The sequence below is a fragment of the Corynebacterium sp. HMSC063G05 genome, assembly GCF_001810555.1.
GTDB classification, from domain to species: domain Bacteria; phylum Actinomycetota; class Actinomycetes; order Mycobacteriales; family Mycobacteriaceae; genus Corynebacterium; species Corynebacterium jeikeium_D.
Window position 1 is genome coordinate 1 of sequence record NZ_KV801842.1, and the last position, 42,919, is coordinate 42,919.

34 protein-coding genes, 3 tRNA genes and 1 pseudogene are annotated in these 42,919 nt (G+C 59.9%); 15 read left to right on the plus strand and 23 right to left on the minus strand.

Features of this window, described 5'->3' with window-relative positions; translation table 11 throughout:
- Positions 1–152 precede the first annotated feature (152 nt).
- On the plus strand, positions 153–365 hold the full coding sequence (locus HMPREF2751_RS02280) for a hypothetical protein (RefSeq protein ID WP_048735147.1): 213 nt from the start codon (positions 153–155) through the stop codon (positions 363–365).
- A gap of 38 nt (positions 366–403) precedes the next feature.
- Here HMPREF2751_RS02280 and HMPREF2751_RS02285 read toward each other — a convergent pair whose 3' ends face one another.
- From HMPREF2751_RS02285 to HMPREF2751_RS02295, 3 genes are all read right to left on the minus strand, one after another.
- Positions 404–1,924, minus strand: a complete 1,521-nt coding sequence (locus HMPREF2751_RS02285; protein WP_126107929.1) for an alpha/beta fold hydrolase — start codon at positions 1,922–1,924, stop codon at positions 404–406.
- A 260-nt stretch (positions 1,925–2,184) separates the two neighbouring features.
- Positions 2,185–3,492 (minus strand): MFS transporter, encoded by a 1,308-nt coding sequence (locus HMPREF2751_RS02290; protein ID WP_016422298.1) that lies wholly within the window; start codon positions 3,490–3,492, stop codon positions 2,185–2,187.
- Positions 3,489–5,012, minus strand: a complete 1,524-nt coding sequence (locus HMPREF2751_RS02295) for a glycoside hydrolase family 1 protein (RefSeq protein WP_049170990.1) — start codon at positions 5,010–5,012, stop codon at positions 3,489–3,491. Before HMPREF2751_RS02295 ends, HMPREF2751_RS02290 begins: the two co-directional genes overlap by 4 nt.
- 376 nt (positions 5,013–5,388) lie before the next feature.
- On the opposite strand from HMPREF2751_RS02295, the gene HMPREF2751_RS02300 reads away from it, so the two are divergent.
- Both HMPREF2751_RS02300 and HMPREF2751_RS02305 read left to right on the plus strand, forming a co-directional pair.
- A complete protein-coding gene (locus HMPREF2751_RS02300; protein WP_048734899.1) occupies positions 5,389–5,622 on the plus strand; it encodes a hypothetical protein in 234 nt (77 codons plus the stop codon).
- A 146-nt stretch (positions 5,623–5,768) separates the two neighbouring features.
- The gene (locus tag HMPREF2751_RS02305) at positions 5,769–6,650 is read left to right on the plus strand and encodes a hypothetical protein (RefSeq protein WP_016422295.1); all 882 of its coding nucleotides are present in this window, start codon (positions 5,769–5,771) and stop codon (positions 6,648–6,650) included.
- Positions 6,651–6,666: 16 nt separating this feature from the next.
- Here HMPREF2751_RS02305 and HMPREF2751_RS10975 read toward each other — a convergent pair whose 3' ends face one another.
- The 3 genes and pseudogenes from HMPREF2751_RS10975 to HMPREF2751_RS02315 all read right to left on the minus strand — a co-directional run bounded on the left by HMPREF2751_RS10975 (position 6,667) and on the right by HMPREF2751_RS02315 (position 7,866).
- Positions 6,667–6,795, minus strand: a complete 129-nt coding sequence (locus tag HMPREF2751_RS10975) for a hypothetical protein (RefSeq protein ID WP_256364755.1) — start codon at positions 6,793–6,795, stop codon at positions 6,667–6,669.
- A 36-nt stretch (positions 6,796–6,831) separates the two neighbouring features.
- Positions 6,832–7,116, minus strand: a pseudogene (locus HMPREF2751_RS10870) (DJ-1/PfpI family protein); the annotation flags it as partial.
- A gap of 276 nt (positions 7,117–7,392) precedes the next feature.
- Positions 7,393–7,866: a ribose-5-phosphate isomerase gene (locus HMPREF2751_RS02315; protein WP_005511109.1), complete on the minus strand. Its 474-nt coding sequence runs from the start codon at positions 7,864–7,866 to the stop codon at positions 7,393–7,395.
- 228 nt (positions 7,867–8,094) lie between these two features.
- On the opposite strand from HMPREF2751_RS02315, the gene HMPREF2751_RS02320 reads away from it, so the two are divergent.
- The gene (locus tag HMPREF2751_RS02320) at positions 8,095–9,291 is read left to right on the plus strand and encodes a TIGR04053 family radical SAM/SPASM domain-containing protein (protein ID WP_070429500.1); all 1,197 of its coding nucleotides are present in this window, start codon (positions 8,095–8,097) and stop codon (positions 9,289–9,291) included.
- A gap of 36 nt (positions 9,292–9,327) precedes the next feature.
- Here HMPREF2751_RS02320 and HMPREF2751_RS02325 read toward each other — a convergent pair whose 3' ends face one another.
- Both HMPREF2751_RS02325 and HMPREF2751_RS02330 read right to left on the minus strand, forming a co-directional pair.
- Positions 9,328–9,972 (minus strand): mycothiol-dependent nitroreductase Rv2466c family protein, encoded by a 645-nt coding sequence (locus HMPREF2751_RS02325; RefSeq protein ID WP_049193750.1) that lies wholly within the window; start codon positions 9,970–9,972, stop codon positions 9,328–9,330.
- Positions 9,973–10,120: 148 nt separating this feature from the next.
- Positions 10,121–10,651: an SMI1/KNR4 family protein gene (locus HMPREF2751_RS02330; protein ID WP_224783792.1), complete on the minus strand. Its 531-nt coding sequence runs from the start codon at positions 10,649–10,651 to the stop codon at positions 10,121–10,123.
- A gap of 176 nt (positions 10,652–10,827) precedes the next feature.
- Here HMPREF2751_RS02330 and pepN point away from each other — a divergent pair, with 176 nt between their 5' ends.
- Together pepN and HMPREF2751_RS02340 are read left to right on the plus strand one after the other, a co-directional pair.
- On the plus strand, positions 10,828–13,530 hold the full coding sequence (gene pepN / locus HMPREF2751_RS02335; RefSeq protein ID WP_070595306.1) for an aminopeptidase N: 2,703 nt from the start codon (positions 10,828–10,830) through the stop codon (positions 13,528–13,530).
- Between the two features lie 67 nt (positions 13,531–13,597).
- Complete coding sequence (locus tag HMPREF2751_RS02340; protein WP_049189869.1) at positions 13,598–13,996, plus strand: globin; 399 nt, start codon at positions 13,598–13,600, stop codon at positions 13,994–13,996.
- An 18-nt stretch (positions 13,997–14,014) separates the two neighbouring features.
- Here the strand turns inward: HMPREF2751_RS02340 and HMPREF2751_RS02345 are convergent, their stop codons facing one another.
- The 5 genes from HMPREF2751_RS02345 to HMPREF2751_RS02365 all read right to left on the minus strand — a co-directional run bounded on the left by HMPREF2751_RS02345 (position 14,015) and on the right by HMPREF2751_RS02365 (position 20,300).
- Positions 14,015–14,818: a DUF8185 domain-containing protein gene (locus tag HMPREF2751_RS02345; protein WP_049189871.1), complete on the minus strand. Its 804-nt coding sequence runs from the start codon at positions 14,816–14,818 to the stop codon at positions 14,015–14,017.
- 6 nt (positions 14,819–14,824) lie between these two features.
- Entirely contained in the window at positions 14,825–15,268 is a 444-nt protein-coding gene (locus HMPREF2751_RS02350; protein WP_016422286.1) for an acyl-CoA thioesterase, read from the minus strand.
- A 135-nt stretch (positions 15,269–15,403) separates the two neighbouring features.
- On the minus strand, positions 15,404–17,074 hold the full coding sequence (gene ettA, locus HMPREF2751_RS02355) for an energy-dependent translational throttle protein EttA (protein ID WP_016422285.1): 1,671 nt from the start codon (positions 17,072–17,074) through the stop codon (positions 15,404–15,406).
- A gap of 285 nt (positions 17,075–17,359) precedes the next feature.
- The gene (locus HMPREF2751_RS02360; RefSeq protein ID WP_049170979.1) at positions 17,360–17,920 is read right to left on the minus strand and encodes a single-stranded DNA-binding protein; all 561 of its coding nucleotides are present in this window, start codon (positions 17,918–17,920) and stop codon (positions 17,360–17,362) included.
- 232 nt (positions 17,921–18,152) lie between these two features.
- A complete protein-coding gene (locus tag HMPREF2751_RS02365) occupies positions 18,153–20,300 on the minus strand; it encodes a bifunctional copper resistance protein CopD/cytochrome c oxidase assembly protein (protein WP_049170976.1) in 2,148 nt (715 codons plus the stop codon).
- An 86-nt stretch (positions 20,301–20,386) separates the two neighbouring features.
- Here HMPREF2751_RS02365 and HMPREF2751_RS02370 point away from each other — a divergent pair.
- Positions 20,387–20,459 (plus strand) — tRNA-Arg (locus HMPREF2751_RS02370).
- 55 nt (positions 20,460–20,514) lie between these two features.
- Here HMPREF2751_RS02370 and HMPREF2751_RS02375 read toward each other — a convergent pair.
- Positions 20,515–21,159: a TetR/AcrR family transcriptional regulator gene (locus HMPREF2751_RS02375; protein WP_016422282.1), complete on the minus strand. Its 645-nt coding sequence runs from the start codon at positions 21,157–21,159 to the stop codon at positions 20,515–20,517.
- Positions 21,160–21,254: 95 nt separating this feature from the next.
- A complete protein-coding gene (locus HMPREF2751_RS02380) occupies positions 21,255–21,443 on the minus strand; it encodes a hypothetical protein (RefSeq protein WP_042388509.1) in 189 nt (62 codons plus the stop codon).
- Here HMPREF2751_RS02380 and orn point away from each other — a divergent pair.
- Both orn and HMPREF2751_RS02390 read left to right on the plus strand, forming a co-directional pair.
- Positions 21,442–22,095: an oligoribonuclease gene (gene orn / locus HMPREF2751_RS02385; RefSeq protein WP_016422281.1), complete on the plus strand. Its 654-nt coding sequence runs from the start codon at positions 21,442–21,444 to the stop codon at positions 22,093–22,095. The genes HMPREF2751_RS02380 and orn overlap by 2 nt on opposite strands.
- Before the next feature lie 142 nt (positions 22,096–22,237).
- Positions 22,238–22,313 (plus strand) — tRNA-His (locus HMPREF2751_RS02390).
- Between the two features lie 104 nt (positions 22,314–22,417).
- On the opposite strand, the gene HMPREF2751_RS02395 is transcribed toward HMPREF2751_RS02390, so the two are convergent.
- Positions 22,418–23,212 carry an ABC transporter ATP-binding protein gene (locus HMPREF2751_RS02395; RefSeq protein ID WP_049172923.1) on the minus strand — a complete coding sequence of 265 codons (795 nt, stop codon included), beginning with the start codon at positions 23,210–23,212 and terminating at the stop codon, positions 22,418–22,420.
- Between the two features lie 102 nt (positions 23,213–23,314).
- A complete protein-coding gene (locus HMPREF2751_RS02400) occupies positions 23,315–24,331 on the minus strand; it encodes an FtsX-like permease family protein (protein ID WP_239272274.1) in 1,017 nt (338 codons plus the stop codon).
- A gap of 149 nt (positions 24,332–24,480) precedes the next feature.
- Between HMPREF2751_RS02400 and HMPREF2751_RS02405 the strand changes: the two genes are divergently transcribed.
- Both HMPREF2751_RS02405 and HMPREF2751_RS02410 read left to right on the plus strand, forming a co-directional pair.
- Positions 24,481–25,686 (plus strand): sensor histidine kinase, encoded by a 1,206-nt coding sequence (locus HMPREF2751_RS02405; RefSeq protein WP_065421673.1) that lies wholly within the window; start codon positions 24,481–24,483, stop codon positions 25,684–25,686.
- A 61-nt stretch (positions 25,687–25,747) separates the two neighbouring features.
- On the plus strand, positions 25,748–26,431 hold the full coding sequence (locus HMPREF2751_RS02410) for a LuxR C-terminal-related transcriptional regulator (RefSeq protein WP_080969579.1): 684 nt from the start codon (positions 25,748–25,750) through the stop codon (positions 26,429–26,431).
- Positions 26,432–26,484: 53 nt separating this feature from the next.
- On the opposite strand, the gene HMPREF2751_RS02415 is transcribed toward HMPREF2751_RS02410, so the two are convergent.
- Positions 26,485–27,654, minus strand: a complete 1,170-nt coding sequence (locus tag HMPREF2751_RS02415; protein WP_049172917.1) for a L,D-transpeptidase — start codon at positions 27,652–27,654, stop codon at positions 26,485–26,487.
- Between the two features lie 652 nt (positions 27,655–28,306).
- Here HMPREF2751_RS02415 and HMPREF2751_RS02420 point away from each other — a divergent pair.
- Positions 28,307–28,379 (plus strand) — tRNA-Lys (locus tag HMPREF2751_RS02420).
- Between the two features lie 175 nt (positions 28,380–28,554).
- Here the strand turns inward: HMPREF2751_RS02420 and HMPREF2751_RS02425 are convergent.
- Positions 28,555–28,836, minus strand: a complete 282-nt coding sequence (locus HMPREF2751_RS02425; RefSeq protein ID WP_038628049.1) for a DUF3618 domain-containing protein — start codon at positions 28,834–28,836, stop codon at positions 28,555–28,557.
- A gap of 150 nt (positions 28,837–28,986) precedes the next feature.
- Here HMPREF2751_RS02425 and bcp point away from each other — a divergent pair, with 150 nt between their 5' ends.
- The 3 genes from bcp to HMPREF2751_RS02440 all read left to right on the plus strand — a co-directional run bounded on the left by bcp (position 28,987) and on the right by HMPREF2751_RS02440 (position 32,179).
- Positions 28,987–29,514, plus strand: coding sequence for a thioredoxin-dependent thiol peroxidase (gene bcp / locus HMPREF2751_RS02430; protein WP_049172881.1), 528 nt, complete (start codon positions 28,987–28,989; stop codon positions 29,512–29,514).
- A gap of 75 nt (positions 29,515–29,589) precedes the next feature.
- Positions 29,590–30,249 (plus strand): TetR/AcrR family transcriptional regulator, encoded by a 660-nt coding sequence (locus HMPREF2751_RS02435; protein WP_049172878.1) that lies wholly within the window; start codon positions 29,590–29,592, stop codon positions 30,247–30,249.
- A gap of 160 nt (positions 30,250–30,409) precedes the next feature.
- Positions 30,410–32,179 (plus strand): neocarzinostatin apoprotein domain-containing protein, encoded by a 1,770-nt coding sequence (locus HMPREF2751_RS02440; RefSeq protein ID WP_016422273.1) that lies wholly within the window; start codon positions 30,410–30,412, stop codon positions 32,177–32,179.
- A 12-nt stretch (positions 32,180–32,191) separates the two neighbouring features.
- On the opposite strand, the gene HMPREF2751_RS02445 is transcribed toward HMPREF2751_RS02440, so the two are convergent.
- The 4 genes from HMPREF2751_RS02445 to HMPREF2751_RS02460 all read right to left on the minus strand — a co-directional run bounded on the left by HMPREF2751_RS02445 (position 32,192) and on the right by HMPREF2751_RS02460 (position 42,882).
- The gene (locus tag HMPREF2751_RS02445) at positions 32,192–32,596 is read right to left on the minus strand and encodes a holo-ACP synthase AcpS (protein WP_016422272.1); all 405 of its coding nucleotides are present in this window, start codon (positions 32,594–32,596) and stop codon (positions 32,192–32,194) included.
- Positions 32,593–41,688 carry a type I polyketide synthase gene (locus HMPREF2751_RS02450; protein ID WP_070595308.1) on the minus strand — a complete coding sequence of 3,032 codons (9,096 nt, stop codon included), beginning with the start codon at positions 41,686–41,688 and terminating at the stop codon, positions 32,593–32,595. The genes HMPREF2751_RS02445 and HMPREF2751_RS02450 overlap by 4 nt, the downstream gene beginning before the upstream one ends.
- Positions 41,689–42,082: 394 nt before the next feature.
- Complete coding sequence (locus HMPREF2751_RS02455; RefSeq protein ID WP_016422270.1) at positions 42,083–42,280, minus strand: hypothetical protein; 198 nt, start codon at positions 42,278–42,280, stop codon at positions 42,083–42,085.
- Positions 42,281–42,462: 182 nt separating this feature from the next.
- A complete protein-coding gene (locus tag HMPREF2751_RS02460; protein ID WP_070546260.1) occupies positions 42,463–42,882 on the minus strand; it encodes a hypothetical protein in 420 nt (139 codons plus the stop codon).
- Between the last annotated feature and the right edge of the window lie 37 nt (positions 42,883–42,919).

The window sequence follows — 42,919 nt, forward strand, 5'->3', positions numbered from 1 at the left end:
TGGCATGCGGACACACTTTTCTTTACTTAACCCGTCACAGGCATGTCACGACCGCGTGCGCGCGTCACGGTTTCATACAGCGTCGGTAACAAGTCGGTGGCACTGTCATGTCGGGTCTTTTGCCGTCGTCACGCACAACTAGTCCCGGCGGCATGAATCCTCGCATCATCGACAAGGACACCGGCGTCGAGCTGTGGACCGTCGCCGAATGCGCGGAGTTCACCGGTACCGCGCGCGGCACGTTCACCAGCTATGCGGGCCGTGGCAAAGCGCCGGTGCCGGCGGCGAAGCTCCACGGGCTGAACCCGCGGAACTCCGACGACGTGCGCGAGTGGCAGAAAGGCCACGAGGCGAAGGGCAAGTAGCCGGCCCAATCTCGGACCGGTCAGCCCGGCATGACCGGTCAGCCCAAGTAGTGGGCGGCGACGACGTTGGCGATCTCGTCGGCGTCGTTGTGGGCGACGAGCACGCCGTGGCCGTGGCCCGGCAGCTCGATGAGCTCGCCGCCCATGACCGCCTGCATCGCGCGGCCGCCCGTGCCGGTCACCGCCGCATCGCGGTCGTAGTGGAGCAGCAGCGGCTTCGACTCGAGGGCGTCGCCGCTGAGTTCCACGGCAGCGCCCTGCCCCGGCCAGCCGAGGCATAGCTGCCCCGACGACAGCGCATCGGCGTTGAGGCGGAAGATGTCGCCGCCGGTGAACTGGTCGAGGTACGTGCGGGGAATGCGGGACGGGTCGGCGGCGGTGACGTTGTCGTTGCAGATGATCGCCCGCTCGATGGTTCCCATCGCCTCGGTCTGCGCCATCATGTCTTCCGGGGTCACGCCCTCGGGTAGTTCGGGGGTCTCCACCTCGCCGGTGACCACGGCGTCGGCGATGTCGGGCCACATGCTCTCCGAGTACGTCGCCGCGAAGGTCTGCTGCAGCAGCACCGACTGATTGCCGGCGCCGGGGCGCATCAGGTTCGCCGCGAAGGAATGGCTGCGCCACGCGACGGGCAGAACGCCGTCGGCCAGCTGCATGAACGCCTCCGGGTCGTCGGCGAAGGCGGCGGGCACGTCGCCCACCTGCGTCGGCGGCGGGTAGACCTGACCCGGCGCGCCAACCTCCTCGTTGATGCGCTGCGACCAGCGCGCGTACACCTGCAGGGCGGTGGTGCCCAGGCCGTACTCGTCGTCACGGTCGGCGATCCACTGGAACATCGCGTTGAGAGCCTCGCGGCGCCACGGCTCGCGCGAGTCTCCGAGCCGAAAGTAACGGTCGGCAGGATCGACCGAGGAATCCAGCACCATCCGGCCCGTCTTGTCCGGGAACAGGGTCGCGTACGTGCTCATCAGATCCGTGCCGTAGGACAGGCCGTAGAGGTGCATGACGTCCTGGCCGAGCACGTCGCGGACATGGTTGAGATCGCGAGCGGTGTTCTCCGTGGTGATGGTCGCCGCGTATCCCGGTTCATTGGCTTCGCAGGAGGCGTACATCGCGCCGACCTGCCCGGAGAGCAGACCCGTCATCGGGATGTCCGCCACGTTGCAGTTCAGCGGGGTGCCCCAGGCCAGGCCGCGCGGCTCGACGGCGATGAGGTCGAAGTGCTCCCGGACGGCGGTCGGCATCCTCACGGCCTCGTCGGAGAACATTCCCAACGCGTCGCCGCCGGGGCCGCCCGGATTGCCTGCGATGACGCCACGGCGCTCCCCCGTCGCCGGAACCCGGCTGACAGTGAGGGAAATCGTCGCGCCCTCCGGGTCGGAATAATCACGTGGCACGTCGATGTCCGCGCACACGGTGCCCGGCGCGGTCATCGCCGCGGTCGGGCACGCGCCCCAGTCCAACCCGCCGAGATCGGCCGGACCGGCGGAGCCGCCGGCCGACGCCTGCGGCACCGACAGCAACGTGCCCGCCAGCGCGAGCGCCGTGACCGGGGCCAACGCCCTGCGGACGAAGGACGTCCGGGACGACGGGGCCGCTGAGACTCGGCTCGCGGACCGGGCCTCGGCACCGGTCTCCACAGAGGAGACGGCGGGGGACGCTGCGCCGAATGCGGCGGGGGACAACTTCTTCGTGGGGCGCACGGGGATAAACACCTTTCATCGACTGCAACGAACGGTATCAAACCGTAACGCCGACCGCACGCCGTTCAAGGCACGAAGATTAAGGCACCGGCCGCACGCTGTTCAACGCACGGAGATCAGGGCACGGACCGCACCCGGTACACCAGCACCGCACCGACGGCGGTGAGCGCGCCCGCGAAAACGTACAGGCCGGGGTACCCGCCGAGGTTCGCCAACGCGAAGGCGGCGAGCACCGGGGCGGCCATGTTCGGGCCGGCGACGGCGAGGTTCATGACGCCCACGTCACGCCCGCGCTCATCGGCCTTGGGCAGCACCTGGTTGATCAGGGCCTGATCGACGGCCATGAACACGCCCCACGACAGACCCAACAGCACCGCCGCGCCGACGACCATGGCGAAGCTCCCGGCGAACGCCATGATCGCGCAGGCCCCGGCGACGCCCATCGACGACAACGCCACGAACACCCGGCGCTTGCCCATCTTGTCGGACACTTTGCCCGACAGGATCGCGGTGACGATGACGCACAGGGCATACGCGCCGGTGAGGACGAGCACGCCGGCATCCGGATCGGGGTGGCCGATGTGATCGCGCAGGTAATAGAACAGGTAGAACAACGCGACCGAGTTGCCCGTGGTCACCAGGAACCGGGCGATGAACACCCACGTGAAGTCGCGGTAGAGCCCTCCGGGCACCTCGGCGACGGCGGGCACCACGGCGTCAGCGTCCCCGCCGGCGTCGTCAAGCACCGGAGATGCGGCCGCCTGCGACCGCACCCGGGACACGTCGCGGAAGCCCGGCAGGAACTGGCCGATGAGCACCAGCAGCAGCGCCGCGGTGACGATGTACGCCAGCCCCAGGTCGAACACCGTGGCCACGACGGTGCCCAGCACCACGCCGAGGGTGTACGTCAGCCCCAGCACACCCGAGACCACGCCGTACTGATTGTCCGGCACCGTATCCGGCGCCACCGCCTGGGCCGCGTTGATTGACGCCGCGATGGCCAGCTGGAACACCGCCCACCCGATGGTCAACGCCATGAAGCCCGGCGCGGCGCCCAGGAACACCAGCGACCCGGCCGCCGCCAGCCCGCCGAAGAGGATCCACGGGGCGCGGCGGCCCCAGCGCGTGTCCGTGCGGTCCGACAACCACCCGGCCAGCGGATGCCCGATGATGGAGAAGAACCCGCCGACCGCCATGAGGAGCGCGAACTTCTCCTCCTTCTCCCCCGGATGCCAGATGAGGATCTGCTGCGCCAACAACAGCTGCGTCGGCGCTGCCCACGAGATGTTCTGCCCCAGGTACAGCAGGCCGTACCGCACGATCCAGCCGGTGGTCACCGGCGTGCGCTGGGCGGGGTCGGCGGTGAAACGCCCGACGTCGGAGATGGCGCGTTCGGAGGAGCCGGCGTGTTCGGAGGAGCTCATCCCTGCACCCCATCCGGCTCCGGCGGCTGCGCCCGCACGTTGGGGTCGGTGTGTTCGTCCGCGACGGGGTAACGACGGCCTGCGGTGTAGCGCCGGTGCAGCTCCGGGGTGATCCGCCCGGTGCGGGCCAGCTCGGCCAGCAGGTGGCCCGACGGCTTCATCGTCCGTTCCTGCGTCTCGTAGTCCAGGTGGACGATGCCGAATCGCGGCTCTTCGCCGTCGGCCCATTCCCAGTTGTCCACGAAGCACCAGTGGTACCAGCGCTCGATGGGCACGTCCGACTCGGCGATGGCCCGCAGGTGCTCCAGGATGAACCGCGGCCGGAACGACTCCAGCCTGCGGTCGGCAGCCCCGGCGTCCGGGTTGGCGTAGTCCCCGGCCGGATTCGGCTTTTCGACGCCCGCGTCCACGCCACCGACCGACAGCTCCAGATCGCCGAGATCGCAGGTGCCGTTTTCGGTGATCCAGACCGGTCCGCCGAAACGCTCGTTCAGGTCGCGGGCGCATTCGACCAGGCCCTCGGGGTGGATTTCCCACCCGAGGTCGTTGACCGGAGCCCCGACGAAGGTGCCGTCGTCGAACTTGTCGACGGCCGTGCGCGAGTAGTAGTTCAGGCCCAGGAAGTCGTGGTGGCGGCCCGACGGCAACCCGCGGCCGACCTTCGCCCCGCCCAGCAGCGGATGGAACTTCCCCGCCAGATGCGCGTCGGCGACGATGTCCTGGAACAGATGCCGATTGATCCGCGCCAGGCCGCGGTGGATGGGGTTGCGCGGATTGCGCGGCGCGAACGCCCGTGCGTGGTGGGCGATGCCGACCTTCGCCCGATCCCCCTGGATGCCGTGGATGACCTCGTAACCGCGGATGTGGGACACCGCCATGTTGCGCAGCACGGCCATCGTGTCGCCCCACGAGCGGTTGCCCGGCGGGCCCGAGCGGAACATGTGCGCCTGGGTGGCGTACACGTTCGGCTCGTTGACGGTGATCCACTCGTCGACGAGGTCGTCGAGCGCCCGCACGGTCGTCTCCGCATAGCGCAGGAAAGCCGCCGGCGATTCATCGGAGGTGAAGCCGCCGCGCCGAGCGAACCAGAGCGGATTGACGAAGTGATGGAGCGTCACCAGCGGACGAATCCCCTTGTCCCGCAGGTCGGCAATCTCCTCACGGTAGCGATCCAGCACCGCATGGTCGAACTCCCCCGGCCGCGGTTCGATACGCGCCCACTCCACGCCGATGCGAGCGATGGGCAGACCCAGCGACGCCATGAGCTCGTTGTCCTCCCGCCACCGGTTCCAGTGGTCGGTGGCGCGCAGCGGGGTCGAACCATCGGCGATGTTGCCGGGCTCGCGGGCCCAATCGAACCAGTCGTTGTTCTCGTCACCGCCCTCGATCTGCCCGGCGGCCGACGCCGTGCCGATCAGCAGACCCCGCAGATCGACGTCGTGATGCAACGGCTTCGCGAGCGGCGACGTGCGCGGCTGAGGATGGAGAGTTCGGTCATTGGCAGGCACATTGGTTGACATGCCGACATCCTATGTCACACATCACGCCTAGTTTTTGGTTTTCAAACAAAATATTATGGGTTTCGCGCGTCGACGGGGTCGTCGTAAAGCAACCGAGTAGAGCAACCGGATCGTTCGCGAAAAATCCGCTCCCCCTGGAACGAATCGGAGCCCCGGCCCGTTGTTGACGATGTCCCCCCCCCAAAAAAAATCAAAAATCACGTTAGGAACCCCACTTGTCAGCCTTCTAAGCTGAAGACGCGGGTTCGATTCCCGTCATCCCCTCCACGCAACCGGGCGCATTGCTCCCGGTTTTTACTTTCTGAGCCGACGTCCGGGGACCAGAAATTCTTCTGACCTCTGTTCAGGATCCAGTGCTACGGGTACTCTGGGCACCATGAAGCCCACCATTATCGATGCCGATACTGGACACGAACTATGGACCGCGGTCGAATGCGCTGCTTTTTCCGGCACCGCACGTGGCACTTTCACCAGCTACGCTGGCCGCAAGAAGGCTCCTGAACCCGTCGCGAAGCTTCATGGGTTGACCCTGTGGGATTCCGAAGAAGTTCGCGCATGGCACGCCAATCGGAAGAGCCGCACCAAGAGCACCGACTCCGCCGAATCATAGATACCTACCCATACCCAATCATTTCCTGGTTCCCGAGCTACATCTGTCGGACAGATATGTAAGCTCGGGAACTTTTTTCGCTCTACATGCGTTATCTCAAGTAATTACAAGCAGTACCCGCAATTTCCTTTTTGGAGGCCTAGCCCATGGGGGCTTTAATCCTGATCGCGATCACCGTCGGCGGCGCAATTATCATCGCGTCGATGGCTCAAAACCGCTCTAACAGGGCCTTTGATGCTCGCCAGAACAATCAATTGGAAGACGCCGTCGCAGACGCCCGCCGATGGATTGAGCGACTGGGCTCACAGGTATTGAACCTGGCTGGCACCGATTCGGCTTCCACGCAGGCTCTTGCTGACGCATCCGAGCGCTACAATGCCGCTTCCTCGCAGATTTCTACTGCGCGCACCCCGGCACAGGCGCGAATGGCCCGCGAATCGGCGCTGGAGGGCCTGCACTACATCAATGCGGCTCGCGAAATTATGGGCCTGCCGGCGGGGCCGACACTGCCACCGCTGGAGGGGCAGAAGGCCGCTGGTTCTGTGACCGAAACTCGCACCATTGAGCACGAAGGCCACTCGGTTACCGCCTCTCCATACGCCACCCCGGAAACTCCGAACTACTACCCCGGTGGTCGTGTCGCTGGCCGTCCGGTTCCGGCCGGTTGGTACTCCGAGCCATGGTGGAAGTCCGCGCTCCGCACCGGTGTCTGGACCGCAGGCTCGATGCTGCTGTTCTCTACCCTCTTCCACGGTATGGCCGGTGTTGCCTACGGCGCTGATGAGTTCGCCAGCGGCATGGGCACCGGCGCTGACGACTTCGGCGGCACCGAGGACTTTGGAGCCGAAGACTTCGGTGGCGACGATTTCGGTGGAGATGACCTTGGCGGCGACTTCGGTGGCGGCGGTGCAGATGCCGGTGACGCAGGCGACGGCGGAGGCTTCTTCGACGGCCTCTTCGGTGGCGGCGACGGCGGCGGCGACGGCGGCGGATTTTTCGACGGCGGATTCGACGGTTTCGATATTTAGAAAAAGCCCGGCGCCGCTATTTCGCTAAATCCGCAAAAGGATCGACAGTGCCGTCTGTCTGAGGCCGATACTCAATTTTTCTGGCGGCGAATCGACCAGCTTCCTTGCCAAGGATGCTGCTAATTAAAGCAACAGCCATATCCATACCTGCTGCGACTCCTGATGAGCTCCAGCGATCTCCGTCTTCAACCCATCGAGCCGCTTTCACCCACGTCACTTCGTTTCCGAACGAGGTAGCCCAATCAAAAGCCAACTTATTACTAGTTGCCCGCTTTCCTTCAAGAAGCCCAGCCGCAGCAAGCAGTGCGGAACCTGTGCAAACCGATGCCACTAACCGCGCCCGGGATCCGAGGTTGTTGAGCCAGTCCAAAAACTCTGCATCGTCAACTAGTGTTCTACTCCCGGCTCCACCAGGAACTAGAAGAATATCGACCGTTTCGAGGTCAGTGGCACAACGTGTGGCGATAACCTGCGCCCCCCTGAGCGCTGGTTATCGGACCAGCAATGTTGGCGACATATTCGACCTCAATCTCTGGGACATGGCCAAAAAGGCCAACCGGTCCAAATACGTCCAAGAGCTCGAACCCGGGGAATAGCACAACAGTTACTCGGCGATGCGCTTCTTGATTTGTCATACGACAATTCCTACTCCGTCTACACATGAAAAAAGGTCTGGTCCCAGAGTTTTCTGGAACCAGACCCCTTTTTTATTCCTATCAACAGATAGCGAACAGCAATCCCTTTAAGCTTCTGGCAGCTCCGGGGCAACGCCAGTCTTTTCGTACTCTGCCAGAATGTCGATGCGGCGCTGGTGACGCTCCTCCTCGCTCCACGGCTGGGAGACGAAAGCATCGACGATAGCCAGGGCCTCTTCCTCAGAGTGCATACGACCGCCGAGGCCGATCAGCTGAGCATTGTTGTGCTCGCGGGCGAGCTTTGCGGTCTCCACCGACCAAGCCAGCGCACAACGAGCGCCCTTGACCTTGTTAGCAGCAATCTGCTCGCCGTTGCCGGAACCGCCGAGCACGATGCCCAGGCTGCCCGGATCAGCGACGGTACGGGAAGCCGCCTCAATGCAGAATGCTGGGTAATCATCTGCAGGGTCGTAGGTGTGAGCGCCGCAATCAACGACGTCGTGGCCAGCCTTCTCCAGGTGGGCCTTAATCAGGTTCTTCATCTCAAAACCGGCGTGGTCTGCACCAAGGTAAATACGCATGGCAGCAAGTTTAGCGGTTCCCACGGATTCCACGGCGCCTGCACCCGTTTTAGGTATTGCTTGACGACGTCTCCTGCGCAGCCGAATAGGGTGAAAAGTGACTGTATTTGCGTTTCAGCACGCCTTCGAAACCGGAAATTGGGTGCTTTTACCGTGTCTCCTGCGCCGCAAGCTCACTTCCAAGTCGATCCTGAAGCCCATGGCTCCCATGGGAATCATCACGCACCGGTGGTGCGAACGGTTCGGCATGACATCAACAAGAAACCATTTATTGTCATTTGGGAGGTCACGCGGGCTTGTGGCTTAGTCTGCAAGCACTGCCGTGCAGATGCGCAGCACGAGCCGCATCCTCACCAGCTTTCGACCACCGAGGGCAAGATGCTGCTGGAGACCTTGGCGTCGTATAGCAAGCCGAAGCCGCTTGTAGTGCTCACCGGCGGTGATCCTTTTGAGCGTGATGACCTGGAAGAATTGGTGCGATTCGGCACGGAGCAGGGCCTGAATATGTCGCTATCTCCATCGGTGACGCCGCGGCTCACGCCAGAGCGGATTCAGTCACTGCGTGAGGCCGGTGGCAAGGCGATGTCCATGTCGCTCGATGGCGCGACTGCCCAGACCCATGACAAGTTCCGTGGATTTTCGGGCACTTTTGAAAAGACGCTCGAAATGGCTCCGCACATCAACGAGGCCGGTTACCGGCTGCAGATTAACTCGACCCTGACCAAGGGAAATATTCATGAGGCGCCAGCGCTGCTGAAGACCGTCATGGAGATGCAGGCCAAGATGTGGTACGTCTTTTTCCTCGTTCCCACTGGTCGCGGTGCGGATTTGGGCGCATTGTCACCGGAGGAACGCGAGGATGTTCTGCACTGGTTGTCTGATGTGTCCAACCGAATTGCCATTAAGACGACGGAGGCGCCGCAGTATCGGCGCGTCGTCATGCAGCAGGAGGAAGCGAAGGAAAAGGGGCTGCCACCCTATGAGGGCGGCGAGCTCTACCGTTACTTGACCGAGGAAACGACAAAGCTGCTCGGTGCTGTGCCGGAAAAGCCACGTCGCCCGCGCTCCCCCATGGCCGTCAATTCCGGGTCAGGTTTTGCCTTCATTGACCACATCGGCGACGTCTACCCCAATGGCTTCCTGCCGCTTCACTGCGGAAATGTGAAGGCCACGCCATTCCAGGAAATCTATTCGAACTCGCCGGCGTTCAAGGCCCTTCGCGATCCGGACAATTGGCATGGAAAGTGCAGCGTCTGTGAATACCACAGCGTATGCGGTGGGTCCCGGTCGACCGCGTACGCGTTGACCGGGGATTACACGGCATCCGATCCAACCTGCGTCTACATTCCGCCGCGGTGGGCTGCGATGAGCGAAGAAGAACGGCAGGCCTCTACCGGGCAGAATGCTGGAGCCGGAGCGGGTTAGCTCTCCTAACTGCGCGCCCCAGCTGCTACTGCTTTCTTAGTCGAAGCGCGGGCTCTCAGTCCGGGAGCGCTTAATCTCGAAGAAGTACGGGTAGCTGGCAAGGGCGACCGAGCCGTCGAAGATCTTGCCCGCTTCTTCGCCGCGTGGGATACGGGTAAGCACTGGACCGAAGAAGGCAACGTCGTTAAGCTTGACCACCGGAGTGCCGACGTCGTTGCCGACCTCCTTCATGGCCTCTGCGTGGTTTTCACGCATGAGCTCATCGAACTCAGTGGTCAAGGCCTGGGCCAGTCGCTCTTCCGGCAGTCCAACCTCTGCGAGGGCTTCCTTAATCAGCTCGTCGAATGCGTGCTCCGGCTCGTCGACATGCGCGTGGCGATCGATGCGGTTTTCGTTGTGGACCTTCGTGCCCAGCGCGGTGTAGAGCTTGTCGACGGCCTCCTGGCCATCCTGGGAGAACACGGCGTTGAACAGGCGTGCCGGGGTCCAGTTGCACTGCATCATGAACTTGTAATCTTCCGGCAGTTCATCGCGGCCTTCATTGAGCACCGACAGGCTCATCGGCTTCCACTCGATCTCGATGTCGCGGACCTTTTCGACTTCCTTAATCCAGCGCGACGTCACCCAGCAAAACGGGCAGGAAACGTCGAAGTAAAAAGTGACCTTGTCTCGATTGCTCATGTGAAAGTCCTCCTAAAGCATTGATTGACTTATCAACGACTATAGGGCGGATTTTTTCGGCTCGCATTCATGAATTCGGATGGGTCCGAAGTTCTACCGGACCTGGTGTTAACTGGCTCCCCCATCGGGCGCCGTCTAAATCGCCTACCTAACCGTTCCAGGGCAAGCCCGTAGCCTCCAGGGAATCAGCGGCAGCCTCCAGGTAGGCAGGCCAGTCGGCGTAGTCCAGGAACTCCGAGCCCACCTCGTGGTCCATGGAGACCATCTTCCCCGAGCGCATGTCCAGACAGTAGTTGTTTCCGCCGAAGTCCATGACCAGTGGAATCCATGCCTCGTGATACCACTTGCCATCCGAGTCGGCGCTGTCCATGCTTTCGGCTTCAAAGTCATCGAACTCGCCGTCGGCCTGCAGCTGAGTCCACAGCTTGTAGTCATTCAGAATCGACTTAGGCGGTGCAATCCAGCCACCGTCCCACGGCTCACCGTCCACAGACGCGTGCCGCAGCCACGAAGCTCGCACGTAGTCTGGCAGCTTTACTCCGAGGTCAGCCTCAAGCTGATCCAGTTCCGCTTCTGTCGCCGGGGCCTCCAAAGCATCGTCGCCAAGCTTTGCTTCAATGCGATCCCACGCCGCGTTGACCCGTTCAACCTTGCTTGCATCATCACTGAGTTCGTACATGAAACGAAGTGTATTCACGTTCGGCTTTGCTCGCATGCCAAAGAAGCCAAAATCTCGCTCAATCGACCGCCAATCGACCGCCCGAATCGACACGCAATGAGCGAGGAAGTCGAGGTCACCCCGCCCACCACGCTACTGCCCGATTCCCAATCCGGGGTCGTGGTTACACTTGTCGCATGACTTCCACGAACCTAACCAGGACCGAGGCCGCCGACCGTGCGGCCATGCTCGAGGTGTCCCACTACGACATCTCCCTCGACCTTACGGCCGCACCGGTCGGTGGGCAGCACAGCGCACCAACATTCGCTTCCAAGACCACAATTTCTCTGAAAGCGAAGCGCGCTGGTTCCACCTTTATTGACCTGCGTGATGCGGTTGTCAAGAGTGTGACCATCGACGGCGTCGATGCCACGGAGGCCGCTCGCTATGACAGCGAGACCGGCATTAACGTAGACCTGACCGAAGGTGACCACACCGTCGTTATCGATGCGGACTGTCGTTACACCAATAACGGCCAGGGCATTCACCGCTTCCAGGATCCCGCCGATGGCGAAACCTACCTGTACTCGCAGTTTGAAACTGCCGATGCCAAGCGCGTGTTCGCCTGCTTTGACCAGCCGGATTTGAAGGCGACGTACTCCATCCACGTCGTGGCGCCGAAGGGCTGGAAGGTTATTTCCAACTCGGTAGCCAAGACCGGCACCACCACCGATGTCCACGGCAATGAGGCCGACACCTTCGACTTCTCAGTGGATGTTCCGCTGTCGACGTACCTCGTCGCAGTCTGTGCGGGCCCGTGGCACGAGGTCACTGACTCGTGGACCGGCACTGTCGCACCGCACCCGGAAACCCCTGCCGAGCACCAGCCGGACGGCGAGCTGACCATTCCGCTAGGAATCTACTGCCGCCAGTCCATCGCCGAGTACCTCGATGCCGACACTCTGTTCAAGGAGACCAAGGAAGGCTTCGACTTCTACGCCAAGCACTTCGGCGAGCCCTACCCGTTCGGCAAGTACGACCAGATCTTCTGCCCGGAATACAACATGGGTGCGATGGAAAACGCCGGCTGCGTGACCATCCGCGACGAGTACGTCTTTCGTTCCAAGCCCACCCATTACCTCTACGAGCGCCGCAACGACACCATCCTGCACGAGATGGCTCACATGTGGTTCGGCGATTTGGTCACCATGCAGTGGTGGGATGATCTCTGGCTCAACGAGTCCTTCGCTACCTGGTCGGCTGCCGCCGCACAGGTTGAGGTTTCCGATTACAGCCACGCCTGGACCACCTTCGCCAACGTAGAGAAGGCCTGGGCCTACAAGCAGGATCAGCTGCCGTCGACGCACCCGATTGCCGCCGATGCCAGCGACATTGACACCGTCGAGCAGAACTTCGACGGCATCACCTACGCCAAGGGCGCGTCCACCCTCAAGCAGCTGGCCGCCTACGTTGGTCAGGACGCCTTCCTCGCCGGTGCTCGTCTTCACTTTTCCCGCCACCGCTTTGGCAACGCCACCTTCGCGGATCTGTTGGAGGCGCTCTCCGAGGCCTCCGGTCGCGATCTGTCTGGCTGGGCCGATCAGTGGCTGACCACCACCGGCATCACCACCCTGGCGCCAGAGTTCCATCAAGAGGACGGCAAGTACACCTCCTTCGCAGTCACGCAGGAAGGCGCCGAGCCGGGTGCCGGTGAACTCCGTGATCACCGAATCGCAGTGGGCATCTACAACCTGCGCGGCACCGGCGCGGACGCTGTACTTGAGCGCACCAAGCGCGTGGAAATCGACGTCCGCGGTGCCCGCACCGATGTCCCAGATCTGGTCGACACACCAGTTGGCGACGTCGTGCTGGTTAACGACGACGACCTCACCTACAGCATGATTCGCCTGGACGAAGGCTCGCTTGCCACCGTCATCTACAACATCGGCGCTTTCACCGATTCGATGGCGCGCACACTGTGCTGGTCCGCCACCTGGCAGATGGTTCGCGCAGGCCAGATGCGCGCTCGCGACTTCGTCAACCTGGTGCTTCGCGGCATCCCGGGCGAGGATAAGCTCTCCGTCTTGGAGCGCGTCATCGCTCAGGCGGTCAGCGCCGTCAACGTCTACGCCGATCCTCAGTGGGCCGAGTCCACCGGCCGCGATCTGCTGGCTCAGGGTCTGTTGGACTACGCGAAGAAGGAAACCGACGCCGACCGCGCCCTGGTTTTCGTTAACGCTCTGGCTACCGTGGGCTCGTCGAATAGCGACGTCGCCGACGCACTGCGCGCCATCTACGCCGGCGACGCCGACAAGGCTGGCTTCCCCGCTGTCACTGTCGACACCGACATGCAGTGGCGCGCCTTGAAGGCTCTGGTTTCCGCTGGTCTCGAAGGCGAGGAGGCCATCGCAGAGCTTGAAAAGACCGACAATTCAGCACTCGGCGCACAGGCCGCCATCGCCTGCCGCGCCTCCGTGCCGACGCTCGCCAACAAGTCCCGCGTCTGGGCTGAGGCGACTGTCTCCGGCGACGACGCCCCATCGAACCTTGTCATTCGCCACCTGCTGGCCGGCTTCAACGCGCCGGGCTCGGGTGCAGTGCTCGCGCAGGCGCTTGACGACGACTCCCGCGCCACCATCAACGCGGAGCAGTCGGCAACCTCACTGTCGGAGCACTTCTTCGCTGTTGCCAACAGCTGGTGGAAGCAGTTCTCATCCGAGACGGCACAGACGCTGCTCGAGGGCTTCTACCCCACCTGGGAGATCAGTGATGAGGCAATTGCAGCCGCTCAACGTCTGCTCGACAGCGACGAGACTGCATCGCCGGTCAAGCGCATCATCTCTGAGCAGCAGTTCCTGGTGAAGCTCGCTCTTCGCGCCCGCGAGTTCGACGCGAAGTAACAAGTGATTTCGGCCGGCACTTTGGCCGTTATCGTTTTCGTGGCATCAAGTCGATAGACTTGGTGCCATGACAACTTCTCAGACGCTCTTTGACTCCGTCGGCGGCGAGGATGTCTTCAATCGCATCGTCCATGGTTTTTACACGCGCATGCGTTCTGATGACCTCATCGGCCCGATGTACCCCAGCGATGACTGGGAGGGCGCCGAGGATCGACTCCGCATGTTCCTCGTCCAGTACTGGGGCGGGCCGCGTTCGTACAGCGAACAGCGTGGTCATCCGCGCCTGCGCATGCGCCACATGCCGTTTTCCATCGGCGAAGCCGAACGCGACCGCTGGCTGGAGATCATGAGTGCCTCACTCGCAGACATTTCCGATGACGAGCTCCCCCGCCCCCAGCGCGAAGCCATGTGGAACCACATGGTGCAGGTTGCTGACATGCTCATCAACCGCTTCGACGCGCAGTAGGAATTAGGCCCTGCGCCGCTAGTTCAGCAGCGGCAGCACGCCAAAGGACTCGAGCGTAAAGATCGAGCCAAACCGCCCATCCAGCCGGTGCCACCGTCCCTTTGTGGACACGCGCACCGGCTCTTTTTCATCCGGTTGCTCCGGGATAAAGCCCATCGTGCACAGCGCAAACACGTCCCGCATGGTCACGTCCACCACGCTTTTCGACGTCTCCTGCGACTGCCCTTCCCCTGTATCAACAGTGGCTTCACCGGTACCGCCGCTGACAGTGAGAACCTTTTGGTCCAGCAGAGACGGTGGCATGCCCATCGGGCCGGAAGATTCGACGGCGACCGCGCGCCCCTGCTTCTCGAGAGTCCGGAAGGCAGTGGCTGGAACATAGTCGACAACCTGCCATCCTTCCGGCACTGGCAGGAATCCCGGCCAGGAGGACGCCGACTGCGCATGCACGCGGTATGGCATCGCGGTGAGCGAAGCTTCTTTCTCCTCTCCGTCCTCAGCAGTTTTTGCCTGCGCAAAGGCACGCACTGCGATGTCTTTAATCTCCGCGGCGGTGACGATGATGTCGTCGGGAAGCGCGTGCAGCGCAATCGTGCGCATGGCGAGCGGGCCGATTGGGGTCTTCACCCATACCTGCGACATTGCGGGCGCAGCGTTAGGCGCGGACGAGGAACTGATACCAGCGGCGGCGGTCTTACGTACTCGGATGCGTAGCAACGTGCTCTCGTCGAGGGCGTAGGCCTTATGGGCCAGGACGCCCAGGTTCTTCAGGGCATCGGGAGTGCCGAAGGTCAGCTCGGCAGCGGGATGAGAAGTGGTCACGGCGAATTACTTGTCCTGGTCTTCCTTGTTGTCTTCGATTGCGGGAGCTGCAAAACGCTCCAGTTCACGGCGGGCAGACGGGGAGAGCTCGACTGCCTTCGCAGTCTTGAGATCAAACATCACCATCACGGTTTCGAGCACAGCAACGATGTGATCATGCTGGTCGGAGATTGTCTGGCGAAGTGTGAAAGAGGTGCGACCGAAGTTGATGATCTCGGTCTCAACCACAACTTCCTGGGTGTCCGGCAAAATAGCGCGGACGTAGTCAATCTCCAGGCGACGCACCACTGCCGCAGGCATCCCTGCCCCGCCGCCGAGACCGCGCATCACAAAGTCCAGACGAGCCTGCTGGGCGTATTCCAGGAAAGCGGTGTTGTTGGCGTGGCCATACTGATCGAAATCAGACCAGCGGATAGCGACGTTGGTACGAAATGGTGCTGATTCAGTCATACCCAGAACTATAGGCGTTTTCTGGAGCTACGAGCCTGCGAATACGCGAAAGCCCGGGACCTGTGCACTGGTGCGAGCCAGTCCACAAGGTTCCGGACTTTGCCGTTGGCAAAAATCAGATTCGCGCGAAACAGATTATCGGGTCAGGCGACGGTGCGTGACGCGCGACGGGCGTGCAGCCTCCTCGCCGTAACGCTCAATCTTGTTCTTCTCGTAGCCCTCGAAGTTGCCCTCGAACCAGAACCACTTGCCCTCTTCGAAGTTGCCTTCCCATGCGAGGATGTGGGTACAGGTGCGGTCCAGGAACCAACGGTCGTGGGAAATGACCACGGCACAGCCCGGGAAGTTCTGCAGTGCGTTTTCCAGCGAAGACAGGGTTTCGACGTCAAGGTCGTTAGTCGGCTCATCCAGGAGGATCAGGTTACCGCCCTGCTTCAGGGTCAGCGCGAGGTTCAGACGGTTGCGCTCACCACCGGAGAGAACCTTCGACGGCTTCTGCTGGTCCGCACCCTTGAAACCGAATGCAGACAGGTACGCACGAGACGGCATCTCGTTCTGGCCGACCACGATGTAGTCGAGACCATCAGAGACAACCTCCCAGACGGTCTTTTCCGGATCGATGTTTTCACGACCCTGGTCAACGTAGCTGAGCTGAACAGTCTGACCGACCTTGACCTCACCGGAATCCGGCTGCTCCAGACCCACGATGGTCTTGAACAGGGTGGACTTACCCACACCGTTCGGGCCAATCACACCGACGATGCCGTTACGCGGCAGGGTGAACGACAGGTCCTTAATCAGGACGCGGCCATCAAAGCCCTTCTCCAGGTCCTTGACCTCAACAACCTGGTTACCCAGGCGCGGCGGGGTCGGAATCTGAATTTCTTCGAAGTCGAGCTTCTTGTACTGCTCGGCTTCCTCCACCATCTGCTCGTAGCGCTCCAGACGGGCCTTGTTCTTGGCCTGGCGAGCCTTCTGCCCCGAGCGGACCCACGCCAGCTCATCCTTCAGGCGCTTCTGCAGCTTGGCGTCCTTCTTACCTGCAACCTCAAGGCGCTCAGCCTTCTTCTCCAGGTAAGTCGAGTAATTGCCCTCGTACGGGTAGAGCTTGCCGCGGTCGACCTCACAAATCCAGCCAGCGACGTGATCCAGGAAGTAACGGTCGTGAGTCACGGCCAGGACAGCGCCCGGGTACTTAGCCAGGTGCTGCTCGAGCCACAGCACAGACTCGGCGTCCAGGTGGTTAGTCGGCTCGTCGAGAAGCAGCAGGTCCGGCTCGGAGAGCAGCAGCTTTGCCAGTGCTACACGACGACGCTCACCACCGGAGAGGTGAGTAACCGGCTCGTCCGCCGGCGGGCAGCGAAGCGCATCCATTGCCTGCTCAATCTTGGAATCCAGCTCCCAAGCATCAGCGGCGTCGAGCTCCTCCTGGAGCTTGCCCATTTCTTCCATGAGCTCGTCGGTGTAATTGGTGGCCATCTCCTCGGCGATGGCTTCAAAACGAGCCTTCTTCTCGAAGATGTCGCCGAGGCCCTCCTCGACGTTGCCGCGAACGGTCTTCTCCTCATTCAGCGGAGGCTCCTGCAGCAGGATGCCGACAGTGGCGCCCGGCTCCAGGAAAGCTTCACCGTTACTCGGCTGATCAAGGCCAGCCATAATCTTCAGAATCGACGACTTACCTGCGCCGTTCGGACCGACCACGCCGATCTTTGCGCCCGGGTAAAACGCCATGGTGACGTTGTCGAGAATAACCTTATCGCCGTGCGCCTTGCGCACGTTTTTCATCTGGTAGATGAACTCACCCATGGTGGAATTTCGTCCCCTCGTAGAAAGGAAATAAGCAATCCCTGTAGAGGTTACGCATAGGAACCAAAAGGCACAATCTACATGGGCGTACCCGCAATCCTTTCCCACCAAAATCTCTGCCAGGCTCCTAGCAAAACTAGCTGCGAGATAACGCTGCCGAATCGTATGCGATCCCTCCCCTTTCTCAGCAGCGTCACCTCACGTGCAGTAATTACCCCTCCCCTCTTTCCGCTCTTTCAGCGGCTCCCCCTCATTCCGCTCTACAACGATGTACTGGCTCCTGGGTTAGAACGGCGCACTGACTCCTGCATCAGCCATTTCTCGCTGCTCCGAACTAGCTGCACCTGTGTTCCCCGCCTCACCAGCGCCGCCCGTACTAGCAGTGAAGGTGCGCACGGCCCCGGCCTGAGACGCAACTGTCTCAGTAACCGAAGCTTCCGAATCCCCAGTCGATGACTCACCAAGACCAGTCGGCGACTCATGCGGCTTCTCAGTCATAGTCTTCACCGTTGCCAGGTGACGGCGCAGATTCGGACCTACCGCCTTAGCAATGATCTTCTGGCGCTGATGCTTCGTACCATCATCGCCCTCCCAGCGATCCGTACGAACGTGACCGTGGACAATGACGGCTTGGCCCTTCCACACCGTGTTATTCACGTTCTCGGCGAGCTTGCCCCAACATTCAACATCAAAATATGACGTCTCCGACTGCTCCCAACCATTCTCCCCCTTCCATGACTTGCTGGATGCCACAGAAAACTTGCAGACCTTTGCCCCAGAATTGGTATTTCGATTTTCCACATGATGGACCACATTGCCCACCACGGTAATAACTGCCTCAGACATCGGGCTCCTCCCCCAAAGAAAGCGTTTACCTACTGCGGCCGAATAATTCGAAGGTGTCTCATTCGTGCCGTGCCAATTACTTTTCCGGCTTCGAGAAACAAATGAAAGAGGTACATAAAAAGCCTGTGGATAAGTTTGTCGAAAAGACAACTATCCACAGGCTACGTATGAAGTTGAGGGGCGAAGTCGCGGCAATCCTCGTCGTCAAGCATGCAAAATCAGCTTAACGACGCTACCTTCCGCGCCTCTTCGAGGCATCAATCGGATTATCCATGTGCACCGGATGCTGCGCGTCAACCTCCGAGGTGTAGTAATCGCGCTCATCCTCGCCGCCAACACCGACCTGCTGGCTCATGCGAGCGAGCATTTCGTTGTAAGCGGCCAACTCCTCATCATTGTTGCGGTCCGCGACGCGGTCGTAGCGGGCTGCATCCTTTTCATCGGAACGCCGCCACTGTACAAACAGCGCAACGGTGACGATGTAGAGCGGAACCTCACCGGCAGCCCACGCGACGGCACCACCAACGTTCTGATCTTCCAGGAGATTCACTGCCCAAGGGAGATCCAGGCTGGCGTAGTAGGTCTCGGCAAGCACCTGCTGCGACTGCATCAGCGAAATACCGAACCAAGCGTGGAACGGCAACGACCCCATCAGCGTGACCAGCTTGACCGACGGCTCAATCTGCTGTGGTGCAGCATCGACACCGATAATGACCCAGTAGAAGATGTAACCGGAGATCAAGAAGTGGATGTTCATGAACACGTGGCCCGCGTGCTCATCAGCCAGGAAGTCGTAAATCGGTGTCATGTAGAGCAGGTAAAAGCCCGCGACGAACTGCACCGTTGCCACAACCGGGTGCGTGAGGAAACGCGACACCGGGTTGTTGATGAAGACCACCAGCCACTCACGAATACCAGGCAGACCATCGCGGCCGGCCGGCTTCAGCGCACGCAGCGCGAGCGTAACTGGGCCGCCCAGGACCAGCATGACCGGAATGCCCATGGAGTAAAGCATGTGGGCGATCATGTGAACCGAGAACAGAGCCGGCATGTACACGCCCAGCGCGCTGCACGAAGTAAACAGCAGCGTGGCACAGCCGGCGAGCCACCACAGGGTGTTGGACAGCGGCCAGGTACCGCCGCGCTTCTTCAGCAAGTAGAGCCAGTACAAGTAAATCCACGCGGCAATGATGGCGGCAGAGCCGAAGAAGATGTCAAAGCGCCACTGCGTGAACATGGCCTCCCAACCGAATGGGATCTCCAGGTTGTAACCTAGCTTGACCTGCATCTGCGTAATCGACGGCAGGCCCTCACCGCCGGCCTGCTCAGAGAAATTCGGTGGCGGCGGAGTACGGCCCAGAGCTACGGCAACGCCGATTGTCAGCGCCATGATGATGACCTCGACAATGGCCAGACGCCAGAATGGACGATTCGACTGAGCGCGCTCAATCTCCGGAATGGTGATCTTGCGGTGCACATAGCCGCATAGGCCCAGCAAGATAGTGAGAACGGCCTTGACCAGCACCATGATGCCGTAGTTGTTGCTGACCAGGTCAGACCAGTCAATGTTGATGGCTGCGTTAATGAAGCCGGAGGCAGACATGGCGATGAAAGCCACCAACGCCACGAAAGAATAGCGCTTCACTACCTCTGGCATCCATTCACCGCGACGACGCGCGTGGCCAACCAGCGCCATCAAACCGCCGACCCAAAACACAGTGAAGGTCAAGTGCCAGATGTAGGAGTTAGTGCCGTAGTCATGGGCACCACCGGAGGCATTGTGGCTTACAACCGCCAGCGGCATCATCGACACCAAGCTGATGGCGAAGAACACCGGCTGCCAAATCCACTTACGAGTCAGCGATGAACCAAGCGCCACAATGCCCGCAAAAATAGCTACCCACAGCCACGCCAAGCCCTCCTTGGTCTGCTCCAACGACACAGCCCAGTTACTCAGCTGAATCGTCGTCGACAGCGGCTGGCCCGACACATCGGAGAGCACCAGCGGAATCTCCATCAGCGCCATGAGGCCCCAGCCGAGCATGGCCCACATACCCGTGCGGGATGCCGTGTAGCCGTCGAGGCCCAAAGTGCCGTCGGCACGCTGCTTCGTACCGAAAGCGGCGAGCATAAACGAACCGACACCGAGGCAGGCGAGCAGCTCACCGGCCGCCTTCGCGAACGGGAACCCGAAGGTGGTGATTGTGCCGGGATCGGGAATACCCAACGTGGCGCGCGAATCCATGTTGAACGCCATCGAGAGCAAACCAGCTAGAACGCCGCCGATAAGTACAAAAACAACGTACCAACCAGCAGATTTACGGACTTTCTTATCCTTGCTAACAGGCGGAGAGGTCTCGGCCTTGGTCGTGGCAGTCATAGCCCTAAGCTTAGCGACCAAAGTCCCTAGAACAGAACCGGTTGTGATTGGCTACATTAGAGACGCTACAATGCTTTTCTTAGCTAGCCTCCATAGCTCAGTGGACAGAGCAGTCGGCTTCTACCCGATTGGTCGAGGGTTCGAATCCTTCTGGGGGCGCAAAAATAACCCGCCTGAACTGGTTTTATACCAGATGCAGGCGGGTTTTTACTTCTTAGTTCTTCTTGTTATCCGCAGGATCCGGGCGCAAGTAGCGGTCAACCATGTCGACGACCTCTTCGACAGATTCCTTGTCTAGCGTCGCGTCCTTGCCATCCGGGCGCCACACCAGCACCATCGTCTGAATCAGACGGTAAATGTTGCGCGCCAGCAGATATGGATCGTGCTCGCGAATAGTGCCGTCTTCCTGCCCGTGACGGACACCGGGGAGAATGAATTTCTCCACAATTTCCAGCTGTGTATCGCTCATCTCTCCAGTGAGCGCTTCTAAGACACGGTCGGGATCTGTCTTGACCAGGCCAGGGAAAAAGTCACTTTCGATGATGCGTTGAACGACGATTCGAATACGCAGCAACATGCGAGCGCGCGAATCGCCAGGGACATAGCGGAGCCCCTCAAGCATGTGCAGGATTTCGCGGTTGGTCACTTCCCCCAGAAGCTCACCAATGTCAGCGTATCGACGATATACGGTCGGACGCGAAACTCCTGCCTTGCGAGCAATTTCTGCAATCGAAGTCCTACGCAAGCCCACAGTCATTACGCTTTCGCGCGCAGCGGCAATGATGACATCATCGACGGATGGTTTCTGTGCCGCAGTGGTGCTTTGAGCAGCGTCGCCAACACGCCTCGTCTCATCCATGTAACTATTTCTCCCGTTGGAATCCGAACTCAGAAGTAATTTTATCAGGCAAATAGGTCGATTTAGTTCATGCCCCGTTGTCCAATTCTAAGATCTTACTTTCCAGTTAATTTCGTTTCCCCCACAATTCGCTCCACAAACCACACGGCAATCCACACGCCCGACCACAGCACAATCCACATCGCTAAGCTGGGCGTAGTCAGCGTGTGCCCCACAGCCCAGTCCGGGCACAAAATAAGGCGCACTGCAGAATCATGCCGAATCTCAGCGAAAGGTGAAATCATGGCTCAGCCCGATCCCGACCTCCAGCTCTCCCCTGAGCTCGACCGCATCGTGTGGATTGACTGTGAGATGACGGGCCTCGAACCCGAGCGCCACGTCATTGTCGAAATCGCGGCTCTCGTCACCGATGCCAACCTCAACGTCCTCGGGGAAGGCGTGGACATCGTCGTGCACGCGTCCGAGACCGAATTGGCGCAGATGGATGATTTCGTCACCAAGATGCATGCGAAGTCCGGCCTGGATCAGGAAATTCGCGACAGCAAGACTAATGTCGCCGACGCCGAACAGGCTGTTTTGGACTACATCCGTCAGTGGGTTCCCGAGCCGCGCACCGCCCCACTGGCAGGCAACTCGATTGCCTCCGACCGCAAGTTCATCCACCGCTACATGCCAGAGCTCGACCAGCACCTGCACTACCGCATGATTGATGTCTCTTCCTTCAAGGAACTTGCCCGCCGCTGGTACCCCCAGGTCCTCAAGGGCGCTCCAGAAAAGGGTCTCGCTCACCGAGCTCTTGCAGATATCAAGGAGTCGATCCGCGAGCTGGACTACTACCGCCGCGCCATGCTTCTGCCCCACCCCGGCCCCGAAGGCGACGCTATTTCTGCCGCAAGCAAGGAATCGACGGAAAAGTACGGTGAGATTCGCGGCTAGCTCGCTTTACGACGACCCAAACCCCACCCTTTCCCAAATTTATCCGGGTTGACCTGCTGTTTTTGTTTCCAGCCCACTGTGGGCTACCATATAGTTCGCTGCAGAGATGAGCTGAGAATACAGCTCCTTTAATGCGGTAATGGTGACTGTAGTTCAGTTGGTAGAGCACCAGGTTGTGATCCTGGGTGTCGCGGGTTCGAGTCCCGTCAGTCACCCCAAGTAGAACCCTCGGCCAGGTTTTTCCGGGCCGAGGGTTTTTGTGTTTCCGCCCGGCGCGTCGCCGGGGTGGGCCTTTTTGCTGCTAAGTCCCCCCCCATAGTCACTACCGAGTAGCCACCAAGCCTGCATCCGCGGACTGCAGCTTGCCGTCAACCATCTCCACGATTCGGTCGGCACCGTGGAGCTGCCCCAGGTCGTGGGTGATGTACAGGGTGGCCACACCCATCTTCCGCGTCACATCCATAATCAGTCGCGTCACCGCCCCTGCACTCTTCTGATCCAAAGCCGCGGTCGGTTCGTCGACTAGCAGCACTTCCGGCTCATTCATCAGTGCGCGCGCAACATTGACGCGCGCCTGCTGACCACCGGAAAGCTGGCTCACGCGACGTTCTCCCAGCCCAGCCAGTCCGACTGCCTCTAGCAGCTCATCCGCGCGCTTCTCCGCTTCACGACGGCCACCCGCGGGCCACCCGAAAACACGGCCCAGTCGCCGCATTGCGATGAGCTGCTGCTTAACCGTCAGCGCTGGCAGAAGATTCGGCTGCTGGAAAACAATACCGATGTGTTCGCGACGAATCTTGGCAGCATCCGCGCCGCGAGCGCTCAAATCAATGGCCTTCCTTTCCGCACTCTCGTCCGCGCCTGCACCGTTCGCGTCCTGTTTGTTGGAGTACAGCGTGACATGTCCGGTATCGGCACTCTTCAAACAACCTGCGATGGTCAACAGAGTCGACTTGCCGGAACCCGATGGTCCGACCAGTCCCACTACCTCGCCTGCCCGGATCTTCAGCGAGATGTCATCCAAAATGGTGCGTTTGTTGTCGCCATCTTGGACGGTCAGCGAGATGTTCTTTAGAGCGAGTGCCACGGGAGCCTGGTTGTCGATGTAGGTAGTCATTTTGTCCTCAATTCCTCAATTCCTCAGTTGCAGGTTGTGCATGATTAACGCGATGTGAGTGTTCTGTGGGAAGCCGCCGTGCTAGGCCGTACTAACGAGCCACTACGCATTCGCCAATGCGGTGGTCGGATCGACGCGGAATACCGGCACCAGTGCCAGCAGCGCACCAACTACGCCGGTCACGGCCAGAATGAGCCCCGGTACGACGGTCGTGGAAGCATCGACCACAATTGGCATGACGTCGCCGCTCTGCAGAGCCCAGCCCGCCGCTGCAGTCACCGCAACACCGCCGCCGACTCCGATTGCCAGCACGGCCAGGACCTGCGCCAGAGAGTCAGCCACCAGCACGGAGCGGGACGCACCGAGCGCCGAGGAAATGGCCACACCACGCAGTCGTTGAACAGTCCACACGGTGAAGAACGCGCCTACCACCAGCGCAGAAATCACATACAGCATCGAGGTCATCGCGTTCAGCGAAGTCTGCTCACCCTGGTAGGAAGCCGACAGGTTATTGCGCTCGCCGTCGCGCAGAATGGTTCCTTCCGGGACATTCGGCAGCTGCGCCGCGGACTCGTCGACAACCATCGCCGCTGGCACCATCTGCCCCGGCGTCAGGTCTTCCATCACGCCGCGCCCGGCATAAATGACCGCTTGGTGATCCAGCCACTTATCCCCCGCCACGCGCGCAACGGTGGTCTCGTGCTCGCCCATCGCGCCAGACAGGGTCAGCGAGTCACCTTCCGCAATGGCGGTTTCACTGACGCCGTCGGTGACGGCCACCTGGTCGTCGTTAAGCGAAAAGTCGGAGATGACGGTGACGGGCGTTTCATCGACGCGCGCACGACTGACGTAGACATCGCGGATGGTGGCGTTGTTATCGTTCGCCCACGTCTGGACGCTCTTTCGCGCCGTCTCGCCGATACTTGACGACGACAGCGACGTGGCCCCCTCCGAGATGACGACGGCGTCGTTTTTGTCGTAGACCTCGTCCAGTGCGGAGACGGACTGGGCGGACAGGCCGGCGGCCAAAGCCGAGAGGAACGTGACCATCACAGCAATCATCCCGACGGTGATGGTGATCAGTGCGGCACGGCCTGGAGCGGCTCGAAGTTCTTTCATTGACTGGTACATACTCATTATGGTCGTGGATTCAAAGGCGGATTTAATCGCCATGGAGGTTGAACTTCGTCTCCAACTTTCGGTTGATGTTGACAATTCCGGCTCGTCAGCGGTGTTTTGGCAGGCGGAACTGCCCTAAGCTCGAGAGCGTGGATACTCCTGAGACCCTGAACCGCAGCTGGCAATTACTGCGGTTTGCCCTGGATGTTTTGGTGCTGGTGCTGCTGGCGGTATGCGTGGTTCCGGATCCGCAGTGGCGAATCATCACCTATGCGGCGTGTTTTCTAGCGGTGTACATCGCAGGTTCGGTCGGGCCGATTGGTCGGGCTCGGCATGGCAACGTAGCCAACGAGGTCGCGCTGACTAAGCCGCGTGGCCTGCTGTTGGGCTGGCTTGTGATTCTGCTGCTGTGCTGGGCGGCAATGTCGTTTGCGACGCTGGATGCCTCTTTCCTGGTCTTCCCGCTGTTTTTCGTAATTCTGCAGGTCACCGGTGGCCTAATGGCCGTGGTTATGGTGGTGGCAACGACGGCGACGGCAATCGGTGCTATCGCCGTCCACACTCCGCTGACATTTGGTGGTGTCCTCGGCCCCATTCTGGGTGGGACGTTTGTACTCACGGTGGGGCTGGGGTTCCGGCTCCTGCAGAAGGAGACTATCGAAAAGACCAAGGCGCTGGAGGAGCTCTCAGCTGCCCGCGCCCACTCGGAAGCACTGTCCCGTCGTGCCGGTGAGCTGGACGAACGCGCACGCCTCGCAGCCGATATTCATGACACCGTGGCGCAGGGGCTTTCCTCCATCCAGCTGCTGCTGCATTCGGTGGAGTCCCGCATGAAAAGTGCTCCCACTCAGCATGACCAGACCTCGGTGGATTCGCTACAGCTCGCCCGCAAGGTTGCGGCCGACAATCTCGCCGAGACCCGGCGCATCATCGCAGCACTTCAGCCGGCTCCCCTCGAAGGCGCAGACCTATCCGGCGCGTTGGAGAAAGTCTGCTCCTCCACGGTGCTGGGCGATGCTGTCAGCTTCTGCGTCGACGGCACACCCACGCGGCTGCCGGCCACCGTCGAAGCAACCATCATCAGGGTGGCCCAGGCGAGCTTGGCGAACGTCGTCAAGCATGCACACGCCACGCGTTGCCGTGTCACCCTGACCTACCAGCCCGACGAGATTCTGCTCGACTGCGTCGACAACGGCATCGGCTTCGACCCCACCGCACCAACTAACGACGACAGCGTGGGGATCGCCAACGCGCGCCGACGCGTGGAGAAGCTCGGCGGCACCTTCACCATCGAGTCGGAACCGGGGCGTGGCTGCGGTGTCAGCGTCAGCATCCCGCACGAGCTCGCCTCTTAAAGTCCCGCGCCTGGTATGCAGGTAGGAAACGACCATTCACATCACCCGAGGAGTTAGCCAGGTGACCAAGCCCATCGGAGTCCTCATCGCCGACGATCACCCCATCGTCCGCGCTGGTCTTCGCGCAGTCGTTGAATCGGCGCCGGATATCGTCGTGGTTGGCGAGGCGGCCAGCGGTGACGAGGCGGTCGAGAAGGTGCGCGCATCGCTTGACGACGACTCTTGCGACCACATCGATCTGGTACTCATGGACCTTCGCTTTGGTGAGGCCCCTGGCACTGCTACCCGCGCAGGCGGAGTTGATGCCACCGCAGCCATCCGCGCACTGGCCGGGCGCGGCGCAAAGGCTCCAGAAGTGTTGGTGGTGACCAATTATTCTTCGGACTCCGATGTGCTCGGCGCTGTCACCGCAGGCGCAGTTGGTTATCTGCTGAAGGATGCCGCTCCGGAGGAGCTCATCGATGGTATCCGTCGTGCCGTTCGCGGCGAGACCGTGCTGAACACACAAGTGGCCGGGCGCTTGATGGGTCGGATGCGCAACCCCAATACAGCACTAACCCCGCGCGAACTCGAAGTGCTCGAGTTGGTCGCGCGGGGTATGTCGAATAGAAAAATTGCAGAACAGCTGGTGCTCACCGAAGCGACTGTGAAATCGCATCTGGTACATATTTTCACCAAGCTAGACGTCAGCTCCCGCACCGCGGCTGTTGCTCGGGCGCAGGAGCTGGGAATGTTGGGTGATTAGGAAACGGACTAACCCGCGTGGCTTAAATGATGGCCTCACTTAGAGGACATGGACTACCAAGAGCTGGTCTCGTCGGCGTTGCCCTTCTTCCAGGTCTCCCACGGGATGTTCCAGTCACCGAGTCCATCAACACCGGAGAGCGTCTCACCAATCGTATTCTTCACAATCACGATGTCACCGCGCTTAGTGTTGTCCAGGAACCACTTAGCGTTGGCGTCAGTGACGTTGATGCAGCCGTGAGACTGGTTGACGCTGCCCTGTGCCCACGTTGACCACGGTGCACCGTGGACGTAGATACCGGAGTAAGACATCTGCGTTGCATAGTTAACCGGCGTGACGTAGCCACCGTTTTCCAGAGACAGGCCGTAGGTACGAGAGTCCATCACCATGGTCTCGTTGCGATCACCGATGATGTACTGGCCATTCGGAGTCGGGTGAACATTCGACCCCATAGAGATAGGCATGGAGTTTACGACTTCACCGTTCCTCTTAATGACCATGGTCTTCGTCGCGTCATCAGCGATAGCAATGACTTCATCACCGATAGTGAAGCTGGTTTCGGCGGACTCCGCACCGTACATATCGTCACCAAGATCCGTGCCGTAAATATCGGACTTCACGGTAACCTTGGTCCCCGGCTTCCAGTACTCCTTTGGACGCCAGCGCACCTCACTGTTATTCAGCCAGTAGAAAGCGCCTTCCACCTTAGGCTCGGTGGTCACCTTAATTGCTTCCTCAGCAGCCTTGCGGTCCGAAATACTCGCGCTGAATTTCACAGCAATAGTCTGACCGACACCCACGGTGGAACCATCCAGCGGGGACAGGTAACCATTTACCTGAGAAGTCGGCTCGACGGTGGTGAAAGAAGTAGCCAGCTTTTCTGTGCCCGAGGTGGCGTTAATCTCATAGGTCTTTGAGTAGCCCAGGGGTTCTGCAGTGGTCCACTTGGTACCACTGGAGTCGAGCTTGCCCTTGACCTCTTTGCCCTCAGGGTTGGTCATAACAACCTTGTCCAGGCGATGTCCCTCTTCCACCTGAACCGAAATCGGGTCAACCACCGAAACATCGGTGGCGTCGTCCTTCACACTGGCGACAAGACCAACGTCTGGCTTCTCCGCCTCTTGCTGCTCGGCATTATCTCCGCCGACGGTACAAGCAGCTAGCGAGATGGTGGTCGCAAATGTCACCACCGCCATCGACAGGCGCTTAAAAGATTGCCGCATGATCGTGCTTCACTCCAACAGTGCAATTATTAAGTAGTAAGTCCCGGGGACACACTGCGACACACAGCGGAGTCCTGCTACAGCCCCTGGTGCGCCCTCGAAAAAGGTCAGACTGCCCTGCAGCGGCACTAGCCACCGATAAAACGCTCGCCCTAACTGAAAAGCCTTATTGACTGCCCAATCGCAGTCATCAACCCCTCACAGGGCGCAGCACGCAAAGTAGCCCAACGGTTCCTACAGTTAACCCTCTGGAAAATTGCTGTGCAACCCCAAAAAACCGGGGCACTTCAACCGACCTGGGAAAACAGCGCCCCCTTGAAGCTGCGTTACCGAAAAGTAATCAGTTCGCTATTCAAAAGTGCCACCGGACGCTTCCGGACGTTACTGAACACTGTCGAACGTAACTCCGACATCTATGCACACTCCCAACGTCGATGGCATTGATACAGGCCCTACCCCACTTTGAGGATTTCCAAACTTTTTTTGAACTTTTTTCAAACGGTTGCGCAAAACCTTTCAAAAAACATGCAAAAACATCAATTCAAAAACAGCATCTGACCAGCCGATTTTACAAACAATCAGAAACCTGGTTATATATCTTCTCGTTGCCGGCGAGGAGCTCACACAGAGAGCACCAAGCAGGAAACAGTAAGCGCCATTAGCTCAACTGGCAGAGCAGCTGACTCTTAATCAGCGGGTTCGGGGTTCGAGTCCCTGATGGCGCACAATACAGACCGGGAAGGTAGAAATACCCTCCCGGTCTTTTTGTTGCATAACAAGCGTAGGCGCCAACTTGCAACCCTCGCTCGCACCCCACGCCTGACTCAAACAAGGGTTAGATACGCAAAAGCGCACGACCCCAGGCAACCACCCGAAGCGCGTGCGCTAATTACCGAAAAACTATTTAGCAGCAGTCTCAATCATCTCGCGAATGCGGTCAATTTCCTTGCTGCGATTGCGGTTGCGACGAATGCCCATTGCGATGCCACCAACAACAAGTGCGGCAACGACGCCCAGTGCTGCCTGCACCTTCGGCTCATTCAGAGCATCGAAAACACGGGTCTTTGCGTCATCCGCAACGTTCTTCGGATTCGTTCGCACGGTTAGCTCATCCAGAGTACGGGCGAGCTGGTTACGGTTACGCTCAATATCGCGCTGGATATCTTCAATGCTGCGAGCCACGTAAACTCCCTAAAAAGTTGAATATCTAAAGTGATTGTTCGCCTAAAAGACTAACACTTCCACTACAGCAACGTGGGCGAGCACGGGGAAAAACTCAACGCATTGCTTCAGAGTCGACACGCACCGCTCCAGAGTCGATACGATGAAGCCATGACTACTTCTTCCTCCAGCGACAAAGAATACGGCCAGAACAACATCCGTCTGGAAGCTGGCGACCCTGCCCCAGCGTTTACTCTTCTCAACGACGCCGAAGAGCAGGTTTCTCTGTCGGACTACGCGGGCAAGCCCGTGCTGATTTACTTCTACCCGCGGGCCAACACCCCAGGTTGCACCACTGAGGCATGCGACTTCCGCGATGAATCCGCTGCCCTGAACGATGCCGGCATTCCTGTCGTAGGTATTTCTCCGGACAAGCCGGCGAAACTCGCAAAGTTCCGCGAGGACCACGGCTTAAACTTCACCCTTCTGTCCGATCCGGACAAGGAAACCATGACCGCATTCGGCGCTTTCGGCGAGAAGAAGAACTACGGCAAGATTGTCCAGGGCGTCATCCGCTCGACTTTCCTGGTTAATGCCGAAGGAGAAATTGAAAAGGCCTGGTACAACGTTCGCGCCAAGGGGCACGTCCAGCGCGTACTGCGTGACTTGGGCGTGGAATCACAGGCTTCCGAAAGCTAACTAGCCGCAAGGCCTACTTTGACCCTGGCCCCAAACTCTCCTCCCACATCATCCCGATTAGACGGTTTCGTAGTAGTGACTCAATCCCAGGACGCACCGAATATTCTTCGTCCCCGTCGCACTCCGGCTCAGCAACGCAGCCGAGAGCGGTACGCACGCATGCTCAGCTCGGCACGCACAGTGCTCATCGAGCACGGGTTTGAGTCTTTCACTTTCGACGAAGTCGCTCGCATCGCAGATATCCCCATTGGCACGCTCTACCAATTCTTCGCAAACAAGTATGTGATGATCTGCGAGCTCGACCGTCAGGACACCGAGGCCGTCATCGAGGAAGTCTCACGCTTCGGCGAAACAGTCCCCACCTTGAAATGGCCGGAGTTTCTCTCGGAGTTCATCGATCACCTGGCAAAACTCTGGCGCGAGGACGTTTCCAGAAGAGCCGTATGGCTGGCTGTTCAATCAACGCCCGCCACACGCGCAACCGCAGAAGATACGAAGTCACGCCTGGTCACCGAGATTTCAAAGGTGCTGCGCCCGCTGGTGCCGTCGTCAAGCGATGCGGAACTGAACTTCATCTCCGACCTCATGATTAACGCCACGTACGCCCTGCTGAATTATGCGGTGGACCATCCGGGAAGCGATGCTGAGCGGGAAGCTCATTACGAGCTGACGGTGCAGGAAATCAAACGCATGACAATCTCTTATCTCATGAGCGTCGCGGAGGCCGCAGACTAGAGAGCACCCCTCGCCCACCTCGGCAGGGGCATTTATTGCCCTTATCAATACGCGGAGGGTAGGCTTGCCTTAGTTTACGCTTTACTCTGGTCAGCGCGGTGGGGTTCCCTGTTTTTCGCCGCGCCTGCGCCGGAACTCCCAAACAGAATCAGAGGTTCACATGTCCACGACGCAGGGCGCTTTCCGACGGAGCCTGCTTCCCCGCTCTATTGTTCTAGCTTCGGCAATCGTAGTGAGTACGGGATTTTTACCCGCAGTCCCCGCATCGGCACAGTCACTGCCATCTATTGGACAGCTCGGCGGTTCGCTCCCCGGCATCGGTGACCTTCTCGGCGGCAGCACCGATCAGTCTGAGCGCCAGCTCTCCGTGACCCCTGCCACTGATCTTTCCGACGGCGCCACAGTGACCATCAAGGGAGTCGGCTACCCCGCTAACGCAAATATTTACCTGGCCCAGACAATCGAGAAGCCAAAGTCGGGCTACCCCTCGACCTATGGCGAAGCGGCCAAGGTCACGGTCGGCGCTGACGGAAGCTTTACGCAGGAGATGAAGGTCGCGACCAGCTTTGGCGATGTCGACTGCACCTCTACCCAGTGCTACGTAGCCTCCTTTACTGCGTTCCCTAATCTCTCTGACCGCAGCAATGACCAGTGGGTCCCCATCACCTTCAAGGCGGGTGCTACTTCCCAGGCTGCTCAATCGCAGGGTTCCACCGGCGCGGCACCGAGCGGTGGCCAGAGCACTGGTTCGGGCTCTCAGTCGGGCTCACAGTCACCGTCCCAGTCACGAGGTAACGCATCGGTGAGCCTGTCCAAGACCTCAGACTTGAACCCGAGCGGCGACACCATTCGAGTCGAAGGCAAGGGATTCAAGACCTCTGGACCGGGCATCTACGTCGGTATCGCGCAAAATGACCAGATGGATGTGACCAACGCCGATTCCTTCGGCCCGGATACCCAGTTTGTGTCTACTTCTCGCGGCAACCTGAAGTCCGACGGCAGCTTCAGCGTGGATCTTCCGGTCAGCGCGAAGTTCGGCACGGCAGACTGCATGCAGAACGCTTGCTCGGTCTACACCATTGCTGCTCACGGTTCTTCCGACCGCAGCCAGGACACGGCGACCTCGGTATCGTTTGCCGGCGGAGCTGCCAAGCAGGACGCTACCCTGCCCTCCGGCGGTGGCTCCTCACAGTCCGCAGGCAGCGCAAGCTCCGGCACCAGTGGCAGCACAGGGTCTAGTGGAACGAGTAGCACCAGCGCTTCCAGCGGCTCCAGCAGCTCCAACGGCAGCAGCTCCAACGGCAGCAGCTCCTCGACCGGCACCCCGTCGGTAAGCCTGTCCACCACGGAACTGAACCCATCGGGCAGCACCGCAATTACCGTCTCCGGAACCGGATTCAAGACCAGCGGCAACGGCATCTACGTCGCAGTGGCTGAGAAGAACAAGTTCTCCACCACCAACGCTGATGCTTTCTCCGCCGCTGAGTTTGTCCGCACCTCCCAGATGTCCTCCGACGGCAGCTTCTCTACAACGCTCAATGTCGAGGCCGTCACCTCGGCCGCCAACTGCGTCGAAAATGACTGCGCACTCTACACCTTTGCTGCTCACGGTTCCTCCGACCGCAGCCAGGACACGGCCACGGACCTCAGCGTCGGCGGCTCCGCCAAGGAACGCGAAGAAGCTGTGAAGACCGGTGCCTCCAAGACCGGAGAGTCCAAGGCCAGCGGCTCATCCAAGGCATCTGGCAAGGCTTCCGCAAAGTCCAACGCTTCCGGCAATGGCCTCGACGAAGTTGATGTGCAGACTCAGCCGGCCGCGACCAACTCCCCGCTCCAAACCGCCGCAGTCGCCGGAACCGGCGCAATCCTGGGCGCGCTAATCTTCGGTGCCGGCATCCTGGTCGGTCGCCGTCAGAAGTCCGTCGATTAGCACGGCGCCGGACTAGTCCAAGCGTACGACGGCGATTGCGTAGTCGCCGTCGTGCGAGATGCTTAACGACGGCCCCAGCTGCCACTCCTGATCGTGGAAATGGCGGCTCACAGCCCCGTGGAGACTGATGCTCACGCGACCGTAGGCATCCGGCTGCACCTCTATTTCCCGCCAGTCCAGCTGATCGCGCGCAATCGGCGGTTGGCTGCCGAAGAGAGTCTGCGACCAGGCCTTGATGAAGGCTTCCTTCGCAGCCCAGCGGCCCGCTAAGTGACGCGCCAGCGCGCCGCCGACTGCTCCGCGGCGCCTAGCTACCAGTAGCTCCGCAGGTGTGAAAACAGCCTGCGCGAACTGACTTCCTGGCATATTCAGCTGCTCTTCGAAGCCCGGAATATAGACGAGGTCTACGCCAATCATGGCTGGAGGACACCATCGATCAGACGGGCGCCGTCGGAAAGCAGAACTGCCTTTTCCAATGCAGCGGGTGAACCGAACCGACCACCGTCCGCCAGGTTTCGCTCGCGTGGACGCTCGTAGAGGGCTTCTCCACCGTAAATAGCCTCATCAATGCGACGCAGACCAGCCGCTTCGCGGTTGTACGCCGCGGACCGCCAACGCTCCGCAGCCTCAGCGCCATCGTGCTGCACTATCGCTTGGTAGAAAGCTTCCGGATGCACGACTGCCACCAGTGCCGAGACATGTCCGAACCCGAGCGAGGTAACAAAGCCAGCCTTCAGCGGCAACGTATTGCCGAAATTGACTGCCTTCGTTGGCCATACCAGACGCGAATGCTCAGCCAATGCGGGATCGACGCAGTCCAGCGATCGATTACCTGGCACAATGCCGCTGCGCAACACCTGGGTCAGACCAATGATCTGGAACGCTGCAGCACCACCCTTAGCGTGTCCCGTCAGCGATTTCTGAGAGACCACCAACAGCGGGTTAGAGCGCTCGCGACCGAGTTCATCTGCAATGCGTTCATGCAGTTCGGACTCATTTGGGTCGTTGGCATTGGTCGAGGTGTCGTGCTTGGACAACACCGCGACCTGATCCGCAGTGACATCGAGTGCTGCAAGGGCGCGAGCCAACCGAGACTTCTCGCCGCCCTGAGCGGCCGCTAGCGCGCCCAAACCCGGCGCCGGAATGGATGTGTGCGCGCCGTCGGCGAAGGACTGGGCGTATGCGACGACACCGAGCACGGGGAGCCCCATGTCACGGGCGATGTCTCCGCGAGCCAACAGCACCGTGCCACCGCCTTGCGATTCCACAAAACCTCCGCGTCGACGATCGTTCGGCCTGGAGAAGTACTCATGCTCGATGCCTTTGTTTTCCATGGTGGCGGAGTCAGCTGTGGCGGCCATGTCGCCGAAACCTGTGATTCCCTCTGTGGATAGGTCATCAAAGCCACCCGCGACAACAAAATCTGCCTTACCCAGGGCAATCTTGTCGACGCCCTCCTCCACCGACACCGCTGCCGTCGCACAGGCTGCCACAGGGTGAATCATCTGCCCGTAGCCACCGACATACGACTGCATAACGTGGGCGGCAATAACATTTGGCAATGCCTCTTGCAGGACGTCATTGGCTCGCGGTTGCCCCAGCAGACCGTCGATGTAAAGACTGCGCAGCGACTCCATCGCACCAATACCTGTGCCCTGTGTCGACGACACTCGCGCCGGGTTGACCGCTTCCAGCAGCTGCGCTGGGCTGAAGCCCGATGACAAGAAGGCATCGACAGTACAGACAATGTTCCACAAGCTCACGCGGTCCAGATTGTCCATCATGTCTGCCGGAATACCGTAGCGTGCCGGGTCAAAGCCCTGCGGAATTTGACCGCCAACATAGCGGCTCATCGCCATTCGGCGTGGAACCTGAACTGGCGTGCCAGCGGCCCGTGTCACAAGCCACTGCCCTGTCTCGGTATCGAAGCTCGCAGTGGTGTTGTCCGGGTTGGAACTGACAAAAGTCTCCGCTGCCGCGCGGTCACGCACAGCAAAGCTCAACGCACGATCCAGGTAGACCGTGGTCAGCTCAGTCATCGTATTGTCAACCAAATCGCCATCATCGGCGTAACGACGCACACCAACTCGCGCCAGTACTTCATCGCGGTAGCGCGTAGCAATGTCGCTTTCTGCCAACGGTTGCCCGTCGGCATCGCGCCAGCCACCCTCATAGGAAATCAGCCCCATTGACCAGGCTAATTCCACAATTCCTGCTGCAGAAATATCATCGACTTCAGCCTCAAAGCGCGTCCGGGAAGAACCGTACGGCCCAAGCTCACCGGCGCCCACAATGACCACCATGTCCTCCGGAGCCGCTGCGATGTCACCAAAGGTCGGTGTTGTCTGCGCAATTGGTCGGCGTGGGCTTGGCAGACCGCTCAGAACACGGCTTGACGACGGCTCCTGCGAACGCGCCCCGCTAGCGACCTCGGAGCTTTGAGCTGTTGGGCCAGCCGCCTGCGCAGCCTCCTGCGCCAATTGCGCAATGTTGAGGTCGACGTCACCCAATCCGCCGGTGAGATCGGCCTGAATCGGGCGGGTTTGTGCCTTCTTCCGAGCCTCCGAGCTCGCGAGCTCAATGAGTTCAGCTGCCATTTCTTCGGTGGAGAAGGTGCGAACTCCCTTTGTTTCCACTGCAGCAACCAGCGGATCGTTTCCACCCATCAGGTTGGTGCCTCGAACCCAACCAATCTGTGCATGAGCCAGAGTGGCGCGGGTGCGCCAAGCGTCCTCCACATTCCAGCGCGCCACCACTGCATCGAGTGCGGCCTTGGCTTCACCATAGGCACCATCACCGCCGAAGCGACCACGGTTCGGTGAACCCGGCAGCACCACATGCAAACGATGGTCCAGATTATTGTCCCCGCCAAGTGCTGATATCCCTGCGATGAGTCGTTCCACCGACCACAGAAGCAGACGCATTTGGGTCTCGGACGCAGGACCGGCGTCGGCAAGCGAACCTGAGACCGTAGGCGCCGCGAACGGGAATAGCAGCGTCGGTGACAGCGCGGGCTTGGTCACAACCACTTCCGCACCAATCGTCGTAGTCTGCTCGGTTCCGATCCAGTCGATAAGGGAATCCAGGTCCTGGAAGCTGGACAGGTTCGCCGGTACCACCCACAGCTTCGCCTCGCCCTGCGCATGCATGCGGTAGAGCTGCTTGTAGAAGCTCAGGCGCTCATGTCCCAGGCGTGAGGTAGTGACAACAACGGTTGCTCCCTGAGACAGCAACTGTGCAGTCACAGCGGAGCCAATCGAATTTGGCGATGCACCGGTAACAACTGCGATGTCGGCATTCATCGATAGTTCGTCCACATTCGTGATGGACTCATCCGCCAGCTGTCGGTAGATACTCGCCAACTGTGTTCGCCCTGCCGCGTCTGCCTTGGCAGCCCACCACTGTGCCTGCTCGACTGCGGTTTCGTGGATACTGCCCGGCGCGGTGTCAGCCACGTCTTCATCAGCGGCTGCCCAGAGGCGTGCTAGGTCATCGCGGGAGGTGGCCCAGCGGTCGTCGAGCAGCACTGCCTTGGTGGGCGTAAACGTCGGGGTGACCAGCTTCGGCCAGTCCGCACCGAGTTCAGCAGTGACGAGATTTACCAGGTTGCTGTCGGCGTCTTCGGCATCGAAGTCAATGGCACCGGTAATCTCGTGGCCGAGTTGCTCCAGAATCGTGCGTGCAGCGGTGGCAAGAATTCCTCGTTGACCAGTCAGTTTATCTGCAAACTCAGTGAGTGCAGCCGAGTCGACCATCCCAGCACTACTGTCGCTTGCCGACGGCTTAGCGACAGATACACCTCGCTGCGAGGCGACCGCGAGGATTGCTTCATCGATCAGCTGGTTGAGTTCAGCAGTACTGGTTGGGGCGGCCGGTGCCAGATGCGCAAGATCACCGCCGCGCAGGGATGCGCCCTCGCGAGTACCGAGCATCATCTCGGCGCTAACTGCGGTTGCCCACCCCTTGCCGAGCTGCCATTCATCGACCACATAGTCATCGATGTAATTCGCGCCTGCACCGGCAGGACCGGTAATCCGGCGAATACCGTCGGCAATGGCTTCGGAGAGAATCGGACCGAATGCCGAATACCCACTGGCCAAGCTATCAATCTTGTCCTTTAGATCAGCCAGTTCCGCATCTGCGGCCCCTTCGATTGAACCGAGGTCGAATTCCACTCCGAGATCGAGCAGCAGTTGATTGCGTCGAGATGAGACTCCATCGACCAGAGTCTCAATGGAGTCGGCGGCGCCGAGCTGGTCGGGGCGCACCTTCGTCCATTGGCAAATAAGAACTTCCAGCGCTTCTGCCGGGCTGACTGCGATATCAGCAACTTCGGCAGCCGGAGTGGCAGCACTCGTGATCGTGGTTGCCTGTTCGGTCGCCGCGGATTGGTCTGCGGATACCGCCGGCGCCGCTGATCCTGCTTCTCCCGATGCTCCTGCTGCTCCAGATAGGGTCTGCGCCGCGTCCTGCTCTGGTGTCACCTCCGACTCGGGCTCAGTCTTTTCCGGCTGAATTTGGTCGCGCATAAACGCTGCATCAGCATCACGCTCGAGATTGAGCACTCGAATGTCACGGCTTCGGTGGCGGGGCAACTGGCAGGTACGGGCAGCCAGGTTTGCCAGTGTGGGCGCTGTACCTACACCGACTTCAATAATGCGGCTGACACCGAGATCCTCAAGCAACAGATCCTGCGTTTCGACCCACCTCACCGGTGAGCAGAATTGCCAGGCCAGCAACTCGACCAGCAACATGCGGGCCAGGCGCGCCGGGTTTTCAGCAGCAGTATCAAAGTCGGCAAGGATGTTTTCCAGAATGTCTGAGTCGACGACTGCAGCCATCTGGCGGACGAACTTCTCGGTCAGCTCAAAAGAGGTCGCGGTGAGATTCGGGATATAGCGTCCCACCAGGCGTTCTGGAGCGATTTCCGCTGGCAGCAGCCGCTCCAGGTGTTTACGGAAGGAATCCACACCGTCGCGTAGGACACTGGAGTGGAATGGCACATCAATACCTGGGATACGCACGTATCCCTTGCCGTCCGAGCTGCGGCGCTCGCACTGTTCAGCCAGTGCCGCAAGGCCCGCGACGGTGCCGGCGACGGCGTACTGCTTGCCTGCCAGGTTGAGATTTACGACTTCGAGGAACTCACCGGTTTCCTGCGACAACCGATTAACAAACTCAGTGACCTCGTCCTCGCGTACGCCGATCTTGTCCGGACGCAGGGCGCACAAACCATAGTTGGACCTCCCCTGCTCATCACGTTCGACCAGTTCATGCATGGTCAAACCGCGGCGGTAGACAACCTCCAACACGGCATCTGCGTCAAGCGCACCAGCGAAAGCCGCCAGCGCGTTGTACTCACCGACAGAGTGTCCCGCAAAGTGAGCTGTTTCATCCAGCAGCCCTGCTTCACGGAGCTCCGCAACCTGCGCCAGCCCCAACGTCGCCATCGCAACCTGGGTGAACTGAGTCAGATTCAGGACACCTTCTGGGTGGAAATAGCGCACACCATCCACAACCACCTCTACCGGGTTGTCCCGAACAATAGCCAGTACGGAAAAGCCAAGCTTCTCTCGGGTCATCGCATCCGCCTGGTCCCACACGCGGCGGGCCGCTACGCTGCGAGTCCGGGCAGACAGCCCCATCCCCTGTGATTGAATCCCCTGGCCAGGGAAGACATATGCAGTCGTCGGTGCGGCAATTACAGCAGTGGCAGTCAGTACCAGCTCGCCCTCTACTGTGGCCGTGACTTCACGGACTTCACCGGCGCCTGGACGGTCATCAAAACCACGGCGTTCGACAGAGAATTTCACTTCCTGACCAGGTAGAACCGGACTCAGCATAGTCGCAGTGAACTCAATCACCCGATTGCCAATGCCGGCATCCGACGTGGCAACAGCCGCATGCTCGGCCATCGCCGACAGCCACATTCCATGGACAATAACCCCTGGTAGACCAGCTAGCGCTGCTGCCCGGGAATCGACGTGGATAGGATTGCGATCGCCCGTGACACAGCTAAATGGCTCCATCGCCTTAGGCGCTTCCACGGTCAACGCACCGCGGAAACTCCGTGGCGTGTCCGTGACCGTTGGAAATGGCACAGTATTGGTCCGTGCTGTCTCGCCGCCGTTTCGGCCACGAATGGCAAACCGTTCGCTCAAGGTGGCGAGCAGCGTATCGCCATCACGAACCTCCGCGCGCACCACAACTAGTCGCCCTAAGTCCGTATCAACGACCTCATCGACACGCGCGCTAATCCGCAACGTTGTGGTTTCCTGCGGCAGAGCCCCAATCATACGAATGTGATGCTCAAGGTGAACAAGCGCGAGCATGCCCTCAACAACATCAATGCCGGTCTCAGTACGCGCCTGCGCGACTGCCGCAAAAATCGCTGGCCAAGCATGCCCGACCAACGCGTCCGGCACCGTCGCCTGCGACTCATCGCCGGCAGCTGCAATAGTGACCGCATCGTAGTCAGCCATCGCCATCGGATCCCACTCGGATTCCCACTCCGCGACCCCATCGACGATGTTTGCAAGCTCACCGCCAGCCGCGATTCGCGTCAGCTCCCGCATCGCGGCTGCCGCATCCTCATGCTTGACGACGGGCACTGCGCCCACCGCTGCACTCTGGCACAGGCGAATTCGCAGTTGCGTATTCTCCCCCGCAGCATCGGGCAGCGGAACGGTCAGCTGTGCCCAGACGAGCTCCTCCCCGCCCTCATCATTGCTGCCATCAACTCCAATGGTCTCCAAAATGGCACCAGTACCTGGGTGCTCCAGGCGTTGTGAACGAGAGACATCACTTGCGTCAGATACACATACCCACTCATGTTCCGCGCCAAGTGCCAGCGCCGGATTCGGCTGCTGTCGACCAGCCCACCAAATCACAGGTGCTGCGAGCATCCGGCTGAGGGCGTCAACAGGTGCCTCCGGCAGGTAGCCGATATCCATCAATGCCTGTGCAGTAGCTTTTTCAAACCGACCCAGAATCTCCGCTACTGGCTCATTCGCGCGGGTAATGCCCGAAACAGCCTGCGGCCCTGGGATGATGCAGACTTGATCCGCATCGTAGCGAGAGTCATGCGCCTGCCATAGGGAGTCCGATCGCCACCAGCGACGAACCTCATCATCGATAACCGGAACGAATGGCACAGGTTTGCCAGGTGTGCGGCAGAGCTCAGAGATAAAGAAGGTGACATCTGCTGGGTGGAGCTGGGTATCCAGATCCAGCAGGCCGGATAGTCGCGAGATTTCATTCTGCGGCTGAGTGCGCAAGCTGTCGCCGTCGGCAAGCGCGTCAAACGTGCCCGCGTCGACTGCATTCAATCGTGCCTCTACGCGATCGACGAGTGCGACAAAGCGCGTCGACCACGTTGGATCGAGGAACGTCCCTTCGGGCGCACACAATTCGAGATAGCGATTCAGCACCTCGTCATACGTCATGGTGACGACATCCCCGAAGTACGGCTTCGCGGTGGCGTTAATTGCCTCGATGATCTCTGCGCGTCGTTCGGTGACCTTAGTGAGGTCACCTGCGACTTCGTCAAGCAATCTGCCTGCGCGTGCTGCGGCGTTATCAATTTCGTGGATATCAGCGCCCAACTGGCTGCGTCCCGACGCCATGCCATCCATGGCGCTACCAGCGGGGATCCAGTTGTCAGTGCCGACGGTGTCGACCAGCATCTGTTTCACGGACTCAGAGGCGGTCGACTCCTTGGCTGCCATCGCAGCTGTGCCGATGATGACAGCATCGACCGGCATCGGCGCCAATCCGTACCGTGTCGACCACGTGCCCATCAGATAATCACGGGCCTGTTCTGGCTTGCCGATACCGCCGCCAACAGCAAGCACCACATCTCGCTTGCGGATCTTTGCGTAGGTGTTAATTAGCAGGTCATCGAGGTCTTCCCAGGAATGGTGGCCGCCGGCACGCCCACCTTCAACCTGCATGATGATTGGATACGGTGTGCCCTGCTGCGCCAAGGTGTCTGCAATTTCGAGCACCGACTCGATTTGTGCGATTGTGCCCGGTTTGAAGGAGATATGCGGAATCCCGCCCTCACGCAGCTGCTTTACTAGCTCAACTGCCTCGTCCACCTCGGGGATTCCCGCGGAGATGGTGACTCCATCAATCGGTCGCCCCGCTGCCACTGCGCGCGGGAGCAAACGGCGGCTTCCAATGTGCAAACCCCACAGGTACGGATCCAAAAACATGGTGTTGAACTGTGCACTGCGCCCCTCCTCGAGCAGATCGGAGAGTCGCGCCACATTAGCCTCGAAGATTTCCGGCGTGACTTGGCCGCCACCGGCCAGCTCCGCCCAGAACCCCGCATTCGCAGCAGCCGCCACGATCTCAGGGTCAACGGTTGTCGGGGTCATACCGCCGAGCAGAATTGGCGAGCGCCCGGTCAACTTGGTGAACTTCGTCTCGACACGGGGCTTGTCTCCAGTGACCAGACGCGGCGCAAACTCCAGCCACGATGTCGGATGCTCAATGTCGCTCTCAGACAGGACGCCCCTACCCGCAGCTGTCGCCGCAGGAATCACCGCCACGCCATAGCCTTCAGCGTTACGTTCTGTCAGCTTGACGACGCCTGTGTTCGGCCCCAAATCCAAAATGGTGGTTGCTCCTTGGTCGATGAGCCCCCGTACCTCGGCGCTCCAGTCACTGGGGTCAACCAAGATTGCACGCGCAAGCCGGTCCGCCGTTTCCGCATCTAGCCCAATGCGCTCAGCTCGCTCCACTACCCATGCCACAGCAGGTACCAGCGCTGGGTGATGGAATGCGCCACTAACTGGCAGAACTGTACATTCGACTTTCCGACCCTTCGGCTGCTGCGTTGTGAGCTGCTCTGCCAGCTGGTCTAGTTCATCCTGCTTGCCGATAACTACGCTGGTAGTCTGCGTATTCTTCAGACCGATGACACAGCCCTGGGGGAGGAAAGGCTCCAACTCCTCGACCGTCAGGCCAGAGATACTCATCATCGGCGCGCGCCCAAATCCGGCTACTCGGCTTCCGCGCGCACACGCCACACCGATGAGGCGAGCTAGCGCCAGAAGCTCTGCTGCCTTCTCTGGGCGAGCGACAATCTCAGCGGCAAGAACACCTTGCGAATGACCGGTTACCGCTACCGCTTCGGTGATATTAATTCCCTGCTTTTCCAGCAACTCGACAATGCCCAACTGTGCCAAGACGATGCCCGGGACGCTGACCGCAGGGTTGGTTGTATCTCCGGTAAATGGCTCGTCTGTAACGAGTGAGATTGCCCAGCCGAAGGGGTCGAAACCTGCGGGAAGCTGGCCGATGAGATCGTCGTCAAGCGGTGCGAGCAGTTCCTCAGCGCGAGTGAAAACTTCCCGTAGTTTCTTTGAGTTGCCACTGGCCATGACGCTGGAGAGAGTGTCCAGCCATGGTTGCGATTGACCGGCGAAAGTGACTGCAAAAGTACCCAGGTCTGGAGCAGTTACGACATTGGTCTGCAAAGTGGCGAGTTTTTCGTATTTCACGTGGCTGAGGTCCTTGTCTTGTGGAGTACGAAATGAAAACATCTTTTGTTTCCAAATCCTTGCCAGGACACTATGCCATAAATCATGAGGAATCCATCATGTTTTTCTCGTGCGGTTTTGTGATGCCATCAACGCGAAGATAATTTGCAACCCCAAAACGAGAGGCCGAACACGGCTGCGAAATCAGCGAGTACAACGCTTCTAAAATGAAGGAACTTCGCAGGTAGAAAACAGTGTTCCCCTGTCGAGAAATTGCTTGCACTTCACCACTCTGTCAGCACCGGCAGTGGAAAATGAAGCCCGGAAGACTGAGCCAATTTATGCCCAATCGGTGATGAACATCACACCCGGAATGCGTGTCAATGGGCGCCGAGAACGCTCAATCTTTCCTCGATTAATCGCCTAGCATATCCAGAATTGTGGACTCCGCTTCTTCTAAGCGCCGCTCTGACTCTTCAAGGTCCTGCTGCGACTTACCATCGCGCTCGACCTTGCCGTCGAAGATTGCGCAGGGATCATCGTTGACCACAGTGTCGTCGGGAACTATGCCACGACGCGCCATGTACTCATCCAGATGCATCGAGATGCTCATGTTGCCTCCCTGCTTCCACCTTACGATTCAAGATACGATTCGATCAGCGTCATTGTATCGACAGATTCGATTGCCCTACGCAGTGGAATGAGCGGACAGAGGTTTCCCAGAATGGTACTCACGCGCGCTGTGCGGCTGCCCCGTCTTGCGTTCCCCTTATCGATGCGAAAACTGTCGCAGGTCTACGACCGGTCTGGCGGCCAGGGTTTTCCATCGGGGAAATACCGGTCAAACTTCCAGCCCAGGCGGAACGGAAGCACAAACTTAGGAGGGCAGTTGTTGGCCTCCCACATTGTCTCCGGCTTAGCTGCGTGTTCAGCCACCTTACGGTCGGTGTACACCCCGTGACATATAGGGTCGTAGTAGTCTGGCTCGTCAATCTTGTGGGCGGGCGTACCACTAAATACCCCGTAGAGAATCTGGTCGCGGCTTTCGACCTCGACCTCGAAATCTTCCCAGGTACCAATCATGTCGCCAGGTTGTGCACGCCACCAGTCGTCTATCTTGCGGGCGGTCTCCTCGGACTCGACGAACCCGCCGAGAGGTTCAGTGTTATCCGGATAGCGGGGATAAACGACGCAGACAACAATTTTCATAGTCATGGTGGGTTAAGTAGCAAAAAGTGTGTCTGACTTTCAG

What these genes read in the sequence shown, in the direction of transcription:
- HMPREF2751_RS02400 (WP_239272274.1), bottom strand. Translation starts at nt 24,331, where the DNA reads ATGAAAGAACTTCGAGCCGCTCCAGGCCGTGCCGCACTGATCACCATC.
- HMPREF2751_RS02350 (WP_016422286.1), bottom strand. Translation starts at nt 15,268, where the DNA reads ATGACTGAATCAGCACCATTTCGTACCAACGTCGCTATCCGCTGGTCT.
- HMPREF2751_RS02295 (WP_049170990.1), bottom strand. Translation starts at nt 5,012, where the DNA reads ATGTCAACCAATGTGCCTGCCAATGACCGAACTCTCCATCCTCAGCCG.
- HMPREF2751_RS02330 (WP_224783792.1), bottom strand. Translation starts at nt 10,651, where the DNA reads ATGTACGAACTCAGTGATGATGCAAGCAAGGTTGAACGGGTCAACGCG.
- HMPREF2751_RS02380 (WP_042388509.1), bottom strand. Translation starts at nt 21,443, where the DNA reads ATGATTTCACCTTTCGCTGAGATTCGGCATGATTCTGCAGTGCGCCTT.
- HMPREF2751_RS02375 (WP_016422282.1), bottom strand. Translation starts at nt 21,159, where the DNA reads ATGGATGAGACGAGGCGTGTTGGCGACGCTGCTCAAAGCACCACTGCG.
- bcp (WP_049172881.1), top strand. Translation starts at nt 28,987, where the DNA reads ATGACTACTTCTTCCTCCAGCGACAAAGAATACGGCCAGAACAACATC.
- HMPREF2751_RS02280 (WP_048735147.1), top strand. Translation starts at nt 153, where the DNA reads ATGAATCCTCGCATCATCGACAAGGACACCGGCGTCGAGCTGTGGACC.
- HMPREF2751_RS02290 (WP_016422298.1), bottom strand. Translation starts at nt 3,492, where the DNA reads ATGAGCTCCTCCGAACACGCCGGCTCCTCCGAACGCGCCATCTCCGAC.
- HMPREF2751_RS10975 (WP_256364755.1), bottom strand. Translation starts at nt 6,795, where the DNA reads ATGGATATGGCTGTTGCTTTAATTAGCAGCATCCTTGGCAAGGAAGCT.
- HMPREF2751_RS02395 (WP_049172923.1), bottom strand. Translation starts at nt 23,212, where the DNA reads ATGACTACCTACATCGACAACCAGGCTCCCGTGGCACTCGCTCTAAAG.
- pepN (WP_070595306.1), top strand. Translation starts at nt 10,828, where the DNA reads ATGACTTCCACGAACCTAACCAGGACCGAGGCCGCCGACCGTGCGGCC.
- HMPREF2751_RS02360 (WP_049170979.1), bottom strand. Translation starts at nt 17,920, where the DNA reads ATGTCTGAGGCAGTTATTACCGTGGTGGGCAATGTGGTCCATCATGTG.
- HMPREF2751_RS02305 (WP_016422295.1), top strand. Translation starts at nt 5,769, where the DNA reads ATGGGGGCTTTAATCCTGATCGCGATCACCGTCGGCGGCGCAATTATC.
- HMPREF2751_RS02340 (WP_049189869.1), top strand. Translation starts at nt 13,598, where the DNA reads ATGACAACTTCTCAGACGCTCTTTGACTCCGTCGGCGGCGAGGATGTC.
- HMPREF2751_RS02325 (WP_049193750.1), bottom strand. Translation starts at nt 9,972, where the DNA reads ATGAGCAATCGAGACAAGGTCACTTTTTACTTCGACGTTTCCTGCCCG.
- HMPREF2751_RS02365 (WP_049170976.1), bottom strand. Translation starts at nt 20,300, where the DNA reads ATGACTGCCACGACCAAGGCCGAGACCTCTCCGCCTGTTAGCAAGGAT.
- orn (WP_016422281.1), top strand. Translation starts at nt 21,442, where the DNA reads ATGGCTCAGCCCGATCCCGACCTCCAGCTCTCCCCTGAGCTCGACCGC.
- HMPREF2751_RS02445 (WP_016422272.1), bottom strand. Translation starts at nt 32,596, where the DNA reads ATGATTGGCGTAGACCTCGTCTATATTCCGGGCTTCGAAGAGCAGCTG.
- ettA (WP_016422285.1), bottom strand. Translation starts at nt 17,074, where the DNA reads ATGGGTGAGTTCATCTACCAGATGAAAAACGTGCGCAAGGCGCACGGC.
- HMPREF2751_RS02415 (WP_049172917.1), bottom strand. Translation starts at nt 27,654, where the DNA reads ATGCGGCAATCTTTTAAGCGCCTGTCGATGGCGGTGGTGACATTTGCG.
- HMPREF2751_RS02455 (WP_016422270.1), bottom strand. Translation starts at nt 42,280, where the DNA reads ATGAGCATCTCGATGCATCTGGATGAGTACATGGCGCGTCGTGGCATA.
- HMPREF2751_RS02440 (WP_016422273.1), top strand. Translation starts at nt 30,410, where the DNA reads ATGTCCACGACGCAGGGCGCTTTCCGACGGAGCCTGCTTCCCCGCTCT.
- HMPREF2751_RS02460 (WP_070546260.1), bottom strand. Translation starts at nt 42,882, where the DNA reads ATGACTATGAAAATTGTTGTCTGCGTCGTTTATCCCCGCTATCCGGAT.
- HMPREF2751_RS02315 (WP_005511109.1), bottom strand. Translation starts at nt 7,866, where the DNA reads ATGCGTATTTACCTTGGTGCAGACCACGCCGGTTTTGAGATGAAGAAC.
- HMPREF2751_RS02300 (WP_048734899.1), top strand. Translation starts at nt 5,389, where the DNA reads ATGAAGCCCACCATTATCGATGCCGATACTGGACACGAACTATGGACC.